This window comes from Eisenbergiella massiliensis (assembly GCF_003435485.1).
This window is the reverse complement of the sequence record NZ_QVLV01000003.1, coordinates 57,672-115,342: the sequence shown is the minus strand read 5'-3', so window position 1 is coordinate 115,342 and position 57,671 is coordinate 57,672. Positions and strand designations below refer to the sequence as shown.

The 57,671-nt window shown below is 49.5% G+C and carries 50 protein-coding genes (2 of these 50 cut by a window edge); 29 read left to right on the top strand and 21 right to left on the bottom strand.

The window, feature by feature from the left end:
- Window positions 1-988 carry the final stretch of an aminopeptidase gene (locus tag DXC51_RS05730; protein WP_243003135.1) on the top strand. 1,106 nt of this gene lie to the left of the window's left edge, so the window shows 988 of its 2,094 coding nt (coding positions 1,107-2,094); its start codon lies beyond the left edge, outside the window; the stop codon is at window positions 986-988.
- 122 nt (window positions 989-1,110) lie between these two features.
- Here DXC51_RS05730 and DXC51_RS29925 read toward each other — a convergent pair whose 3' ends face one another.
- The 5 genes from DXC51_RS29925 to DXC51_RS05705 form a co-directional block, all read right to left on the bottom strand.
- On the bottom strand, window positions 1,111-1,959 hold the full coding sequence (locus tag DXC51_RS29925) for a zinc ribbon domain-containing protein (protein WP_243003134.1): 849 nt from the start codon (window positions 1,957-1,959) through the stop codon (window positions 1,111-1,113).
- Window positions 1,960-2,063: 104 nt separating this feature from the next.
- Window positions 2,064-3,785, bottom strand: coding sequence for a M56 family metallopeptidase (locus DXC51_RS05720; RefSeq protein ID WP_117544072.1), 1,722 nt, complete (start codon window positions 3,783-3,785; stop codon window positions 2,064-2,066).
- Window position 3,786: 1 nt separating this feature from the next.
- Window positions 3,787-4,164, bottom strand: coding sequence for a BlaI/MecI/CopY family transcriptional regulator (locus DXC51_RS05715; RefSeq protein WP_021638371.1), 378 nt, complete (start codon window positions 4,162-4,164; stop codon window positions 3,787-3,789).
- A 421-nt stretch (window positions 4,165-4,585) separates the two neighbouring features.
- Window positions 4,586-6,907, bottom strand: coding sequence for a M56 family metallopeptidase (locus tag DXC51_RS05710; RefSeq protein WP_117544071.1), 2,322 nt, complete (start codon window positions 6,905-6,907; stop codon window positions 4,586-4,588).
- Window positions 6,897-7,271, bottom strand: a complete 375-nt coding sequence (locus tag DXC51_RS05705; RefSeq protein ID WP_025488928.1) for a BlaI/MecI/CopY family transcriptional regulator — start codon at window positions 7,269-7,271, stop codon at window positions 6,897-6,899. Before DXC51_RS05705 ends, DXC51_RS05710 begins: the two co-directional genes overlap by 11 nt.
- Before the next feature lie 279 nt (window positions 7,272-7,550).
- Between DXC51_RS05705 and DXC51_RS05700 the strand changes: the two genes are divergently transcribed.
- Window positions 7,551-8,390, top strand: coding sequence for a helix-turn-helix transcriptional regulator (locus DXC51_RS05700; RefSeq protein WP_117544070.1), 840 nt, complete (start codon window positions 7,551-7,553; stop codon window positions 8,388-8,390).
- A 216-nt stretch (window positions 8,391-8,606) separates the two neighbouring features.
- Window positions 8,607-9,818 carry a Gfo/Idh/MocA family protein gene (locus DXC51_RS05695; protein WP_117544069.1) on the top strand — a complete coding sequence of 404 codons (1,212 nt, stop codon included), beginning with the start codon at window positions 8,607-8,609 and terminating at the stop codon, window positions 9,816-9,818.
- 104 nt (window positions 9,819-9,922) lie between these two features.
- On the opposite strand, the gene DXC51_RS05690 is transcribed toward DXC51_RS05695, so the two are convergent.
- Complete coding sequence (locus DXC51_RS05690) at window positions 9,923-11,002, bottom strand: M24 family metallopeptidase (RefSeq protein ID WP_117544146.1); 1,080 nt, start codon at window positions 11,000-11,002, stop codon at window positions 9,923-9,925.
- A 498-nt stretch (window positions 11,003-11,500) separates the two neighbouring features.
- On the opposite strand from DXC51_RS05690, the gene DXC51_RS05685 reads away from it, so the two are divergent.
- The 3 genes from DXC51_RS05685 to DXC51_RS05675 are packed head-to-tail and all read left to right on the top strand — an operon-like array spanning window position 11,501 to window position 13,204.
- Window positions 11,501-12,253 carry an HAD family hydrolase gene (locus DXC51_RS05685; RefSeq protein WP_147332343.1) on the top strand — a complete coding sequence of 251 codons (753 nt, stop codon included), beginning with the start codon at window positions 11,501-11,503 and terminating at the stop codon, window positions 12,251-12,253.
- Window positions 12,254-12,294: 41 nt separating this feature from the next.
- The gene (locus DXC51_RS05680) at window positions 12,295-12,687 is read left to right on the top strand and encodes a hypothetical protein (protein WP_117544067.1); all 393 of its coding nucleotides are present in this window, start codon (window positions 12,295-12,297) and stop codon (window positions 12,685-12,687) included.
- A 55-nt stretch (window positions 12,688-12,742) separates the two neighbouring features.
- A complete protein-coding gene (locus DXC51_RS05675) occupies window positions 12,743-13,204 on the top strand; it encodes an NUDIX domain-containing protein (RefSeq protein ID WP_147332342.1) in 462 nt (153 codons plus the stop codon).
- A 212-nt stretch (window positions 13,205-13,416) separates the two neighbouring features.
- Here the strand turns inward: DXC51_RS05675 and DXC51_RS05670 are convergent, their stop codons facing one another.
- Together DXC51_RS05670 and DXC51_RS05665 are read right to left on the bottom strand one after the other, a co-directional pair.
- Window positions 13,417-15,213 carry an ABC transporter ATP-binding protein gene (locus DXC51_RS05670; RefSeq protein WP_117544065.1) on the bottom strand — a complete coding sequence of 599 codons (1,797 nt, stop codon included), beginning with the start codon at window positions 15,211-15,213 and terminating at the stop codon, window positions 13,417-13,419.
- Between the two features lies 1 nt (window position 15,214).
- Window positions 15,215-16,951, bottom strand: a complete 1,737-nt coding sequence (locus tag DXC51_RS05665) for an ABC transporter ATP-binding protein (protein ID WP_025488930.1) — start codon at window positions 16,949-16,951, stop codon at window positions 15,215-15,217.
- Between the two features lie 304 nt (window positions 16,952-17,255).
- Between DXC51_RS05665 and DXC51_RS05660 the strand changes: the two genes are divergently transcribed.
- From DXC51_RS05660 to DXC51_RS05640, 5 genes are all read left to right on the top strand, one after another.
- Window positions 17,256-17,921, top strand: a complete 666-nt coding sequence (locus tag DXC51_RS05660; RefSeq protein ID WP_117544064.1) for a response regulator transcription factor — start codon at window positions 17,256-17,258, stop codon at window positions 17,919-17,921.
- Entirely contained in the window at window positions 17,918-18,928 is a 1,011-nt protein-coding gene (locus tag DXC51_RS05655) for a sensor histidine kinase (RefSeq protein ID WP_117544063.1), read from the top strand. Before DXC51_RS05660 ends, DXC51_RS05655 begins: the two co-directional genes overlap by 4 nt.
- Window positions 18,929-19,170: 242 nt before the next feature.
- Window positions 19,171-19,590, top strand: coding sequence for a hypothetical protein (locus DXC51_RS05650; protein WP_147332341.1), 420 nt, complete (start codon window positions 19,171-19,173; stop codon window positions 19,588-19,590).
- Window positions 19,591-20,364, top strand: a complete 774-nt coding sequence (locus DXC51_RS05645; RefSeq protein WP_117544061.1) for an ABC transporter ATP-binding protein — start codon at window positions 19,591-19,593, stop codon at window positions 20,362-20,364.
- On the top strand, window positions 20,358-22,517 hold the full coding sequence (locus DXC51_RS05640) for an FtsX-like permease family protein (protein WP_117544060.1): 2,160 nt from the start codon (window positions 20,358-20,360) through the stop codon (window positions 22,515-22,517). The genes DXC51_RS05645 and DXC51_RS05640 overlap by 7 nt, the downstream gene beginning before the upstream one ends.
- A gap of 103 nt (window positions 22,518-22,620) precedes the next feature.
- On the opposite strand, the gene DXC51_RS05635 is transcribed toward DXC51_RS05640, so the two are convergent.
- From DXC51_RS05635 to DXC51_RS05620, 4 genes are all read right to left on the bottom strand, one after another.
- Entirely contained in the window at window positions 22,621-23,550 is a 930-nt protein-coding gene (locus tag DXC51_RS05635) for a hypothetical protein (protein ID WP_243003133.1), read from the bottom strand.
- A gap of 395 nt (window positions 23,551-23,945) precedes the next feature.
- The gene (locus tag DXC51_RS05630; protein WP_021638392.1) at window positions 23,946-24,569 is read right to left on the bottom strand and encodes a DUF47 domain-containing protein; all 624 of its coding nucleotides are present in this window, start codon (window positions 24,567-24,569) and stop codon (window positions 23,946-23,948) included.
- A gap of 43 nt (window positions 24,570-24,612) precedes the next feature.
- A complete protein-coding gene (locus tag DXC51_RS05625) occupies window positions 24,613-25,665 on the bottom strand; it encodes an inorganic phosphate transporter (protein ID WP_117544059.1) in 1,053 nt (350 codons plus the stop codon).
- 232 nt (window positions 25,666-25,897) lie between these two features.
- A complete protein-coding gene (locus tag DXC51_RS05620) occupies window positions 25,898-26,500 on the bottom strand; it encodes a cytidylate kinase-like family protein (RefSeq protein ID WP_021638394.1) in 603 nt (200 codons plus the stop codon).
- Between the two features lie 224 nt (window positions 26,501-26,724).
- Here DXC51_RS05620 and DXC51_RS05615 point away from each other — a divergent pair, with 224 nt between their 5' ends.
- Complete coding sequence (locus DXC51_RS05615) at window positions 26,725-28,962, top strand: sensor domain-containing phosphodiesterase (protein ID WP_117544058.1); 2,238 nt, start codon at window positions 26,725-26,727, stop codon at window positions 28,960-28,962.
- Window positions 28,963-29,063: 101 nt separating this feature from the next.
- On the opposite strand, the gene DXC51_RS05610 is transcribed toward DXC51_RS05615, so the two are convergent.
- Window positions 29,064-30,419 carry an MATE family efflux transporter gene (locus tag DXC51_RS05610; protein ID WP_102287905.1) on the bottom strand — a complete coding sequence of 452 codons (1,356 nt, stop codon included), beginning with the start codon at window positions 30,417-30,419 and terminating at the stop codon, window positions 29,064-29,066.
- Window positions 30,420-31,235: 816 nt separating this feature from the next.
- Between DXC51_RS05610 and DXC51_RS05600 the strand changes: the two genes are divergently transcribed.
- The 13 genes from DXC51_RS05600 to DXC51_RS05535 all read left to right on the top strand — a co-directional run bounded on the left by DXC51_RS05600 (window position 31,236) and on the right by DXC51_RS05535 (window position 48,203).
- Window positions 31,236-32,192: a calcium/sodium antiporter gene (locus DXC51_RS05600; protein WP_021638398.1), complete on the top strand. Its 957-nt coding sequence runs from the start codon at window positions 31,236-31,238 to the stop codon at window positions 32,190-32,192.
- Between the two features lie 95 nt (window positions 32,193-32,287).
- Entirely contained in the window at window positions 32,288-33,517 is a 1,230-nt protein-coding gene (locus DXC51_RS05595; protein WP_021638399.1) for a 6-phosphofructokinase, read from the top strand.
- A gap of 280 nt (window positions 33,518-33,797) precedes the next feature.
- On the top strand, window positions 33,798-34,136 hold the full coding sequence (locus DXC51_RS05590; protein ID WP_021638401.1) for a HEAT repeat domain-containing protein: 339 nt from the start codon (window positions 33,798-33,800) through the stop codon (window positions 34,134-34,136).
- Window positions 34,137-34,492: 356 nt separating this feature from the next.
- A complete protein-coding gene (locus tag DXC51_RS05585; protein WP_117544056.1) occupies window positions 34,493-35,482 on the top strand; it encodes a LacI family DNA-binding transcriptional regulator in 990 nt (329 codons plus the stop codon).
- A 68-nt stretch (window positions 35,483-35,550) separates the two neighbouring features.
- On the top strand, window positions 35,551-37,851 hold the full coding sequence (locus DXC51_RS05580; RefSeq protein WP_117544055.1) for a glycogen/starch/alpha-glucan phosphorylase: 2,301 nt from the start codon (window positions 35,551-35,553) through the stop codon (window positions 37,849-37,851).
- Window positions 37,852-37,909: 58 nt separating this feature from the next.
- Entirely contained in the window at window positions 37,910-39,382 is a 1,473-nt protein-coding gene (malQ, locus tag DXC51_RS05575) for a 4-alpha-glucanotransferase (RefSeq protein WP_117544054.1), read from the top strand.
- A 201-nt stretch (window positions 39,383-39,583) separates the two neighbouring features.
- Window positions 39,584-40,975: an MBL fold metallo-hydrolase gene (locus tag DXC51_RS05570; protein ID WP_025488938.1), complete on the top strand. Its 1,392-nt coding sequence runs from the start codon at window positions 39,584-39,586 to the stop codon at window positions 40,973-40,975.
- A 724-nt stretch (window positions 40,976-41,699) separates the two neighbouring features.
- Window positions 41,700-43,130, top strand: a complete 1,431-nt coding sequence (locus DXC51_RS05560; RefSeq protein WP_021638407.1) for a 5-bromo-4-chloroindolyl phosphate hydrolysis family protein — start codon at window positions 41,700-41,702, stop codon at window positions 43,128-43,130.
- Between the two features lie 31 nt (window positions 43,131-43,161).
- A complete protein-coding gene (locus DXC51_RS05555; protein ID WP_117544052.1) occupies window positions 43,162-44,307 on the top strand; it encodes a toxic anion resistance protein in 1,146 nt (381 codons plus the stop codon).
- Window positions 44,308-44,515: 208 nt separating this feature from the next.
- Window positions 44,516-45,145 carry an AraC family ligand binding domain-containing protein gene (locus DXC51_RS05550; protein WP_025488939.1) on the top strand — a complete coding sequence of 210 codons (630 nt, stop codon included), beginning with the start codon at window positions 44,516-44,518 and terminating at the stop codon, window positions 45,143-45,145.
- The gene (locus tag DXC51_RS05545) at window positions 45,114-45,353 is read left to right on the top strand and encodes a helix-turn-helix transcriptional regulator (protein ID WP_025488940.1); all 240 of its coding nucleotides are present in this window, start codon (window positions 45,114-45,116) and stop codon (window positions 45,351-45,353) included. The genes DXC51_RS05550 and DXC51_RS05545 overlap by 32 nt, the downstream gene beginning before the upstream one ends.
- An 89-nt stretch (window positions 45,354-45,442) precedes the next feature.
- Window positions 45,443-46,441, top strand: a complete 999-nt coding sequence (locus DXC51_RS05540) for a glycoside hydrolase family 28 protein (RefSeq protein WP_025488941.1) — start codon at window positions 45,443-45,445, stop codon at window positions 46,439-46,441.
- Window positions 46,442-46,538: 97 nt separating this feature from the next.
- A complete protein-coding gene (locus DXC51_RS05535) occupies window positions 46,539-48,203 on the top strand; it encodes a glycoside hydrolase family 2 protein (protein WP_025488942.1) in 1,665 nt (554 codons plus the stop codon).
- A 126-nt stretch (window positions 48,204-48,329) separates the two neighbouring features.
- Here DXC51_RS05535 and DXC51_RS05530 read toward each other — a convergent pair whose 3' ends face one another.
- The 3 genes from DXC51_RS05530 to DXC51_RS05520 form a co-directional block, all read right to left on the bottom strand.
- Window positions 48,330-49,154, bottom strand: a complete 825-nt coding sequence (locus DXC51_RS05530) for a Cof-type HAD-IIB family hydrolase (RefSeq protein ID WP_025488943.1) — start codon at window positions 49,152-49,154, stop codon at window positions 48,330-48,332.
- Between the two features lie 96 nt (window positions 49,155-49,250).
- Window positions 49,251-50,003: a hypothetical protein gene (locus DXC51_RS05525; protein WP_025488944.1), complete on the bottom strand. Its 753-nt coding sequence runs from the start codon at window positions 50,001-50,003 to the stop codon at window positions 49,251-49,253.
- Window positions 50,000-50,509, bottom strand: a complete 510-nt coding sequence (locus DXC51_RS05520) for a CYTH domain-containing protein (RefSeq protein WP_021638418.1) — start codon at window positions 50,507-50,509, stop codon at window positions 50,000-50,002. The genes DXC51_RS05525 and DXC51_RS05520 overlap by 4 nt, the downstream gene beginning before the upstream one ends.
- Before the next feature lie 243 nt (window positions 50,510-50,752).
- On the opposite strand from DXC51_RS05520, the gene DXC51_RS05515 reads away from it, so the two are divergent.
- Both DXC51_RS05515 and DXC51_RS05510 read left to right on the top strand, forming a co-directional pair.
- On the top strand, window positions 50,753-51,307 hold the full coding sequence (locus DXC51_RS05515; protein WP_025488945.1) for a DJ-1 family glyoxalase III: 555 nt from the start codon (window positions 50,753-50,755) through the stop codon (window positions 51,305-51,307).
- Between the two features lie 59 nt (window positions 51,308-51,366).
- Window positions 51,367-51,825: a CBS domain-containing protein gene (locus tag DXC51_RS05510; RefSeq protein ID WP_021638420.1), complete on the top strand. Its 459-nt coding sequence runs from the start codon at window positions 51,367-51,369 to the stop codon at window positions 51,823-51,825.
- 110 nt (window positions 51,826-51,935) lie between these two features.
- On the opposite strand, the gene DXC51_RS05505 is transcribed toward DXC51_RS05510, so the two are convergent.
- The 5 genes from DXC51_RS05505 to DXC51_RS05485 all read right to left on the bottom strand — a co-directional run bounded on the left by DXC51_RS05505 (window position 51,936) and on the right by DXC51_RS05485 (window position 55,516).
- Window positions 51,936-52,139 carry an alpha/beta-type small acid-soluble spore protein gene (locus tag DXC51_RS05505; RefSeq protein ID WP_021638421.1) on the bottom strand — a complete coding sequence of 68 codons (204 nt, stop codon included), beginning with the start codon at window positions 52,137-52,139 and terminating at the stop codon, window positions 51,936-51,938.
- Between the two features lie 461 nt (window positions 52,140-52,600).
- Entirely contained in the window at window positions 52,601-53,206 is a 606-nt protein-coding gene (locus DXC51_RS05500; RefSeq protein ID WP_117531231.1) for an ATP-binding cassette domain-containing protein, read from the bottom strand.
- A gap of 15 nt (window positions 53,207-53,221) precedes the next feature.
- On the bottom strand, window positions 53,222-54,019 hold the full coding sequence (locus tag DXC51_RS05495; RefSeq protein WP_025488947.1) for an ABC transporter permease: 798 nt from the start codon (window positions 54,017-54,019) through the stop codon (window positions 53,222-53,224).
- A 23-nt stretch (window positions 54,020-54,042) separates the two neighbouring features.
- Window positions 54,043-55,176: an ABC transporter substrate-binding protein gene (locus DXC51_RS05490; protein ID WP_025488948.1), complete on the bottom strand. Its 1,134-nt coding sequence runs from the start codon at window positions 55,174-55,176 to the stop codon at window positions 54,043-54,045.
- Window positions 55,177-55,249: 73 nt separating this feature from the next.
- Window positions 55,250-55,516: a TM1266 family iron-only hydrogenase system putative regulator gene (locus DXC51_RS05485; protein ID WP_025488949.1), complete on the bottom strand. Its 267-nt coding sequence runs from the start codon at window positions 55,514-55,516 to the stop codon at window positions 55,250-55,252.
- Window positions 55,517-55,951: 435 nt separating this feature from the next.
- Here DXC51_RS05485 and tig point away from each other — a divergent pair, with 435 nt between their 5' ends.
- Together tig and clpP are read left to right on the top strand one after the other, a co-directional pair.
- Window positions 55,952-57,268 carry a trigger factor gene (gene tig, locus DXC51_RS05480; protein WP_025488950.1) on the top strand — a complete coding sequence of 439 codons (1,317 nt, stop codon included), beginning with the start codon at window positions 55,952-55,954 and terminating at the stop codon, window positions 57,266-57,268.
- A 309-nt stretch (window positions 57,269-57,577) separates the two neighbouring features.
- Window positions 57,578-57,671, top strand: the 5' portion of a protein-coding gene (clpP, locus tag DXC51_RS05475) for an ATP-dependent Clp endopeptidase proteolytic subunit ClpP (RefSeq protein ID WP_021636601.1). It continues 509 nt past the right edge of the window; 94 of the gene's 603 nt are visible here — the first part of the coding sequence; its start codon is at window positions 57,578-57,580; its stop codon lies beyond the right edge, outside the window.

The following is a 57,671-nucleotide window of genomic DNA, read 5'->3' as shown; positions in this document are numbered from 1 at the left end:
ACCGGAAAGCAAGGAAGAAAATCTGCGCCTGAATGAGGAACAGCAGAAGCTGGCAGTGGAATTCCAGTCCGCGGCGGGCGCGCTGATGAATGAATATGTAAAGGGAGAAGAGCGCAGCTTTACGATTATCGCTTTCCCCGTGCCGGAAATCGGGGACAATTTCGAAGAGATTTTCGACGGCGTGCTGCGCATCAACACGCTGGATTATACCCTGTATCAGGGCATTCAGCAGAAAATCATCGACACGCTGGATAAGGCGGCATATGTCCGCATCAAAGGCTGCGGCGCCAACAGGACGGATCTGAAAGTGGTACTTCACAGGCTGAAAAACCCGGAGCAGGAAACCAACTTTGAGAACTGTGTGGCCGACGTGAATATCCCTGTGGGAGAGGTTTTTACATCCCCGGTGCTGGCGGGTACGCAAGGGAAGCTTCATGTTTCCAAGGTTTATCTGAACGGGCTGAAGTACCTGAACCTGGAGATTGATTTTAAGGATGGCATGATTGCGGATTACAGCTGTACCAATTTTGACACGCCGGAGGAAAACCGGAAGTTTATCCGGGAAAACGTGCTTCACCATCATGATACGCTGCCCATGGGTGAATTTGCCATCGGTACCAACACTACGGCGTATGTATTTGCCGATAAATATGATATCGGGGATAAGCTGCCGATCCTGATTGCGGAGAAGATGGGGCCTCATTTCGCCGTAGGCGATACCTGCTATTCCCATGAGGAGGAGCTTACAACCTTCAATCCGGACGGAAAGCGCCTGATTGCCAAGGAAAATGAAGTATCAGCCCTGCGCAGTGAGGATCTGGGCAAGGCTTATCTGAACTGCCATACGGACATTACGATTCCCTATGATGAGCTGGGTGAGCTTATGGCCGTAGACGGCGGCGGACAGGAATATGTGATTATCCGCGACGGCCGTTTTGTGCTGGAGGGCTGTGAGGAGCTGAACAAGGCGTTTGAGGACGGGCTGTAAAAGAACGTAACGCAACAGCTTCGGATGGTAGAGCCTTTCAGGAAGATGTGTCCTCCTGAACTGTTATAAATGAACTGATAAAAAAGCAGCGCATCGTTTGTGATGAGCTGCTTTTGTCTGTATTACCATTCGAAGCCGCAATGCCCGCAGCGCCATTGTTTCTTCCCTTTCCTTGAAAATAAACCAAGGAAGCCGCCGCCGGAAGATATTTTCTGAATTTGCCCGGAACCACAGTTGGGACAAGACGGCATCTGGCTCTGATTCCCTCTGGCATTCTGATATTGTCCCGGGTGCAGTCTCTGATTGCAGGTTTCTTCACTGAACATTTCATCATTTTCAAGAAAGGTTTTCCGGATAAAATCCGCGACGTTCTGTTCTGTTGACGGCAAGCCGCCGGATTGTTCCAGATATTCATTATACATGTCGGTAAAATCAGGGGTAAGAATATCCGAATACCGGATTTTTGTTCCGCAGAATTCACACCTGTCTATTCCTTTTTTGAGTGCATCGGATTTCGGATAATACTTGGCACATTTGGGGCAGTATCCCTGGACATCTAAATCAGGCCTTAAGTTATTTCCCCAGCGGGAGGCCATTTCCCAGTTAAATTCCGGACCGTTTCTGACTCTTTCCATTTCCTCCCGGACGATGGACTCTTTGTCAGCACTTTCCATTTTCATCCATTTCTCTTTGCGTGCCAGCAGCTTTATCTTTCCGCCGCATTTTCCGCATGTGGGATATCCACTCTGCTTTGTTGTGTTTTCAATCCGGCTTTTGGTAGTAAAAAGGAAACTGCCGCAGCTTTCGCAAACAGAGAAAAATTCCGTTCCCGGTGTCACATCGGGAGCATTTAACTCATCTGCCGGGCTATCACCGCTTTTGTCTGTGTTGATGGGATAACCGCAGTGGATACATGCGGGCGCCTGATCTGAAATCTCTTTGCCGCATTCCGGGCATTTAACAAGTGGCATAAAGTACCCCTCCTTAGTCATAAATGTAGTAATTTCATTATAGCATACAGGTAATACTATGTCATTTATTTTTGGCGGCAGCTGCTGGCTTTGGATGGCTTCATTTAATTTTGGGGATATTTCTCATTCATTTTCTCTGTGACCCTTTGCGTGATTTTATCCTCCAGGGCATTCAGCTCATCCTCACTGAGCATGCCTGCTGATTCAATATCCTTCACATAGTACTGGGCCGCCTCTTTCGACAGGGTGACGATATACTTAATCTGTCCGGAGGAGTCTCTTAAAACCGATAAATCAACAGTACCTTCTTGATCCTGCCATGCTGTATAATAATAATTTTCGCTTTCATTCTTATCGACAAACAGCCTTACTCTTTGTCCGTTAAAGTACATGATATTTTTATCCGCATTCAGGGTAATCCCAAAAGGTGCATAGCTGTCAAATTTATTTTCCTTAGGGGCGGATTCGCTGTTTACATCGTCATCGCTGTTATCTGAATTTATTTCACTTTTAATATCGTCTTGAAAAAATGCGGCCCGGATTTTTTGGGCTTCTTCCTCGGCCAGGGTGCTCAGGCCGGTAATTTTCCCGGAGGAATTGTACGCAGCGCGCAGGTTAACCGTACCCTCCTCATCATAGTAAAAAGCCTGGCCGTCAGCGTATTCATCCACAAAAAGCTTTACCTTCTGCCCGTTATAGAGAAGCTTTTTTCCATCCTCTGAGATGGAAAGGCCCATGGAGAAATACTTTCCATAAATTTCGGGAGTGGGCTGGAACCTGTAGCCATAAGAAAAGCTTTCCTGGGTATAGATAGCTTTGGGAGCGTTATCCGTATCCTCATTTGCGGCAGAGGCAAACCCGGTTCCAAAGGTGAGCAGCAGTACGCCGCAGAGGACGGCAATGCCTGTTTTTTTGCTTCGTGTGTCCATGATGGAAAATATTCTTTTTTTCATGCCTTTTTTACCTCCGTAAAAATTAGTTGCCAGTGCGGTTTTCAGATTCGACTGGTATCTGACCACGCCTATGATTGTTTCGCTGTAATGGAGCCGCGTATCGGCATCCGTCCTGTCCACCACTTCGGAATCGCAGGATATTTCACACTGTATGTTAATGGCTTTTGCAATCAGATACACAAGCGGATTGAACCAGTGAACGGCGGTTGCGAGCAGTATGAGGCTCTTGTACCACAGATCCTTACGCTTATAGTGGACAAGCTCATGATAAAGGATAAAGCGAAGCTCATCTGCGGCAAAATCTATGTGGGGGAGAAGTATCCTGGGGTGGATAAAGCCTGTCAGCATCGGCGTGCCGGCACATTCACATTGGTAGAGGTCGATTTTACCGGAAATGCCGGCTTCTTTTCTGATATCCTGAAACAGCTTCAGGACTTCGGCATCCGTAATGGGATCGCTCCAGCGCTTTGTCATTTTGAGGAAGCGGCAGTGCTTTACCATATGGTAAATAAGGTATATAACCATTCCCGTTACCCATATAGCGGCGGCGGCCTGCCACCAGGTCAACGGCATGGCAGGAGAGGCCGGGGCAGGCAGAGAAGCTGCAGTGGGGGCAATGGGGGAGATAAGCTGGGTACCGCTGCCTAACTGAATGGCAGGCATTGTTGTATCCGTGGATATTATTTTAACAAAAGGGTTCTTAAAACGGGGCCGGAAGGGGATGATGAGTCCGATTATGATAATCAGCCACGCATAGTACTGGCCCTTCGGGGAATAGCGCTCTGTCAGCAACGGAGTAACCGCCATATAGAATATGCCCAGCACCGACATGGTAACAGAACATATCAGCAGCGTTATTATAAAATTCTGCATTTCATCCCCTCCGTTCTTTTGCCCACCGGAGCAATTCATCAACATCCGCGTCACTGAGAGCCTTATCGTTATAAAGCGTATTGACAAGGCCCAGGACAGAATTGTCATGGTATTGTTTTACAAAATTGCTTGTCTCAAACTTCAGGTATTCCTCTTTGCTCACCAGGGGGTAGTAGGTGCGCTCCTTTCCCTGCTTCTCCGTGCTCAGAAAGCCCCTGTCCACAAGCCGGAGCATAAGCGAGATAACGGTCTGGGCTTTCCAGGCCCGCCCGTTGCCAAGCTGCTCCATGATGATATTTGTTGTAATCGGGGGTTCGTTTGCCCAGACTACTTTCATGATATCAAACTCCGCATCGGGCAGTTTTTTCATAGTATCCATAAATATCAGCTCCTTTTCTACATTTGTCTATATTTGTATTCTACACATGTCTAATATGATTGTCAACACATTTTTCGGCAAATGTAGAAAATAAATTTTATTCCCGCGAGCAACGAGCCAAGTAGCCATGCTTGCATGGATATTTGGCGACTGCCGCGAGGGTCAAATACCCCGCTGCAAGCAGCGGGGTATTTGATTTATGCATCCATACGCAATTTCATTTTATAAATACATAAATAATTTCCTTTTATACGTCCATACGGAAAAAGGTGGGAGCAAACATGGTAAACAAGCTTCCAAAGTCAGCCCTCACCTTTTTTCAACAGGGCGCAAAACCAACGCCGCCCTTTGTTTTATTCAGGCGGCGTTGGTTATTGACAGGTTATTGGGCAGTAAGCTGTTAGAAAATAAGAAAAAGAAGTTACTTTTTGTTCAGTGTAATCGATCCGGTCTGTGTGCTTGCGGTAATCTGAAAGTAGGGCGCGTTTCCGTATTGGACCGGAGATTGTGCGGAGGCGGATTTTTTATCCGGTATCGGGAAAAAGGCATTGATGCTGCCTGGGCCGATGTGGGCAGCGTAAAATTCCAGCCCGGTATTTTCCGGGATAGAGGCCCGGATGCTGCCGCTGCCGTTGTCCATGGAAACCGGTCCGGTGGGGATCAGTGTTCCTGCCTTGATACTTCCGCTTGCGCAGGAGAGGCTGCCGTTTCCGTTCAGGCCCGTCAGCTTCAGGCTGCCGCTTGCGGTGGAGACGGTGTAGGCGGCTGCGGATACCTGGCCCAGAGCTGCGGGTCCGGAGGCAGTGGACAGATTCAAACTGCCGGAGACCGTTACATCGCCCGTTTCCATATGGCCGCTGGCATTGCTGATGATACACTGGTAATCCGAGGCCGCCGCCGCAGTTGTGCCAACGGTGATATTGCCCGCTGTGAGGGAGCCGGAGCCGTTGGAAATAATACCGTTCATGGAGGCGTTTACGGCATTCATGCGAAGGCTGCCGCTGGAATTGTCCAGCTCCGCCTTCGTGCAGGTAAGAGAGCCTGTTTTTGTGGAACCGGAGCCGTTGGAAACAACAAGTCCGCTGCGGCTGTTTACATCGGAAAAGGTCATGCTTCCGGAAGCGGTATCCAGGGCTACGGTATCAGCCGTTACCGCCATCGTGCTTTTCATGCTGCCGCTTCCGATGGAGGCGGACAGGTCTGCGCTGAGGTCGGCGGGCAGATAAAGGAAGATCTTCGGTTGCCATTTCCGGTAAGACAGGCGGGACCATGCCTTATTCCACACACCGGATTCCAGGACCAGCGTGCCGTCTTTTAGGCTGAGCGCTGCAATTTCATTTTCTGCATAATTCCAGGAATTGTTTCCGCAGAATATGTAGGTCAGCGTATTGTCGGCGGAAGGGTAAATTGTTACATCCTCATAGGAAAGTGACAGCTGCAGCTCCTTTACGGCCTCCAGGGAGACCGATTCGGTCCGAAGGGCCGTATAGCCTGCCGGAATCTGAGCCTGTTGTGTTGCTGTTGGAGCCTGTGAGGAAACGGGCATCAGGGAGGAAGCGGCGGTGAGTGATACCGGTGAAACCGCATTTTTCCCGGATAGGAAGCTTTCTTCCTGCAGAGGATCGGCGGGAGCGGCCCATGCGCCCAGATAGAAAGCGCCGAAACACAGGCCGGCAGTCAGGGCAGGGGTAAGTACCTTGATCAGGGTTGTTTTTTTCTTTGACATTTTAATGGTATCCAGCCTTTCTTTGATGAATTTTGCGTTGCCGCACAGCGATGCGGAAACAGGATTGATGTGTGCCGGTCCCCTGGCTTCCAGGGCGTTCAGAAGCGTTGAGCCATAGGCTTTCCGTTCCCCGGGGGTCATATTTTTTACCACGGTTTCATCACAGGCAAGTTCGCAGCAGCGGCTGACTTCACGGCAGACCGCATGGGAAACCGGATTGAAAAAGTGGATGCAGGCTGTCAGCTGGAAAATCCATTTAAACCAGACATCCTTTCTTTTGTAATGGATCAGCTCGTGGCGGAGTATGCAGGCCAGGGAGCGCATATCCGGTTCTTTTGCGGCAGGCAGAATAACAGCGGGGCGAAGCATACCTGCCAGCATGGCGGTATCCGTTTCGGGACTGGCCAGCAGCCGGGGAGGTCTGCGCACGGACAGTTCCCTGCAGACCGAAGCATAACAGGCGGTGATTTCCTGTGCGGTGACGGCATGGGAAGCTGCATACAGCTTTCTGAGAAAAGCGCGGGAGGCAGCAGCTTTATGCAGAAACAGGAAAACTGCCGTGGCAAGCCAAAGGGTGAAAAGAACAGCGGATACAGGTTCCGCCGCCAGGGCGGGCGGAGCGGAATCCAATGCGGCAGGAACGGCGGCGGACAGTGTGTCCGGCTTTTGAGCCGCATCCTTTACGGATCCGGAAGCTTTCTCAGGGAAGGCTTTGGAAACCGCATTGTTAAGCACCTGGTCTGAGGGCAGAGCGGCAGGGGCTGTATCCTCCGTAAATGCGGATAGTGCGGATAACTGCCGCATGGCGGCTGACGGATCCGCAAGCAGACTGCCCACCAGGTTCTGCCGTGGGGCAAAGGGCAGCAGCATCCGGAGGGCTACGATGCACCAGATGTAGTACATCCAGGCCCGGCTCAGGTTCCTTTTCAACAGAGGGCGCAGAAGGAATAAAAGCAGCGCCAGCAGAGTACCTGACAGGGACATGGAAAGCAGGAGGAGAAGGAATTCATTCATCATCCGCCTCCCAGAGCTGCCGCAGTTCCCTGATATCCTCCCGGCTGATTTTCCTGTTTTCCACAAGCATGGAAACAAGCTGTCTGGAATCGCCTGCAAACAGGCGGTCTACCAGGGATTCCGTCTGTTCCAGCATGTAATCCTGTTCCGTGAGAGAGGCCGAGTAGTAGGAAACCACCTTTTTATCCCGTATGAGGACGCCCTTTTTCACGAGCTTGCTCAGCATGGTATAAATGGTGGTGTCTTCCCAGCCGCATTTGTCCTTAAGCCGGCGGACAATATCCGTGCTGGGCACCGGTTCCCCGGCTTCCCAGATCACCTTCATGATTTCCAGTTCGGCTTCACTTATTTTATTGTTTTTTTTCATTGTATATCACCTTTTTCTTATTTAACTCTATTGTTATAGAGTATGTGTTCACTCTATCATGATAGAGCACGTATGTCAAGGACAAAAAGACACGGAATTGGGAATGTTTATTTGGTGTAAATCATGATAGAATAAATAAACAGCTGAGAAAAAAAGCAGGTTTCCAAGGCTGCCGGAGGTCGCATTTGCCGGGGATATAGGGGATATAAAGAACAGTTTGAATGGAAAAGGCATTGGTTCAGCCTGATCTGAACTGTGATTGGAAAAGAGGCAGAGGGGATGAAAACAACACTGAAGGGCTGCGTGGTGGAAAAATGTATCCGCATTTCCGCCCTGTTCAGCGCTTTTGAGCGTATTTTTGATAAAGATTATTATTTTGGCGGGGAGACCCATGATTTCTGGGAGCTGGTCTGCGTGGTGGAAGGAGCTATCCGGGTGACGGCGGGCGAAGATATTTTTATGCTGGAGGAAGGACAGGCGGTTCTCCACAGTCCTATGGAATTTCACAGCTTCTGGTCGGAAAAGGGGACTATGCCGCACATCATTGTGGTGACCTTTGCCGCGGATGTCATGCCTGCGCTGAAGGAGCGGAGATTCCGGCTGCTGGAGGGGGAGATAGAAATGCTTTGCGGACTTCTTTCAAAGTCGGAGCGGATTTTCCGGTTTGAACAGGAGATACTTGTGCATCAGATCAATGCCGGCAGGGAAGCGGATGCCCATCTGTTCGTCAGCGGGATTGAAAATATTATCCTGTCAGCCTGTTCCAGGCGGGGAGAGGGCTTTACGGTGATTGAATCCGCCGGCGCCGGAAATTACCGCGCCATTGTCCGGGTACTGGAGGAGCATATGACGGAGCGGCTGTCTCTTCAGGAGGTGTCCCAACTGTGCAGTATGAGTGAATCCACCATTAAGAAAACCTTTTCACGCTATGCGGGAATTGGGATGGTGGAGTATTTTAACCAGATGAAGATGCGGCAGGCGGCAAGGCTTTTAGAGGAGGGGAAAAGTGTGGGCCAGGCTGCGGAAGCGGTGGGATTCCATGATCAGAATTATTTCAGCACCGTTTTCAAACGAATCGTGGGGATGTCTCCCAGAGCCTACCTGGCGCTGCGGAGGTAGGAAAGGATGGCTTTGGCCTGTTCCGTCTGTTGTGTGAGGATAAGCCGGGAGGCTTGGGCAACAGAAAAAATATATGTCTGAATTCAAAGATTTTATCCCCCAATTCCTATAGAAATATAATTTTGGATATGGTAAAAGTAGAATAAAAGGAAATAAAATAGTGACTGTGAGGGGTACTGAACAGTTACATAAAATAATAAATGGGGGATAAACCAAATGGAAAAATTAAGGGTAGGAGTTATTGGACTGGGAAGCAGAGGACATGGGCTGATGAAGGAGGTTATTCTTCAGATGCCGATGGTGGAGGTAACGGCAGTATGCGATGCTTACGCAGACCGTGCGGAGGAAGGGGGGAGGCTGACGCGGGAAATGTGCGGAAGGCTGCCGGCGGTAACGACGGATTACCGTGAGGTCCTGCGCAGGGAGGATGTGGATGCTGTTGTCATTTCCTGTGCATGGGAAAGCCATATCCCGGTGGCGGTGGAAGCCCTGAGGGCCGGAAAAGCAGTGGGAATGGAGGTTGGCGGCGCTTATAGCGTGAAGCAGTGCTGGGATCTGGTGGATGCTTACGAACAGACAGGGACGCCGTTTATGTTCCTGGAAAACTGCTGCTACGGAAGGCGGGAGCTGATGGCGTTAAATATGGTGAAGCAGGGGCTGTTCGGGGAAGTGGTGCACTGCCGGGGCGGTTATATGCATGATCTGCGCACGGAGGTGGGGACAGGCTGTGAGATGCGTCATTACCGTCTGCGTAATTACATACACCGCAATGCGGAGAATTATCCTACGCATGAGCTGGGGCCGATTGCAAAAATTCTTGGCATCAACAGCGGAAACCGTATGCTGACATTGACCTCCATGGCTTCCAAGGCGGTGGGGATGCATGCTTATGCCGCGGAGAGGAATCCGGAAAACAAGTCGTTGGTGAATACGCGTTTTGCCCAGGGAGATGTGGTGAATACTATTATCAAATGTGCGGGAGGGGAAACCATTCTGCTGACGCTGAATACAACATTGCCCCGGTTTTACAGCAGGGATTTTACGGTATGCGGTACGAAGGGGATGTATGAAGAGGAAAATGACACCGTATTTCTGGATCAGAAGTATTCCGAGGAAGATGAATTTGCCTTTAGTAAATACTGGGGGAATGCGAAGGAATATGAAAAGGAGTATGATCATCCGATTTGGAAGAGCTTCCTTAATGACGGCGTGACCGGAGGGCACGGCGGTATGGACTGGCTGGTATTCAAAGCTTTCTTTGAAAGTGTTCTGGAAAAAAGGCCCTGTCCGATAGATGTTTATGATGCGGCGGCCTGGATGAGTATTTCCGCATTAACTGAGGAATCTATTGCCCTCGGCGGGCAGCCGGTGGCAATTCCCGACTTTACAAACGGCATGTGGATGAGCCGGGAGGAAACAGCGCTGTAAAAAACAGATTCACTGAAAACACCGTCCGATTTCGGAGAGCTCCGGAATCGGACGGTGTTTTTTTCAATGGGCAAAGGTGCTGCGGACGAGTGTTCGTGTCCGCCTTAACCGATGGTTTTCCAATGCTTATCGACTTTGTTCAGGACTTCACAGCCTTCTGCGGTAACAAGAACCAGATCTTCAACCCTGACGCCGAATTTGCCGGGAAGATAGACGCCCGGTTCGATGGAGAAGGTCATTCCTTCCTGCACAACTGCGGTATTGGAAAGGCTTACATCGCCTGGCTCATGATCCTGCAGGCCGATGGAGTGTCCCAGACGGTGGTTAAAATATTCGCCGTAGCCCGCCTGTGTAATGTAATCCCTTGCAGCTTTATCCAGGTCGCAGAAACGGACGCCGGGACGGATAAGGCTTTCGGCTTTTTCATTGGCCTTTCTGACAAGGTCGTGGATTTTCGCATAATCGGGATCTGCTTCCTGACAGAAAAAGGTCCGTGTCATATCGGAACAGTAGCTGTCCTTGCGGCAGCCCATATCGATTACGATGCAATCACCCGGTTTTAAAACAGTATCATCAGGCTCATGGTGGGGATCCGCGGCGTTGGCCCCGAAAGAAAGAATGGTATTGAAGCCTTCTTCGACGCCTTCCGCCTGATAAAGAGAACGGACGTAATCAGCGCATTCTTTTTCCGTCATGCCCGCTTTTACGAAAGCGGCGGCTTTTTCCATACAGGCGTCATTGAGCCGGGAGGATTCCCGCATTTTTTCTTTTTCATATTCATCCTTGATGGAACGGACGTTGTCCACACAGGAGGAGGCATTGACATAACGTACTCCGGGATTGCGTTCCATCAGATCAAGAAGGAAGCGTGCAGGCCAGCTTTTGTCTATGCCCATATCAGCTTTTGCGTCCACTGCAGCCGCTACGGTTCCGATACAGTCGTCCGTATCTGTCATCCATATTTTCTCCACATCAATTTCAGGGATGACGAAAAGCTTGTTCAGGAAGAATTTATGCTTCCCATCTGTTCTGAGATACAGCGCATAGAGTCTTTCGTAAGGTTCAATCCAGACACCGGTAAGATACCAGATACTTAAAGGATCACTTACGATCATCTGTGCCAGCCCTTTCTTTTCAATTTCGGCGCATACCCGGCCAAGGCGATCCAAATAAAGTTGATTCATTTTTGCTCCTGTCTGCGCGTTTCGGCGCTTATGTTTTGTAATTTTATTCATGCTGAAAAAACGTCCGGGAGAGCTTTTCCCGGCCTTCCCGATAGCCCGGGGAGACGGCATGCGGCTTAACCGCATAAGACTTTGAGGATAGGGAGTGTTAAGCTTCATATACCTGTAAGGATGTGAAAAGCTTCTGATCCCTATTTATTATAGATAGATTACGGAAAAAAGAAAATAGGCGGGGCCGCTTTTTTTAGAAAGATTGCCGCTTTTCGGTAACGGTTCAGCGCCATCTGTAATGTTACGCTTTTTGAAACAACTGTTTTATAAAAGGTTTGCATGCAAAAGAGAAGGCTGTATAATGAAGGTAGCATGGAAGACCTGAAGGACCTGAGCCGTTTTGCGGCATAGCACCAAACGGCAGTGGGAGGCAGTGCGGCATATGGAAATGGGATATGCCGGAAGGGGAAAAGCATAAAAGACGGGAACAGGGAAAGGGGAGCTGTTATGTTTCAGTTACCGGAAATGATATTGTTCGACTACGGTCAGACACTTATCGATGAGACAGATTATGATACCATCAGGGGGAATCATGCTGTGCTGCAAAGGGCGGTAAGCAATCCGCGGCAGATTAACGCTTTACAGCTCCAGAAGCTGGCAGATGAGCTGTCAGAGGATATGACAGAGCTTTTCGGGCCGGAAAAAAGAGCCTTCCCCGGAGGGGAGTTTTCCTGTGCTTCCTTTAACAGGTATCTGTATGAGTATCTGGATATCAAGCTGGACATTCCCTGGAATGAAGTGGAGCGTATTTTCTGGGATCATGCAGCGCCGGGATATCCGACAGCCGGTATGAAGCAGCTTCTCGGTTTTCTTCATGAAAAGGGAATCCGGACCGCGGTGGTCAGCAATATGATGAAGAATTCGGAAACGTTGACACTTCGGATTAACAGATTCTTTCCGGAGAACCATTTCGAGTTTATTATGACTTCCTGCGATTATCTGTTTAAAAAGCCCCATCCCAGGATTTTTAAGATGGCCTGTGCGAAAGCAAAGCTTTCTGCAGAAAAAATCTGGTACTGCGGAGATAATCTGATTTGTGATGTGAAGGGCTCTTACCAGGCCGGCATGAGTCCTGTGTGGTATGGCGCCTGCGCAAAGGCAAACCAGACGCTTGCTGAAGATATTCCTTATTTGACGGTTATGGACTGGAAGGAACTGATTCAGAAAATAGACCGGCTCATTGCAAAAGAGGAAAGGTAACTTAATAACAGGAATAAGCAGAAGGCAGAGAGGATGAACATATGGATAAAAAGAAAATAACAGCGATAGTGATCGCAGGCGCCGTCCTGCTTTTCATCATCGCTGTGGATCTTTTTCTGATAATGTCCAAAAAACAGGATCCGGTAGAGAGCCTGCAAAAAAGCATTGGATATGCGGATGGAAAATTACAGTTTACCATACCTGAAACGTATAATGATTCCTGGTACATCCAAATCAGCGGCCGTACGCAGATGGAAGAGGGCGGCGTGAGCGTGCATTATCTGGAAGAAAACAGCACAGGGAAGAGCTGGGAGAAAAACAGGACCTATTCCTTTGAGGTACAGGACGGATACAGCGAGCTGACCATGTTTCTTTCCATTGACGGACAGGATACGGAGATAGACCTGCTGCGTTACTTGCCTTCTTCGAAGTAGGAAGCACAACAGATTGGGTATAAGTTACAGCAAAAATTTCAGGGAGGGAATCCACATGGCAAGACAGCCTAAGCAGGTTCATATCTATTTATATCGTAAAAAAGAGAATCATTATGAATATGCAATACTTCAAAGAGAAGATATGCCCTTTTGCTGGCAGGGAATATGCGGCGGACTGGAGGATAATGAAACAGAAGCTGAAGGCGCCCGGCGAGAGATTATGGAAGAGGCTGGCGTTATGGAGAATCTGCCTCTTTATCCTCTGGAAAGCGCAAGCAGCCTTCCGGCTAATATTTTTGATAAAGAAACACAGGAACTGTGGGGAAAGAATGTTGTGGTAGTTCCAATGATTTTTTTCGCCATGCCATTTGACGGGACAGTAAAGCTGTCGGAAGAACATACGGATATAAAATGGCTTCCTTATGAAGAAGCTTATGAACTGGTCTATTTTATGGACCAGAAGATAGCCTTATATGAGCTGAATGAAAAATTATTGCGGGGCATTTTGCTACATTAAACAACTAAGACAAACGAAAACAGCTTGGACAAACGAAAGCAACATAAAAGAAACGGCCTGACCAAAAGTAAAGGGGACTTTTGGCCAGGCCGTTTTCATGACCGAAAGCGAAGCGATCCGCCCTCAGGTAATGAACTTTGATGGTAACTGTTCCGCAGGCCGGTGCATTTACTGCGCCGTCCATAAGAAAGTGCTTCAAGAGCGCTCTGATTTTACTGCACGGCCTTATCCTTCATAAAGCTGTACTGGGACATAAACAGGTTATAGTAAGGTCCTTTGTTCAGCAGCAATTCTTCATGGCTTCCGCTTTCCTGAATCTTGCCTTTATCCACATACAGGATGCGCGTACAGTTCTGGATGGTGGAAAGACGGTGGGCGATGATGAAGGAGGTACGTCCTTTCAGCAGCTCGTTCAGGCCTTTCTGCAGGATGATTTCCGTTTCGGTATCGATGCTGGAGGTCGCCTCATCCAGAATCAGTATTTTCGGGTCGGCCAGCAGTGCGCGGGCAAAGGAAATCAGCTGGCGCTGTCCTGCGGAAAGCCGGCTTCCGCGTTCATTTACCTGGGTATAATAGCCGTCCTCCATCTGCATGATGAAGTCATGGGCGCATACGGTTTTCGCAGCCAGGATTACTTCATCGTCCGTAGCCGTCCGGTTGCCGTAGCGGATGTTATCCATAATCGTTCCGGAGAAAATGAAGCTGTCCTGCATCATGACGCCCATCTGCGTGCGCAGGGAATGCAGCGTCACCTTGGAGATATCCGTATCATCAATATAAACCGTTCCGCTGCCGATATTGTAGAAGCGGCTCAGCAGGTTGACAATGGTGGTTTTTCCCGCGCCCGTAGGCCCTACGATAGCGAAGGATTCGCCGGGCATGGCCGTGAAGCTCACATCATCCAGTGTTTTTATGCCCTCCTCGTAGGAGAAGGATACATGGTCAAAGGTAACTTTGCCAATGATAGGCGGCATTTCCACTGCGCCGGGGGCGTCCTTGACAGCGACAGGCTCGTCGATGGTTTCAAAAATACGTTCCAAATAGGAAATGGCCGTTAACAGGGAGTTATAAAAGTTTGCCAGTGTGGTGATGGGAGACCAGAAACGGCTGATATAACCGGTAAAGGCAACCAGTACACCTACGGAAGCCGTTCCGCCGCTCATGGCCATATCCACGATTGCCACATACAGAAACGCCGTGGTCACTGCGGAAATAACGTCAACGGTGGGCCCCATCATAAAGTTAAAGCGGACAGCGCGCATCCAGGACTGGCGGTAGCCGTCGCTGAGGCGGTTGAAAATTCCGCTGTTTTCTTTTTCGCGGACAAAGGACTGGGTCACCCGGATGCCGTTGATGCTTTCCGCAATATAAGCATTCAGGTTGGACTGCTTGTTGCTCTGTATCTGCCATGCGCGGTGCTGCTTTTTCTTAATGAGGCTGGCAAACAGCGCCAGTACGGGAAGGCCGCACATACACATCAGTGTCAGCTTCACGTTGATGGAGAGCATGAAAAAGATGATGAAAATCAGGCTGCACAGGTCCGTTATTGTATTCAGCAGACCGTTGGAAAGAAGGTCACTTAAATTATTTACATAGTTTACGACCCGGACCTGGATTTTCCCGTGGGGCCTGTCGTCATAGTAGGAGAAGGGAAGCTCCTGCAGGTGGCAGAAGATATCGGTTCTCAGCTGATGGATGACAGACTGGCCCACCCGGTTGGTAATTTTTATTTTGGCCTTCAGGGAGAACACGGAATACAGGATGATCAGCAGCGTGTAAAAACTGATTCGCAGCAGTCCCTTAACATCCCCCTGGGGGATAATGTCATTCATCACCGTCATGAAAAAACGGGGAATGAGCATGGTAAGCGCACTTGCGGAGAGCATGAGGAAGGCCGCCAGGGCCATATCCTTTTTAAAGGGAAGGACATAATGGCCGAGCCTTTTGAGCTGCCCTAAGTCAAAATGGTCTTCCATGACTTCGTCGATATCGTATCTGTTGCGTGCCATTTTAACGTCCCTCCTTTGCCGGTGTGTGATACTGGTGCTCGAAAACCCGGGCATAATAGCCGTTGTTTGCAAGTAGTTCATCGTGTGTTCCCCGTTCCGCGATACGGCCGTGATCCAGAACCAGAATCTGATCCGCATCCTTCAGGGAAGAAATACGATAGGCAATAATGAAAATTGTATGGTTGCCCTCCAGGTTTTTCAGCTGCTTCTGTATGTAGGATTCTGTTTCCATATCCACCGCGGAGGTGGTGTCGTCCAGAATCAGTATGGCAGGGTCCTTAAGCAGGGCGCGGGCCAGGGAAATACGCTGCTTCTGGCCGCCGGAAAGACCGACGCCGCGTTCCCCCACAATGGTGTCGTAGCCGTCCGGCATAGCCTGGATAAAATGGTTGGCATCCGCGGCAATGGCCGCTTTTTTTACCTTCTCAAAAGGACAGTCGGGCCGGCCGTAGGCGATGTTTCCCTCAATGGTATCGGAAAAGAGGAATACATCCTGCATGGCCATACCGATATTGTCCCGCAGCTCGTATAAATCCATGTCCTTTACGTTGACGCCGTCCACCAGCACCTCGCCCTCCGTTGCGTCATAGAAACGGCAGAGCAGGTTCATGATGGTGGATTTCCCCGCGCCGGTAGGACCAAGGATACCGATGGTCTGGTTGGGCTTCACAGAAAAGCTTACATTCTGGATAATATCCTCGCCCTCGGCCTGATAGGATACATTGCGGAATTCAATGCTTCCCTTCAGATGCTTTTTGGTAATGGCATTTTCCGGCTTGCAGATATGAGGATCCTCGGAAAATGTGGTATGTATTTTTTCCACGGAGGTGACGAAGCGCTGTACGTCGTTGACGAACCAGCCCGCCATACGCATGGGCATATTGAGCATCCACAGGTAGCCGTTTACGGTTACCAGGCTGCCCAGGGTTACCTCGCCCCGGATGGCCATGATGCCGCCGTAAAGCATGAGCACAACGGTAAGTATGTTGGAAAAGAATTCAAAAACAGGCACATATTTGGACCAGATTGCCGCACAGTCCAGCTCCGCTTTTTTGTAGCCGTCATTTTCGACTTCGAATTTTTCGGTTTCGTAATCTTCCTTGGCAAAAGCCTTTACCACCCGGTTGCCGCTGATATTTTCCTGGACGAAGGCGTTCAGGCTGGAAAAATGGGTACGGATGTTATGGAAGGCCGGTTTTACCTGCTTGAACTGGCAGAGCGTGAGTACCAGCGTAAAGGGCAGGATGCAGAGCATGCACAGCGCCAGCTTCGTATTGATGGTAAAGATCATGACCAGCGCGAAGCAGAAATACAGGATATTTTCATAAATGGATGAGATGACGTTTGCCACGAAATGGCGGATGGCATCCATATCACCTGTCTGTCTGCTCATCAGGTCGCCGGTGCGGTTGCGGTTATAGAAGTCAAAGTCTTCCATCAGGAGCTTTCTGTAAACCGCATCCCTCATTTTGTACAGCACACCCTGGGAACAGATTTCGAAGTTATAGGGAACCAGGAAGCGGAGAACGCTTCGCACGGCCGTCACCAGCAGAAGTATGGCCACAAGCACAGGCAGCTTGTGATACTGTCCGCCGCTGATAACGTCGTCCACGACCTTACCGCTGACGATAGGATTAATGATGGCGAGTCCTGCCAGAAATGTTACGAGAAACAATCCCAGAAAGAGCCGCTTTCGATAGGGCTTGATAAAGGAATAGAACCATTTCATTGGTGTCATAGGATAATCCCCTCCCGGATGATTAAAAAAATTACAGTTGCCGCATTCCCTTTTTTGTGGAATGAAGTACCTTTTTATATTAGGTGATCGGGAGAAAAATAAAATGTATTTTCTTGTTTTGTTTTTGTATTATTTTGTTCCGGCACAGATAATGCTATACTTGTATTATCCCTGCATAAATATAGAAAAAGCTGCCGGACAAAAAAGACGGCCTGCAGCTTGGGGCAGGGAAGCGGCGGCAGGCCAGGTATGGTAATAATGCTCTGATTTGCCGTCAGGAAGGGCAGAGGAGGAACAGGGCCGGATGGATAAAATATTGATTATAGAGGATGAAGAGCTGATAAGGGAGGAATTGAAAACACTCCTGTCCAATGCGGGTTATCTGGTGGAGGCCGCAGAGGAATTCGGTAACGTAGCAGAGCTGGTAGGGGCGTTGGCTCCGGATCTGATACTGCTGGATGTCAATCTGCCGGGCAGGGACGGATATCATCTGTGCGCCGATATCAGAAGCTTTTCAGATACGCCCATCCTGTTTCTGACAGGACGGGATACGTCCATGGATGAGCTGTATGCGCTGACGATTGGCGGAGATGATTATATCACAAAACCATACAATGTGCCGATTCTGCTTGCCCGGATAAAGCTGCTGCTGAAAAGAGGCAAAAGAGGAGAACAGGCGGAATTGCCGGAATATAAGGGAATGCGCCTCAGCCTGGCCGCGGGTACGCTGTCCTTTGGCGGCCGGGAGGCGGAGCTGACAAAAACAGAGCTGAAGCTGATGTATTATCTGTTCACGCACGCGGGAGAAATAGTCCCAAGGCTTGATCTGGTGGAATTTTTATGGGACAGCCAGATCCATATTGATGACAATACGCTGAGCGTGAATATGATGCGGATACGGGAAAAACTCTGCGCGCTGGGAGCCGGAAACCTGATACAGACAAAAAGAGGGATGGGATATAAAATATGACAATTTCCGATTATCTTAAAAGTACAAGGGCTGTGATTCTCACCTGTCTTGCAGGCGGTTTTTTCTTTTCTATGCTGTTGCTTCTTTATGGAATTACGCCCCAGGAAATGCTCCTGCTGTGGATATGCTTTTTACTCATCGTTGCTGCCAGTCTGTGCTGCGGATATGTGCGCCTTTACAAAAGGCTGCGGTATCTGCTGTCAGTGACGGATTCTCTGGAGAAAAAGTATCTGACAGCGGAGATTGCGGATAAGCCTGTGTCCGCCGCGGAAAAGGTATATTTTCAGATAATGAAGGAAGCGCTGAAGTCCATGACGGACGAGGTGGCGCAGAACAGAAGGGCAAACACGGAATACCGGGATTTTATAGAACAGTGGGTGCATGAAATCAAGGTCCCCATGACTGGGATACAGTTATTGTGTGAAAATAACAGGTCGGATGTGATCCGGAAAATTATGTCGCAGACGGAGCAGATTGAGCGCGAGGTGGAGCGGGTGCTTTTTTTTGCAAGGCTGGGGAGTGTGGAAAAGGATTATTTTATCCGGGAAATCTCTCTTAAGGATTGTGTCTTTGAGGCGCTTGCCGCAAACAGGCAGTTCCTGATACAGAGCGGGGCCTGCGTTCATACGGACGGAATTGGGGATACCGTATATTCGGATAGCAAATGGATAGTCTTTATTATCAGCCAGGTCATAATCAACAGTGTGAAATACCGGAGTGAGGCTTCTCCCGTAATCACGGTGGAATCCGGGAAGAGGGGGGACAGTGTGGTCTTGTCCGTGACGGATAACGGCGTCGGTATTCTGCCCAGTGAAATCGGAAGGATTTTTGACAAGGGCTTCGTAGGGAGCAACGGAAGGGCGGGAAAGGGGGCCACGGGCATCGGACTTTATCTGTGCAGGCAGCTTTGCCTCAGGCTGGGGATTGCCATGGATGCGCTGTCTGAGCCGGGGGAATTTACAACGATCCGCCTGACCTTTCCTAAAAGCGGGCATCTCACGGTGTAGGATGGTGCTGTTTTAATCCCCGCTGCCTGTAAATTTTCAGTCAGCATATGTTGGATATGAGCGGCTGACGGTATCCTGTAACTGTTCAGATGACCGGCTGTTACGGTATCTTACAGATTTGTCACATAAGATCAGGAAACATGTATACAAGAAAGAGGCGCCTCCCGGTACAATGGGGTTGGATTCAGGCAGCAGGAGCTTTTGCAGGACTGCCGGTCCAAAATATTAAGGAGGTGTCCATTATGGAGCGTGTATACAGACAGGGAAGGAAAAGGGGCGGACGGAAGGCTGCCTGGATATTGGCTGTTGTTTTTATTTCTCTGGCTGCAGTCCTGTTTTTCCTGGGCGGATCCAGGCAGATCCGATCGGATTCACCGGGAGTGGAATGGATTCAGGAAGAGGGGAGGATTACCCAGGTGGTTATTGACGGGCAGTTCCCTTACTGCAACATCATACCGGCTGTTACAGAGGAGAGTATCAGGGATTCCGGAGGAAATGTGACGGCGATCACCCGGACATATGCCTTTGAGACCGGATTTTCACTGCGTATGCGGGGAACTTATAAAATTGACATGGAATCTGCCTCAGACATCGCATATACGTATATATTAAAATTTGCAGACAGGGATGTTGTCATTGAAAATGGAAGGGAGGCCGGGTAATTGGGCTGTGCACAAGAAATTCTTCTACGGGTGGAGAATATTGAAAAATACTATGGCGGCCTGGGTACCGTAACCCGGGCGCTGGATCAGCTCAGCTTCCATGTCCGTAAGGGAGAGTATATCAGTATTATGGGCGCTTCCGGTTCCGGGAAGACCACGCTGCTCAACTGTCTCTCCACCATTGATTCTGTGAGCGCCGGGCATATTGTGCTGGATGGAAAGGATATTACAAAGCTGCGGGAGGAGGAGCTTGCCGCGTTCCGGCGGGATAACCTGGGCTTTGTATTTCAGGAGTATAACCTGCTGGATACGCTTACTCTGGAAGAAAATATGGCGCTGCCCCTGACGATTCAGGGACTGGGGCCGGAGGAAATTGGCCTGCGGGTCAGGAAGATTGCAGATAAGCTGCAGATTGGCGATGTGCTGGGGAAATTCCCCTTTCAGACGTCGGGAGGGCAGAAGCAGCGTTGTGCCTTTGCCCGCGCTGTGGTATGCGGCCCCAAAATAATTTTTGCGGATGAGCCGACAGGGGCTCTGGATTCCCATTCCGCCCGTGTGCTTCTGGAAATTATTTCACAGCTGCATGAAGATTTGGAAACCACGGTTTTTATGGTGACCCATGATGCATTCTGCGCCAGTTATGCGGAGCGCATCCTGTTTTTGAAGGATGGGAAGATATTCAACGAGCTTGTGAAAGGAGAGAAGACAAGGGGCGTATTCTACCACGAAATCCTGGACGTGCTTTCTCTTTTGGGAGGTGACGGCCAATGCTAGGAAAACTGGTGCTGCGCAATGCAAAAAGGCAGTTGGGGGATTATGTGCTGTATTTTATTACGATAAGCTGTGCCGTGGCATGTATGTATGCCTATAATGCGCTGATTTTTTCTGAGCAGGTCAAAAGGCTTCCCAGGCTGGAGATACTGCCGCTTATGGTGATTGCCACATCCCTGCTGATAATTCTTGTGCTGGGCTGGCTTGTAAGCTATATGACCGGCTATATGCTCAGGAAGCGCAGCAGGGAGCTGAGTATATATATGGTTTCCGGGCTGTCTAACCGGACCATTGCAGGTTTGTTTTTATATGAAAATCTGATGATTGCAGGCATGGCGTTTGTTTTCGGACTGCTGGCCGGCATTCTGTTGTCCAGGCTTGTGGAGGCCGCGGTGCTCAGAATGTTTGGCATGACGTTTACCCTTGGTTTTTCCGTTTCCTTTCAGACGGCAGGAGTGACATTGTTATATTTTGACGGAATGTATCTGTTTGCCCTGCATAAAAATAAAAGGCGGCTCCGGAAAATCAGGCTGTATGATCTGTTGTATTACGATCGGCAGAACGAAGGCAGGCTGCTGAAGCAGAAAAGTTCTTTCCCGGGAGTTTTCATATTGTCACTGCTTGTTTATGCTTTGGGTAACATGCTGATCATACTGCGGCCCATGGGGAAGGGATACGATGTCCTTTTGGGGCTGGCGTTTGTGGTGACTGGCCTTTTTGCTTTCTTTTTCAGCGTGCCCTCTTTTCTGGCTTCACAGCTGGAAAAAAGGAAGGGATGGGCGTACCGGAAAAATCATCTGATTATTTTCAGGGAGTTTACGTCAAAGCTTCGTTCCATGAGTGTGGTGCTTGGAATCCTGTCAGTTTTATTTATGCTGGCGGTATTCTTTTTTGGAACAGGGGCTGCTGCCCGTATTTTTGCGGATCGCAGCGTCGAGCTGAATGTGTTTGATATAATGATACTGCATCCGGGCGGTATGATGGATTTCAGCGCTTATGAAAAACGGATTGGGGAAAGCTTTCCCATACAAAAGAGCTGTTCCTACGGAATCTATGGCTGGGAAAGCAGGAAATTTTTTTCTTTAAGGCGGCAGGCGGCGCAGGAGCTGGAAAAGCCGCAGCGGCTTATATATGCGGAATATCTGTCGGATACGTATATGAAACAGAGCGACTATCTTTATCTGAGGCAGATGCTGGGATATGAAATCCCGGAGGTTTACGAAAATTCCTGCTATGTCCACTGCACGCCGTCTCTTGTCGGCAAATTTTCGGATTATATGGAGAAGGCCGGGACAATAGAGGTGAATGGATATGAGCTGAATGCAGGAGGCGTTTTCTCAGAGCCGTTCAGCCAGAATGATACCTACGGCAATGGCCTGGATTATGTTGTTGTGGTTCCTGATAAGGTGACGGACGGGATGGAGATACGGTACGGTCTGTATGCGGCAGTTACGGAGCAGCCTTTGAACAGCGCGGAGCTTGAACAGCTGACGGACGGCGGGCTTGTTCTTTTGGACAGGGGGAATGGGAAATCTGTTTCCCAATGGAAATCTGTTTCCCAAGGGAAATCTGTTTCCGAAGGGAGGCCTGCCTCCCCGGGAAAGTCAGCTTCCTGCGAGGGGTTAACCTCCCGGGATGAATCAGTTCCCCCTGACGATTTACTATCTATGGAAACAGGACGGGCGGTCACTTCTTTGATATATCCGGATAAGGATTACCTGTCAGGCAAGTGGGTGCAGAAGGAATCGCTTTCTCAAATTTATGTGCTGCTTATCTGCCTGGTATATCTGTCTGTCATTCTGGAAATTACCGGGGCGGCAATTCTTGCAACGCAGGCCCTCAGTGACGGTGAAAAAAAGAAAAGACGGAACAGTATTCTTGGACAGCTGGGAATGAGCGGGAAACAGATTGCCAGGTTAGATAACCGACAGCTGATGCTGTTGTTTCTGCTGCCGCTGCCTCCGGCTCTTATTACCAGCGGCCGGCTGATATATGACGGGGCGCGAAAGCTGCTTCTTGATACTTTGGGAATGCCTGTATTTACGGGAAATATGTGGATTTGGCAGGCGGTGGCAATGGCGGTTGGATTTTTTGCGGCATTGTACGGGATTTATTATGGGGCTGTGAGAATGGCGGCTGAAAAACAGATGGGATAAAGCGGTGCTTCAATAGAAAAGCAAAACGGGTAAAATGCAGCCGCAGCAGGCAAATGAAATCAAATCAAACCGGCTGCGGCTCATATTGTTTGTGAGCCGACGGTTACTGTCCGAGAATCATCTGCGCTATCCGCAGGTCGCTCACGGAAGGGCCTTCAGCGATTAATTCCATTACTTTTTCAACATAGGCGGTTTCCAGTTCCAATTCTTCTGCTATGGCAGAAGCATCAAGCCCTTTCGCTCTCTTTTTCCTGATGATAGCTACAAATTTTGCTTCACCTTCGGCAAGCCCTTTTTCAAATCCGTCATTTACAAGCATTTTTCCAAGTTCTGTCATTGCAATTACCTCCTTCACTTCGGCCAATTCCTTTTTATTTAAGAATTTAAAAGCTAATGTATACAGCACGGCCTTCATTTTTTCCAGTTCAATCGGAGTTACCGTTTTTGAAGCATACTGTATAAAATTCAAGCTTTTTATAATCCGTTCCCCGATTCCCATATTCCCGGACATCAGGGGCGTCAGAAGCAGGGAAACCAGATCTTCTTTCTCCAGGGGCTTTCCCTGCTCCTGCTTTTCTTTTACGCAGGCGAACAGCCGGTCCGAATCCTTATTCTTCAGACGGATAAGCTTCACATGATAAACATTGATGCCCTCTGCCAGTGAGCTTATGGGCCTTTTCACTTTAGAGGAGCAGATTACATAAGTAATGACCGCAACATTAAAGGTTCGGGCCGTTGTTGCCTCGTATTCCCGGAACCGTTTCAGATCCTTGCGTGTGACGGAGTCACTTTCAAACTCCAGATGTACCCAGAGATTATTCGTTGAGATGTAGTTGAAATCCTGGTACATCTGTTTCGCTTCCAGCGTCACATTTTCAGTGGGGGCAACGTACCGTACGTTGTCGGTTATCCCCAGCAGGGGCAGAAGCTCTTCGCCGAAATACTGCGCCGCCGTTTTTAAAGCCAGATCCTCATGGTGAATGTTCTGCGGATCAGCCTCATTTGTCATTTCTTTTTCTTCGTGTTCCTGCACACAGCCTCCTGTTCCGTAAGCTATGTGTAAATATCTATCTTCCATTTAATTATAGCTGGTAATCCGACACATGGCAACCGTTTCTTACTGTTATTATGGTAATAGATTTTGTTATTATGGAATAAAAATATTTGCTTTCATAGTGGGATCTTTGTCCGATTGGACAGAAAAATCGATTTGATTGTATATGTAAAAATAAACTTGGCAGATAGGATTTACACAATCGGCAGCCAGTGTGTTTTTTATAATAACACAGCATGACGGAAATAAAAAATGAAAATTATATAAAATAACATGGCGAAGGAAATCCTGGCTGCTCCCGGGAAAGTGCGCTCCTGTCCGGCAGGAAACCGGCGCTGTAAAAATACAGCAGCCCGGATTCCATTTCCCTGGCGTCAGCTGTACTTCAGAATAACCGTTTCCACCACATCCGCCACGTCCTCGCATTTATCGCAGCATTTTTCCAGTCTGTCATAAATTGCGGTCCAGGACAGGATTTCCACGGCGTCGCCGGATTCGGAATACAGCCTGCGCATGGCTTCTGTGTAAAGCTTGTCGCCGTTTTCCTCCAGATGGTTGATTTCGATTATCATATCCTTAATCGCTTTGGATTTGCGGAATTCAGGGAATTCCACCATCAGCTTCTTCAGGGCGCAGCAGCAGTCGCAGATAATGCTGACGAAGGAAACGGCGTCCTCGCGCAGGGAAGTGATGCGGAACATATACAGCCGCAGCAGTATGTCCTCCAGGCTGTCGGTCACGTCATCGAGCGCGCTGGAGAGCTCCATGATGTCCTCCCGGTCGATGGGAGTGATGAATTCCTTCAGCAGCTTTTCCATCAAATCATGTTTGGCAAGATCCGCCGTATGTTCTATATGATGGAGGGCCTCCATGCAGGCCGGCAGCTGTTCGGGATCGAAGCTGATAAAGTTTTCCTTCAGCATATCCGCCGCCTGGCAGGAATAGGTTACGGCCTGGATGAACATGTCAAAATAATTATTTTCTTTTTTTCTACCCATTGCAATATCCTTTCAATGAAATGAAATAATGTTTTGTAACTGTTCAGAATATAAACAAAAACAGCCTGGCACACAGATAGCCAATCAGTCCGCAGCCCGGGAAGGTAAGAACCCAGGTGAGCACCATTTCACGGACCACTCCCCAGTTTACACTGGAAAGCCTTCTGGCCGCGCCCACGCCCATGATGGCCGTGGTTTTCGTATGTGTGGTGGAGACGGGGATGCCGGTCAGCGAGGAGAGAAGAAGACAGGCCGCGCCGGCCATATCCGCGGCAAAGCCCTGGTATTTTTCCAGCTTTACCATATCCATTCCCACGGCCTTAATGATGCGGTAGCCACCGATGGAGGTGCCCAGGGCCATCACGGCGCTGCACAGAATCATGAGCCACAGGGGAATGCGGAAGCTGGTCACATTATCCTGTCCGTTTGCGAGAAAAATCCCGAGCATGAAAACACCCATGAATTTCTGGCCGTCCTGTGCGCCGTGCATAAAGGCCATGGCCGCCCCGCCTGCAATCTGCGCCCCGCCGAAAAATCCGGTGGTTTTGGGCCGCTCCATGTTTTTGCACACCGTCTCCACAGTTTTTGCCGACAGCCAGCCCAGCAGGAAACCTAAAAGTGTGGAGAGGATCAGGCCATAGATAACCTTGATCCATTCGGAGCCGTTGATTCCTGCAAAGCTGTTGTGCATGGCAACCGCGGCACCGGACAATCCGGCAATCAGCGCATGGCTTTCACTGGTAGGAATCCCGAACCACCATGCGGCCGCAGCCCAGGAGACAATAGCTACCAGAGCGGCGCACAGGGCGGTGAGGGCCTGATCCGGGTTTCCGCCAAAATCCACCATATTATAGATGGTGGAAGCCACGCTGGCATTGATCATTGTCATGACAAAAACTCCGAGAAAATTAAAGAACGCCGCCATGAGAATTGCCGCCTTCGGGCCGATGGCTCTTGTGGAGACACAGGTGGCGATGGCGTTGGGAGCGTCGGTCCAGCCATTGACGAGAATTACGCCCAGAGTCAGCACAACGGTGACCGCCAGAACCGGGCTGGAAAGAAGCTGTGACAGAAAAGAAGAGAAGCTGATAGTCATTTCTTTACCCTTTCTCAACATGTTTCAAACATAATATTTACATGGCCTATTATAATGAAAGAAAACGGGAAAAACATGCTTTCTGCATTGATTTTACAAACATTTTACATAGGTTAAGATAGTGCAAAAAAGTGGGAAAAACAAAAAAAAAGGATTCCCGAAAGCCTTACGGCCCGGGAACCCTTTCGGGAATCAGTTAAACTGCGCAGCTGTATTGTATTATGTAAGGGATTTACAGCTGCTTCATAAGGGAACAGATGAGGTCAACACATCTTTCACGGCCAAGCGCGGTGCTGTTGAGGACGAGATCATAGCTTTCGGCGCGTCCCCATTTTTTGTCAGAGAAGAAATTGTAGTAAAGGCTTCTGTCCTTATCCATCTTTTTGATGAGCGTTTCCGCTTCTTTTGCTGAAATGTTCTGGCGCTCCATGATCCTTTTAACGCGCTCAGGATGATTGGCCCGGATAAAAACGGATATGACGTTCGGATAGCTTTCCAGCACGGAATCTGCGCATCTGCCGACGATGATGCAGGATTCCTTATCTGCCAGCTGTCGGATGATCTGGGACTGCACATTGAACAGCATGTCGTTCATGGGAAGCCCGAAGCCGGTCATTTCATTGGAGTAATCCGAGGGTACGGTATAGAGCCAGGGATTTGCCCTCTTTTCATCCACGGGCTTGAGATGCTCCATGCCGATACAGCTTTTTTCGGAAGCCAGCTGGATCAGCCTGCTGTCATAGCATTCGATACCCAGCTTCTGTGCCGCGAGCTTGCCGATTTCATGGCCGCCGCTGCCAAATTGCCTGCCGATTGTAATAATTGTGTTTGCCATATAAAAGCCCCCTTTTTATTAATTGCAAACGCCCCGTCATTACCTGCAACAGTTGGGCTGACCGAACTGTTGCCATTACCTTTCCTTACTTTAATAGTACCTCAAAAAGGCGGCTTTGAAAAGGGAATAAGAACCATTTGAAGAAATGAATAAAAACTTGCTTTTTGCAGTGGTATATTTATAATAGAAGAATAAGATTATATCTGCAAAAAGAAAGGCAGAGGATGATGCGGCTGGCGGGACTGGAAGAGCTTTCCGAGGAGGAGGCTTTTTTTACTTATATGCTTGAAAAATATGCATTGGCTTTTTCAGAGGCTCTGACGCTTGAGACCGCTGAGGATTTTATCTATCTGAGCGATCCCAAAACCTATGAGCTGTATCTGATCAGTGTGGCTGAACCGGGACGGATAAAGGAAACCTGGGGAGACTACAAGGGAAAAAAGTGCTATGAGGTGCTGCAGAACAGGAAGGAGCCCTGCCCGTTTTGCACCAATGCCGTATTGCGCAGAGATCAGTATTATATATGGAAGCATCATAATGATGTAATAGACGGTGATTATATTCTGAAGGATAAGCTGGTGGAATGGGAAAAAAAGCTTGTCCGTATGGAAGTGGTAATGGATGTTTCCAGGCCGGAGCGGACGGATGAGGTGATCCAGCGTTCCCTTTATGGCCAGAATATGCTTTCTTCCTGCATGAGGCCTTTGATTGAGGCGGAGAGCGTGGTTGAGGCCTCCAGGGAGCTGCTGGCCGAAATCTGCCGTTTTTACGGTTCGGAGGAAGGCGTTATGCTGCTTTTTTCCCGGAAAGGAAGAGTGGCTGTCTGGAATCAGCGGCGGGAGGAATACCAGGTTCTGGAAAAGAAGCCCATTTCGGAGAAAACCATTGCCTGCTGGGAAAAAATCCTGAGCAACGAAAAGCAGGTGGTCATAAAAAATGTGGAGCAGCTTGCCGGGGAGGATGAAGGGCTTTATCTGAGGCTGAAAAGGGATAAAACGGAATCCTTCTGCCTGACGCCCATATTTGCAGGCAGCCGCCTCCTTGGCTTCATCGGCCTGAAAAACATAACGAAATACTGGTCCGAGCTTGCCATTCTTGGCATGCTTGCCAGCTATATATCCACCTTCCTGATTAAGGAAGAGCTGCAGTTTGAAAACAGAAGAATCCTTTATTTCGACCAGCTGACGCAGTTCCTGAATTTTGAAGGCTTCAGGGTCCAGGCAGTAAAGCTTCTCAGTGAAAATCCGGACAGGAAATACGTGCTCTGGTACTCGGATTTGAAAAAATTCAAATACATAAATGATGTGTACGGCTATGAAACCGGGGACCGCTTTTTAAAGTACTGGGCCGACTGCATCCGGGAAACGCTGAAGCCTTATGAAACCTTCGGCAGAATATCCGGCGACAAGTTCGTTGTCCTGCGCAGCTTTGAAAGAAGTGAGGAGCTGGAGGAACGTTTCCGGTGGATTACGGAAAAGCTGAACGGTTTTTCAGGAGACTCCCGCCAGTTCCGCGTGGAGCTTGCCTGCGGTGCGTATCGGATGGAAAAGCCGGAGGATCGGCTCAGTCTGAATGAGATGCTGGACAGAGCCAACATTGCTGAAAAAAGCGTTAAAAGCCTTCCGGGAAGCCATATGGCTGTTTATGATGAAAAGATGCGCAGCAGGGTGGTGCGGGAGCTGGCCATGGAAGCGGCAATGGCTGACGCACTGCGTAAAGAGGAGTTTGAGATGTATCTCCAGCCACAGATTTCCCTGAAAAAATCGGGAGTCCTGCGGGCGGAAGCCCTGGTACGCTGGCGCGGGGCAGACGGGAAACTTATATTCCCGGCAGATTTTATCGGTTTGTTTGAACGGGAGGGGATTATATTCCGCCTGGATTATTATATGCTAGAGCAGGCCTGCAGGTTCCTGAAGCAATGGTTGAGGCAGCAGGGAAGACCCCTGTGTATTTCTGTCAATGTATCCAGGACAACCATGCTGCAGCCTGATTTTACAGAAAATTGCCGTCGCTTGAAAAGACAGTACGAAATACCCGACGGATATCTGGAGCTGGAATTTACCGAGGGCGTGATTGTGGAAAATCATGACATTTTCCGCGAAATTGTAAAAGGGCTGCAGGAACACGGGTTTTCCTGCGCCATGGACGATTTTGGAGCGGAACAGTCCTCCCTGAACATCCTGAAGGATATTCCTATGAATGTGCTGAAATTTGACAGGAGGTTTTTTGAGCGGGGAGAGTATGAGGAAAGGGGACGGGCGGTGGTAGCCTGTATGCTGAACCTGGCTGAGACGCTGAAAATGGAAACGGTGGCCGAGGGCGTGGAGGATATGGAGCTGGTGGATATGCTGCGGGAAATGGGCTGTGATTTCATACAGGGCTATGTATACGCCAGACCCATGCCGGCCGGAGATTACAGAGAATTTATGGAACGGTTCCTTGCCGGACAAAGAGAAAAGTAACAGCAGGGGGAGGACGGATATAAAAAAGAGAGGTTAAAAGGGGGGTAAAAAAACGTCGGTTATCAAAACCGGCGTTTTTTTAATAAGGAAGTACTGCGATCTTACTCCAGCCGCCGGCTGCGCTTCAGCCAGTTGCCCCGCAGATAATATACGATAAACATAACCGAGGTGACCGTCCAGGTCAGCGGATAGCTGAAGGCCACGGTTGACAGCTCCGGACGCAGAGGCACGATGGCCAGAATCCACACCACACGCAGCACACAGATGCCGAAGCAGGTGAGCAGCATGGGAATGACGGAATCTCCGCAGCCCCTGGCGGTGCCGCCCAGGATTTCAATACATATATAAGTAATGTAGCTGGGTGAGATCACACGCATCATCTGCAGGCCGATGGCGGTAACATTTGCATCGGAGGTAAACAGGCGGAAGAAAACCCTGCCGCCCAGCAGGACTATTGCACTGAGCAGGACGCTGGTAAAGGCCGCCATGCCCAGGCAGACGCGGACGCTTTTATGAATCCGGTCATATTTTCCCGCGCCGAAGTTCTGACCGGCAAAGGTGGTGATGGCCACGCCATAGGCGCCCATGATCATCCAGAAAATGCCGTCCACCTTTCCGTAGGCCGTCCAGGCGGCAATGGTATCCGTACCGAAGGAATTGATGCTTGCCTGGATGATCAGATTGGAAATGGAATACATGGTGGACTGCAGCCCGGCGGGCAGGCCGATACGGATGATATTGTTCAGCATTCCAGGGTAAAAACGGATCTCCTTCAGTGACAGCTTGTAGGAATCCTCCGTCCGCATCAGGGCGGTAAGGACCATAACTGCGCTGACTACCTGGGAAAGGGCGGTTGCAATGGCAACGCCGGCAACACCCAGCTTCAGCCCTACCACAAAGAAAATATCCAGCACAATATTCACAAGGCAGGAGAGGATCAGGAAATACAGCGGACGTTTGGAATCTCCCACAGCGCGCAGTATACCGGATCCCATATTATAAATCAGGGAAGGAATCACACCCAGAAAATAAATGCGCATATAAACAACGGAGAGGCGCATGATATCATCAGGCGTATTCATGAGACGCAGAGCCGCCCCTGCAAAAATAATGCCAAGTACCATGATAATTGCGCCGCCGGCGATGGACAGGGCAATGGAAGTATGTACGGCCCTTTTTACATCTGTTTTGTTTTTGGCTCCGTAATATTGGGAAATAATAACGGTAGCGCCGGAAGAGAGCCCTACAAAGAAGCCCACCAGAAGGTTGATGAGTGTTGACGCCGGTCCGCCCACCGCCGCCAGCGCTTCTTTTCCCACAAAATTGCCTACAATTACGGCATCGGTGGTATTATAGAGCTGCTGAAAAAAAGTGCCGAACAGAATCGGGAAAAAGAAGAGCAGAAGCTGCTTCCAGATAACACCTTCCGTAATTTGGTTTCCTGTCTGTTTTTTCATAAGTAGAGTCCCCCCATACAGCTTTAAAGATGAATTGATTGCAAAAAAATAACCGCCCGAAAAATATGGGCGCTTCCTATTATAAATGCTCCGCGCCCGAAACTCAATAGGGAAGATCGGGATAAAGGCATCCACCGCAGTTTTGCCAGTGTATCGGCCGCTGTGCGTCCGGAGCCTGCCGCCGTCTTCCGTACCGGTGTGCGCGGCCCGGGCAGCGGAGGGATGCAGGGGGATTTTATGCTCCAGTCTCAAAAACGGGGTGTTTCTAACTGTTCCGTAATGTCAGGATTCAGCCAACGTGGCCGGAACTCCTCAGCATCGGTTGGCATCGCAGGCGACTTAACCGGTGCTTCGTCAGACAGGCCACTAGGGGCGGCTGAGTCCTGGCATTCCGGAGCAGTAAGAAACATCTCCGTTTTTGAGACTGGAGCATAAAATCCCCCTGCATCCCTCCGCTGCCCGGGCCGCACACACCGGTCCGGAAGACGGCGGCAGGCTCCGGGCGTACAGCGGCCGGTACACGGCAAAACTGCGGCGGATGCCTTTATCCCTGGAAGGGCAGGTGGAAAGGGGAGAACGGGAAATTGATGGTATAGTGGGAATCAATTGAAGAGATAGAATTGGAGGGATAGATTCTGGGGTGTAAATTGCTTGACGAGTGTTGGGGTGGGAAGGTATACTGGTAGCTGTTCGTCGGGGTGGGATTTATTTTGTGTGGAATGGTGTTTTTTCGAGGGGGATTGTGTTGGGGCGGCGGGGAATGTTGGTTTTTGTGATGGCTGGATATGAGCAGCGGAGTATGTTTTTTTGGAGGAAATGGAAATGGTTTCGGTGATTTTGTTGTTTGTGTTGGGGCTTGTTTTGATTTGCTTCGGCGGGGACAAGCTGGTGGATGCTTCGGTGGCTTTGGCCAGGAAGATTGGGATCCCGCAGATTGTTGTCGGGGCTACGATTGTGAGTATTGGGACGACGCTGCCGGAGATTCTGGTGTCTACGACGGCGGCTTTTGACGGGTCGGCGGCGATTAGCGCGGGGAATGCGTTTGGGTCGATTATCTGTAATACGGCGTTGATCGCGGGGCTAACGCAGCTGCTGCGTCCGGTGAAGAAGGTTGAGTTTGGTTCGCTGGCGTGGCGGAGTCTGTTTTTCTTTGCTACGATTCTGGCGCTGACGGCTTATGGGTGGTTTACAGGGCATTTTGACAGAATGGCCGGGATTGTGCTTCTTGTGCTGTTTGGTGTTTATGCCTGGCTGAACATGGTGCGTTCCAAATCCGAGGAGGAGGAAACGGCGGAGACGGAGGAGAGCCTGGAGGAGCTGAAGAAGATTTCCCTTCCCAGGAATCTTATGCTTCTGGCTTTCTGTGCGGTGCTGTTGTTCTGGGGAGCTAATCTTCTGGTGGATAACGGGATTATTATTGCGGGATATCTGGGAGTGCCGGAGCGCGTGATTGCGGTGACGGCCATTGCGCTGGGGACTTCCCTTCCGGAGCTGGTGACTTCCATCATGTCGGTGGTTAAAGGCTGTGAAAATGTGGGGCTGGGTAATATTATAGGGGCCAATATTCTGAATCTGCTTCTGGTAATCGGGATTCCGGCTACGGTTACGGGGATTGAGCTGGAGGCGCAGACGGTGCGTGTGGACGCGCCGCTGGGGGCGCTTGTGATGGCGGTCCTTATTGTTCCTATTTTATTCCGGAAAAAAGCTTCCCGTATACAGGGGGCCGCTCTGCTGGCTGTTTACGGGCTGTATTGCGCATTCAACTTTTTCTGAGAGTAGCACTTGTAATAGGGAAATGAATCTGCTATAATTTTAACGAACTATGGAAAAAGGCTATAAAATCAAGAATTTTAAAAGGAGATGTCAAAATGAGAGGAAACATTGTAGTTGGACAGTCCGGCGGACCGACAGCCGTAATCAACTCTTCCGTTGCAGGCGTATATGCCGCAGCTAAAAAGCTTGGAGTAAAGAAAATCTATGGTATGGTTCATGGTATTCAGGGATTTTTACAGGACAACCTGATTGACCTTGGCGAATATCTGGATGACGAGACAGGTATTGAATTACTGAAGAGAACTCCTTCTGCATTTTTAGGCTCCTGCCGTTTCAAAATGCCTAAGATTGAAGGACATGAAGAAGTATACGAGAAGGTATTTGAGATCATGGAGAAGCATGATATTGAGTGTCTGTTCTATGCAGGCGGAAATGACTCCATGGATACCGTAAAGATGCTGTCCGATTATGCGGCTGCTCATAACAAGCCTCAGCGTTTCATGGGCGTTCCCAAGACAATCGACAATGACCTGCCGGTAACCGACCACTGCCCCGGATACGGTTCCGCAGCAAAATATATTGCAACCAGCATGAAGGAAATCATCCGCGACAACGAGTCCTTCGGTGTGGAGAAGCCCACCGTCTGCATCGTTGAGATCATGGGACGCCATGCAGGATGGCTGACCGCAGCAGCAGCATTAAGCCGCGGTGATGACTGCTCCGGACCGGATGCAATCTACCTTCCTGAAGTAACCTTTGATATGGACAAGTTCATGGAAAAGGTAAAATATCTGTCCGAAACCAAGTCTTCCGTTGTTATTGCCGTATCTGAAGGCATCGCTCTGGCTGACGGACGTTTCGTATGCGAGCTGGGCAATGCTTCCGATTTCGTGGATGCTTTCGGACACAAGCAGCTTTCCGGCTGTGCGGCTACTCTGGCTAACAAGGTAGCGGCTGAGACAGGGCTGAAGACCCGTGCGGTAGAATTCTCCACACTGCAGCGTGCAGCTACCCATCTTGCTTCCCTGACAGATATCAACGAAGCATTCCAGGTAGGACATGACGCTGTTATGGCAGCTGAAGAAGGCAAGACCGGCATGATGATCACTCTGGACAGAAACGGAGACGATCCTTATCAGTGCGGTACCAGCGCTTACGATATCCATGCAATCGCCAACGTGGAAAGACCTGTTCCGGCTGAATGGATTACCGAAGACGGCTGTGACGTAAATGATGGCTATGTAAAATATGCAAGACCGCTCATCATGGGCGAATTGCAGCCGCTGTATGTAAACGGCGTGCCGCGTCATCTTGTAAGAAAATAAAGAACAGCCGGCCCGCGTAAAGCGGCCGTCTGATAAAGGGACAGTTCCGCCGGGGCTGTCCCTTTTTATCAGATAAGGAAGGAAAAAATACGGTTTAATAGTATTTTTAGATCAAGGACACAGTTTGGACACAATTTAGGTCTAAAGTAGTAGATAGTGAGTAAGACACCAGCTATGCTGACCTGATATTAGCCAGAATGGCGGGCGCTTTACAAATACGGCGGAAGCCCGGCGGACAGAAGAACCCCGGACTCCGGAGAAAAATCAGGAGGCAGCAGAAATGAACGATCAAAAAGAAATTGAAAAAATCAAAAAGCTTACAGAAAAGAAGAAAACAGCGCCTATTATTAAAATGATGGGGAAAGCAGACAGTGATGTGCTGGTAGTTGCACTTGATGCGCTGGGGAAAATAGGGGATGAAGATTCCTTTAATATGATAACCCATTATCTTGAGCATGAGGATGCCAAAGTAAGGGTTGCAGCCTGCAAGGCAGCGTTAGTTATTGATACGGAATATATGAAAACAAGAGTAAGACATCAGCTGATGGTGGAAACCGATCCGGAAGCCAAGAAGCAGATGCAGGAAGCTATGAATTCTTCAAAGGAAACAAGAGTATAAGCTTCTTTTTTATACATACTTTTCAGATAAAGCAGACAGCCGCGGGAGAGTCAGAGTCCCGGCAGGCTGTCTTTTTTTATGCAAATCAGGCGGCTGTAAGCTATGTTACTGTTCACTCCGTGACCAGTAACTGCATAAATCCATTAAAAATCGCCTGCGGCGATGGGATTTATGCACTCTTGAATCACTTTCTTACGTACTGTGCAGTAAATGCACAGTACTGAGTGAACAGTAACCAAGCTATATCTTCTGAACCACTTTTTTTATCGCGATTATTGACAATTGCAGGGGGATGGAGTATTATTTGTCTGTAGAAAACGTTTTCCGTACGAGGGGAACGCAGAAGGAGGAATGATATGGCTTCCATCAGGGATGTGGCGCGTAAGGCAGGAGTGGCTATTTCCACGGTTTCCAAGGTGCTTAACCACTATCCCAATGTGAGTGAAGAGACCAGGATCAAAGTCAATGAGGCGATACGGGAGTTGAAATTTACGCCCAATACCATTGCCTCCGCGCTGTCTTCCAAACAGGCCGGACGAGTGGCGCTGCTTGTCAATCTGAACACGCAGACCCAGGCAATCGATGAAATTGATATGCAGTACCTTTCCGGAGCCATTAACAAGGCCCAGGAAAAAGGGCTGGATGTCATCACCGTATTTTTTTCCATGATAAAGGACTGGAGTGTGGCGGAAATCGAGAATTATCTCAGAGCGCAGGCCATTGAAGGAATTATTATCTACGGAATGAGCAGAGAGGATAAGGTTCTGCATAAACTGATAGAAGTGCAGCAGTTTAAGATTGTGGCAGTGGATGCGCCCTTTGTTAATCAGAGCACATCGTCGGTTGCGATTGATCATGAAAAGGCACAGTACGATGTGGCGAGAAAAACGCTGCATGAGAACCAGGGAAACCGGATTCTCTATATCGCGGGAAAGAAAAACGGATTCGTCACAACGCAGCGGTTGGAAGGCATGAAGCGGCTGGCTGCGCAGGAAGGGCTTTCCCTGTTTGTCAGGCAAGGCGATTTCAGTGAGAAAAAGGCAAGGCAGCTGACCTTTCAGTACGCCAGGAACCGGGATATCATCGTGTGCGCCTCGGATCTGATGGCAATCGGAGCCATGCGGGCGCTGCAGGAAATGGATATTTTCAGGCCGGTGTGCGGCTTTGACGGCATCACTCTTATGGGATATGCAGGAAAGCAGATGAATACGGTAAAGCAGGATTTTTATCGGGTATCCTCTGAAGCAATGGAGGAAATGGGCAGGCTTCTGGAGGGCGGAGAAGGCAGGGCTGTTGTGCTTGACTTTTCAATAGTAAGAATGCAGTATTTGGATATTATATGTTGATAACATGGGTTCCAATCATAACCCGGGCAAAGAACCGGACAGGACAGGAGGAAAAACAAGTGGCATTAATGGAAACGATTCAGAGAGAGATTCTGGAAGAGCGGCTGGAGCAGGAAATGAGCGCTCTGGCAAAGGAAATGTATGGAAAGACGATTGAAGAGACAACGGATAAGGAGCTGTATTATGTGCTTCTGAACCTGACAAAGGGGATGATGCATGCAACGATTCCCACGGACGGAAAGAAGAAGGTTTATTATATCTCCGCGGAATTCCTGATTGGGAAGCTGCTCTCCAACAACCTGATCAACCTGGGAGTTTATGAGAAGGTGGAGAATATTCTGAAGGAAAAGGGCAGGGAGCTGTCCAGGATTGAAGAAGCTGAGCCGGAACCCTCCCTGGGAAACGGCGGCCTTGGAAGGCTGGCGGCCTGCTTCTTAGATTCCATAGCAACGCTGGGGCTTCCTGGAGAAGGAATTGGGCTGAACTATCATTTCGGCCTGTTTAAGCAGGTTTTCAGGGATAGGCTGCAGACGGCGGAAAAGGATGAATGGCTGGAAAAACAGTCCTGGCTGACCAAAACGGACACCAGCTTTGACGTTTATTTCGGAAAACAGAAGGTGACCTCCAGACTTTACGATATCGATGTGATCGGCTATGACAGCGGCGTAAACAAGCTTCGTCTGTTTGATTTGGAAACCGTAGACGAGGATCTGGTAAAGAAGGGCATCCAGTTTGACAAGGAAGATGTGGAGAAAAACCTGACACTGTTTTTATATCCGGATGATTCCGACGAGGCCGGTAACCTGCTTCGTATTTATCAGCAGTATTTCATGGTAAGCAATGCTGCCCAGCTGATTTTAAAGGAAATGAGGGAGAAGCATTATGACCTGCGCAAGCTGAACGAGCATGCGGTTATCCAGATCAACGACACCCATCCTTCCATGATCATACCGGAGCTGATCCGCATCCTGGTGGAGGATAAGGCATTCACCATGGATGAAGCCATTGAGGTGGTGAGCAAAACCTGCGCTTACACCAACCATACCATCCTTGCGGAAGCGCTGGAAAAATGGCCCTATGCTTACCTGCAGAAGGTGGTTCCCCAGCTCATCCCCATCATTGACGAGCTGGATAAGCGGGTGAAGGCAAAATATAAGGATCCCAAGGTACAGATCATTGATAAGGATAAGAGAGTCCATATGGCCCATATGGATATCCACTATGGCTTCTCTGTGAACGGCGTTGCGGCGATTCATACGCAGATCCTGGAAGATACCGAGCTGCATCATTTTTATGAGATTTATCCTGAGAAGTTCAATAACAAGACAAACGGCATCACCTTCCGCAGATGGCTGCTTTCCTGCAACAGGGAACTGGCTGCCCTTATAGAGGAAACAATCGGCAGCGGCTTCAAGAAGGATGCGGATGAGCTGGAGAAGCTTCTGGAATATGGCAGCGATGCGGATTTCCTGAACCGCATGGAAGCCATTAAAATGGAGAAAAAGCAGGCGCTGGCGGCTTTTATTAAAGAAAAGGAAGGCGTGGACATCGATCCTGATTCCGTCTTTGACATTCAGGCCAAGAGGCTTCATGAATACAAACGCCAGCAGATGAATGCGCTTTATATTATCCATAAATATCTGGAAATTAAAAAAGGCAAAAAGCCTTCCACACCGGTAACTTATATTTTCGGAGCCAAAGCGGCGCCTGCTTACATCATTGCCCAGGATATCATTCATCTTCTCCTGGTGCTTCAGGATATTGTAAACAACGATCCGGAGGCCAGCAAATATATGAAGATCGTAATGGTGGAAAATTACAATGTAAGCTATGCGGAGAAGCTGATTCCCGCCTGCGACATTTCCGAACAGATTTCCCTGGCATCCAAGGAAGCTTCAGGAACAGGCAACATGAAATTTATGTTAAACGGAGCCGTGACACTGGGAACCGCGGACGGAGCCAATGTGGAAATCCATGATCTGGTGGGTGATGATAATATCTATATTTTCGGCAGGGATTCCGAAACCGTGATCGACCATTACGAAAAAGCGGATTATGTGTCAAAGGATTATTATGAGAAGAGCCCCGTTATCAAAGAGGCGGTGGATTTCATCATCGGAAAGCAGGCGATGAAGTCCGGCCATAAGGAGAATCTGGAGCGCCTTTACAAGGAGCTTCTGAATAAAGACTGGTTCATGACCCTGCTTGATCTGGAGGATTATATCGCAGTGAAGGATAAGATGCTGGAGGATTACAGGGACAGGGAAAAGTGGAAAAAGATGATGCTGGTGAACATCGCAAAAGCAGGCTTTTTCTCATCCGACAGAACCATCAGGGAATACAACAGGGACATCTGGAAGCTTAACTGAGAAGGGGTAGTTTGATGCGGTATCGCAGGCGGGCCGGCGATATGCAGGAGGTAGAGATATGAGAAGAAGTGGTATTTTAATGCCTGTTTCCAGCCTTCCTTCGGAATACGGAATCGGTGCATTTTCAAAAGAGGCTTATGAGTTTGTTGATTTTCTGGAACAGGCGGGGCAGAAGCTGTGGCAGATACTCCCGCTGGGACCGACTGGCTACGGGGACTCCCCGTACCAGTCTTTTTCCACCTTTGCCGGCAATCCTTATTTCATTGATTTGGAAAGCCTGGTGAAAGAAGGCTGGATTACCCGTTCGGAATGTGATAGAATGGATTTTGGAGAGGATGAATGTTATATCGATTATGAAAAGATGTATCATTCCCGCTTCAAACTGCTGAAGAAAGCCTTTGACAGAAGCGGAATCGAAGAGAATGCGGACTATCAGGCATTCGTAAAGGAAAATGAATTCTGGCTGGAGGACTACGCGCTTTACATGGCTATCAAGGATTCTCTGGACGGCGCAAGCTTCCTTACCTGGGACGAGGATATCAAGCTTCGCAGGAAGGAAGCCATGGAGGAATACCGCGGCAGGCTTTCCGAAGAAATTGCATTTTACAAGTTCCAGCAGTTCCTTTTTGCAAAGCAGTGGTTTGCACTGAAGGACTATGCCAACAAAAAAGGAATACAGATCGTGGGGGATATCCCCATTTATGTGGCCCTTGACGGAGCGGATACCTGGGCAAATCCGGAGCTGTTCCAGTTAGATGAGGACTGCACACCCCTGGCGGTGGCAGGCTGCCCGCCGGATGCTTTTTCGGCGACCGGACAGCTTTGGGGCAATCCCTTATACCGCTGGGAATACCATAAAGAAACGGGCTATGAGTGGTGGATGAAGCGCATTGCTTACTGCTATAAGCTGTATGATATTCTGCGCATCGACCATTTCCGCGGCTTTGAATCTTATTATTCAATTCCTTACGGAGATCTCACTGCAGAGTTCGGCCATTGGGAAAAGGGACCCGATTATGACTTCTTTAAGACCCTGAAGGAGAAGCTGGGCAAAAAAGAGGTGATTGCGGAGGATCTGGGCTATCTGACCCCTGCGGTCCTGAAAATGGTAAAAAAGACAGGCTACCCGGGCATGAAGGTGCTGCAGTTTGCCTTTGACCCGAGAGAAGAAAGTGATTACCTTCCCCATAATTATACCAGGAACAGCGTGGTATATACGGGGACTCACGATAACCAGACCACAACGGCCTGGGTGGAGGAAATCGGAAGGGCCGACAGGGCCTTTGCCAAGCAGTACCTTCATGTGAAAAGAAGTAAGGATGTGCCGGAAGCCATGGTGAGAGCGGCGCTTTCCAGTGTTTCCGATACAGCCGTTATCCCGGTGCAGGACTGGCTGGGACTGGGAGCTGAGGCCAGAATCAACACCCCCTCCACCCTTGGGGAAAACTGGAAGTGGCGTCTGAAAAAAGGCCAGTGCAGTGCCCAGCTTGCGGAACAAATCCGCACGCTGACCAGACTGTACGGAAGATAAACAGCTGCCGGTAAACTAAAAAAGCAGGAATACTGCCCTTCCCGGCCCTCGGGCTGCTTACGGCAGTGTTATAATACAAGACAGGAAAAAACCGCCGCCGGCGGTTTTTTCTGCTTAAAGAGGAGGGCAGAGACAGAATAAGAATACAGCAATAGTACCGAACAGTCATATTAGATTACAAAATAAGAGGGAGGTATGGGGATGGAAAAACAGAAAATGAATCACTTGGAAAAACCGGAAGGCTGGAGCCATGAAACATCAGGGGAAGGTTATCCGCTGCTTCTGTATTTGGAAGAGGACGGAAAAGGCGTGGATTGGAACCAGGAGAAATATCCCTGCTTTTTCTGGCAGGTAACGGTGAACCAGGGTACGGAGCATATGGACATTGCCGAACGGATGAGGGAGCTTGTGAAGACCTATCCCATTGACGAAACGAGGATTTATTGCGCCGGGGCAGGCCGTGCGGCCAACATGCTCTGGGAGATGATGGGAGCCTATCCGGATCTGTTTGCCGCCGTGGCTGTTTCAGGAGGCGCGGGCCAGACCTGGAAGGTCAGAAGGGCATCCTATGTTCCTGCCTGGATTTCAGGCAGGGAAAATGACAGCTACTGTCCGGCAGGCGGACAGGTATGGTCTGAACAGGGCAAGCTGCTCCACGGATGCCTGACCCTGGCTAGGAGCCTCAGGGCGGCAGGAAATGAAAGGGTGCTTTATGCCCAGAAGCCGGAAATGACAGGAGAAGAGCTGCTGGAACAGAAGGAGGTTCTGGACTGGATGTTTTTCAGAAGCAAACGGGAGGGCTACCGGATTGACATGGTCCGCCCCGGCGTCTTTAAGCTGCAGGATTATACGGGAAGCTCCTTCTATGTGGTGGAAGGAAGCAGGGCGGCCCTGGTCATTGACACAGGCTTCGGCCCGGAAGCAATAACCCCCTGGATCAGGAAAATCACCCATCTGCCGCTGGAGCTTGCCCTGACCCACTGCCACGGCGACCACATGTACCATGCGGATGAATTTGAGACGGTCTACCTGTCCTCCAAAGAAAAAGATGTACTGGAAATCATGAAAAAGACCATGCTCGCCGGAAGAGACATCAACTACGATGCTGTCCTGGACATTCCAGACGGCACAATGATCGATCTGGGAGGCTGCGGCATTGAAGTAATGGAGCTTGCGGGCCATACGCCGGGCAGCGTGGTATTCATCGACCACACCCACAAGGTGATTTTTACCGGAGACGCCATCGGTTCCGGCCAGATGGTACTCCTCCAGCTGGAACCCTGCATCCCGCTTTCGGAATACAGAAAGAATCTGCAGCGCTTCTATGAACGCCTGGAGGAAATGGACGATTACGTCCTCCTGGGAGGACACCTGGAGCAGGAAGGCGGCTACCCCTTCGGAACGCCATATAACCCTTCCCCCTATAATCCCCTGGGAAAAGAAGTGGTACAGGATATGATGGAACTATGCGATATTTTTGACAGCGACAAAGTAAAAAAAGAAGAACTCCCGCCCGACAGGCTATGCGAAGAACCATCTTACCTAGGCTTCTTCGGCAAAGCCGGCCTACAGGCCCGCCGCCGCCAGTTCTGACATAAGTGAAGAGTTTTTTCGGGACGGACCGCGTCCCGAAAAACTTCTTCACCGAAATCCAATCCCACTACTTCCGCTCATCATACCAACCTACTTAAAAAGAGAGAGACTTCCGTCTTCCTGGAATAACAGAAATCATCCCCCTTTTAATCCAACACTATAAAAACCATGTCCTCCACTACAGACCACACTAATTTTTTCTTAAGAAGAGAAGTTGCGGCCATAGTCGGATGGGGCTGGTTTTGGGGTGGGGATGGGGGCGGGCGGTTCCGGCGGGGGGATGGCGGCTTTGGGGGGCGGAGGCTGGCCGGAGTGCCGGGGGTTTTGAAAGTGGATTACGGAAAAATGGGAGATATTACTTACAGCGCCGCAGGTATAAAGTTCTGTCTGCCCTTTTGGCTTTGTCTGACGAACGAAGTGAGGAGTTCAAGCCATTTAGACAACACTTTATACCTGCGGCACTGTTAGTAATACCCCATTTTCCCGACGGAACGCACAAAACCCCCGGCCCTCCGGCCAGCCTCCGCCCCCCAAAGCCGCCAACCCCCGCCGGAACCGCCCGCCCCAAAACCAGCCCCATCCGGCTATGGTTCACAACCTATCCACATCTTAAGAAAAACATTAGGAATTTAAGATATGGTTTCGTTGATTTTTTGGGGTATATCATATATAATTTATCCATACGTTTATCGTGAGGGGCACTGATAGAGACAGGGAGAATAAAATGAGTGATAAAGATTGGACGGACCTGGGGAATAATATCAGGGACATGGTGGATGATGCAGTCAAGTCGCAGGACTTCAGAAGGCTGAATGAGAATATATGCCGCACGGTAACGGACGGGCTTGACACAATCAGCAGGAATATTAAGAAAAATATAGGTTATGGTGAAAATCAGGGACCTTATCAGAACAATAACGGACAATGGGGCCCTCCTTACAGCAATGGGCCGGCAGGACCGCAGGCAGGACCGGACGGGTCTAATCCGGGAGGGCCTTATCAGAACGGGGCCGGCGGCTGGCAGCAGGGAAATCCCGCACAGGGCGCCCCGGGACAGGGAGCACCCTGGGGACGCCAGAACGGTATTCCGTATGGGACCCCGGCTTCCGGACAGTGGCAGTATGGACGTCCGGCGCAGAGAGTCCAGAATACCAGCGTGCAGAATGCATTTAATTCAGCGAAGAACAGCCTGATGCAGCATCCGCTGTTTGCCAAGACCTTCGGGGCGCAGGCCGGAGGCACCGCGCTGTCGGCGGTGGGCTTTACGGTGGCCGGATGTTCTGCGTTGGGGATACTGATAATTGCGCTTGTGGGCATTGCCAGCACCTGGCTGCCCGGCATGACGATAGCCATTTCTATTCTTGCCCTGGTTCTGGGCGGTTCCAGTATTATGGCCTGGAAGGGAACCTCCATGCTCGGCAGGGTGAAGCGGTTCCGTAAATATGTGGACGGTCTGAAGGGCCGCACCTACTGCAGCGTTAAGGAGCTGGCGGAGCATATAGGGAAAAATGAGAAGTTTGTCCGCAATGATCTGCAGAAGCTGATTAAAATCGGCTGGTTTAAGCAGGGACACATGGATCGGCTGGAGACCTGTCTGATTGTCAGCCATGAAACCTATAAGCAGTATGAGGAGACGCAGAGGCAGCTTGAGGACAAGCAGAAGCAGGAAAAAGAAAAGGCAATAGAGATGGAAAGACAGACCGGAGGCCTTTCCGATGAAGTGAAGGAAATGATAGAGACCGGAAATAATTATATCGCCCAGATTAAGAAAAGCAACGATGCCATACCGGGCGAGGAAATTTCCGGGAAAATTTCCCATATGCAGGTGATAGTCGAGAAAATTTTCCAGAGGGTGAAGGAACATCCGGAATTTGCTCCGGATCTCCATAAGTTTATGGAGTATTATCTTCCCACTACTGTTAAGCTTCTGGACGCTTATGAGGAACTGGACAGGCAGCCTGTTCAGGGAGAAAACATTAAAAACGGCAAAACGGAGATTGAGAAAACGCTGGATACGCTGAATCTGGCATTTGAGAATCTGCTGGACAGCCTGTTCGAGGATACGGCATGGGATGTTGCCACGGATATTTCCGTACTGCAGACGATGCTGGCACAGGAAGGGCTGACCGAACCGGGTATGAAGGCAGGAAGCTAAGACTGATCAAAGACAAAAGGAGCATAACAAAATGAGTGAAGAATTCAAGGATTTTACTGCAACGCCAACATTGACGCTGGATCCTTTTCAGGACAAGGCGGCGCCTGTGCTGCAGCAGGAAACTGCGCTGAAGCCGGAGGAGGCTGGCTGGGACGACAGTATGCTCACCGTGGAAGAAAAACAGATGGTGGACGATTTTGCAAAACAGATAGATCTGAAGAACTCCAACCTGATATTACAGTACGGCGCAGGCGCCCAGAGGAAAATGGCCGATTTTTCCGAAAAAGCCCTGGATAATGTTAAAACACAGGATCTGGGCGAGGTCGGGGAGCTTCTCGGAAGCGTTGTTTCAGAACTGAAAAGCTTTGATGCGGAAGAGGAAAGAGGCGTATTCGGGCTTTTTAAGAAATCCGCGAACAAAATCACAGCGATGAAGGCGAAATATGCGAAGGCGGAAACCAATATCAATAAGATCTGCCAGGTATTGGAGGGCCATCAGGTGCAGCTGATGAAGGATGCGGCTACCCTGGATAAGATGTATGAACTGAATAAGACCTATTTTAAAGAGCTTTCCATGTACATTCTGGCCGGCAAGAAGAAGCTGAAGGAAGTACGCGAGGGTGATCTGGCAAGGATTACCGCCAGGGCGCAGCAATCAGGCCTGCCTGAGGATGCGCAGGAAGCCAGGGATCTGGATTCCATGTGCAACCGTTTTGAGAAGAAGCTTCATGATCTGGAGCTGACCCGCATGATTTCCATCCAGACGGCGCCGCAGATCCGTCTTGTTCAGAATAACGACACTCTTATGGTGGAAAAAATACAGTCCACTTTAGTGAATACCATTCCTCTGTGGAAAAGCCAGATGGTTCTGGCCCTTGGCGTGGAGCATTCCACACAGGCCGCTGCGGCACAGCGTCAGGTGACCGATATGACGAATGAACTGCTCCGCAAGAATGCCGCCACACTGAAAACGGCGACAATTGAGACTGCCAAGGAATCCGAACGCGGTATTGTGGATATGGAAACCCTGAAGATTACCAACGAATCCCTGATTTCCACACTGGACGATGTAATGCGCATCCAGCAGGAAGGCAGACAGAAGCGTCAGGAAGCGGAAGCGGAAATGGCCCGTATGGAAAACGAGCTGAAGTCAAAGCTTCTGCAGATCAGCGGCTGATTGCCTGACGAAGCAGGAAGCGGGCTTTAGTAGTTTGAAATATAACTGTGAGGGTATTGAAAAGATATCCTTTTAATTATGAGTATTTCAGGCGGCACGGAATAGCATTTGGCTATGCCGTGCCGCTTCTTTATATCCGTGGAAAATACGTCCTATGATTAGAAAACATTCCGCGTAATCGGACTGCGGTGGAAGACAGGGAGGCGCTATGAAACGAAAAGCATTTTCGCCCCATGATGATATTTATATCCAGTATTTAAGGAATATGGAAAAGCATGATATGCCGGTGCAGCATTATCATGACGGCTATGAAATTTTTCTGATGCTGGGAGGAAAGCGTTATCTGTTTTATGATAACATATGCTTCACCCTGGAACGGGGGGACATGGCTGTTCTCAGGCCATTTGACATCCATTATGCACAGAGCCGGGATGCTGAATATTATGAGCGGTTTGTACTGAACTTCAGTGAGACGGCGCTGTCCACCCTTTTAAGCCGGGAGGAGCTGCGGCTGCTCCGGGAGAAGCTGGTACCCTGTGTCGTACATCTGAATGAGGAACAGACGGAGCTTATGCTTGATTTTTTCAAAAGAGTAAACGGTTATTTTGAAAAAAGCGGTTTCCTTTCGGAGAAGCTTCAGCATACGGCCCTGATCCAGCTGATTATGTATGTGGTGGAATGTATACAGGGGGAGCAGACTGTGGGAGGAAGGCAGATTCCGGCGCAGATCAGGATGGCGATTACCTACATAAATCAGCATTATGGGGAGAATCCGGGGGCTGGAGGAGATAGCCGGGGCGTGCAATGTGAACAAATATCATCTGTGCCATACCTTTAAGGAGATTACCGGGGCTACCGTGCTGGAATATCTGAATAATGTACGGCTGTCAAAGGCCCACAGTCTGTTGATGGATACCGGATACAGCATGGAGGAAATTGCGCGTGAAACAGGCTTTTCCTCATCGCTGAATCTGACCCGTGTTTTTAAAAAGGCATATGGCATGGCTCCCACACAGTTCAGAAAAAGGAAGGAATCAATGCGCTGAAAGATAAGCGCGGTTGTTTAGCAATATCTGCTGTTCCTTTTTTTATATCCGCAATATCTGTATGTTTTTTTCTCTGCACAGTACTTATAATGGGAATATATCTGCGGGAAGGGACGGAATGCAATAATTATTCTCCGCTTATTTATGCGAAGGATTGTACTGATATTGCAGTTACGGGGAAAGGCGTGCTTGAAGGAAACGGCGCTGCCTGGTGGCATTGGAAGAAGCTGCAGCAGAGGGCGGCGGAGGATCTGGCCTATGCGGAATGGAATGGGAGGGAGCCGGAGAAAAGGCGTTACGGTACCGAAGAGGATGCGCTGCGTCCGTCTTTTATTCAGTTCATAAACTGCCGCGATGTGCTGCTGGAGGATTTTACGGTAAAGGACGGACCCCAATGGACGCTGAATCCGGTATACTGTGAAAACGTGACGATCCGCGGCGTGAGTGTCTTTACAGAAGGACCTAATACGGACGGATTAAATCCGGATTCCTGCAGGAATGTGCTGGTGGAAAAATGTACCTTTTCTACAGGGGACGACTGCATCGCAATCAATTCGGGATTGAATGAGGATGGTTGGCGGGTAAACCGGCCCTGTGAAAACATAGAAATACGCGGCTGCCATATGACAGGCGGACACGGCGGTGTGGTGATTGGCAGCGCCATATCGGGCGGTGTCAGGAATATTTACATGCATGACTGCCAAATCAGCGGCACTATGCAGGGAATCCGTTTGAAATCCATGCGGGGCAGGGGCGGCTTTGTTCATGACGTAAGGATTGAAAACATGGAAATCAATGATGTTTCAGATCAGGCGATCCAGATCAATATGTTTTATGAATACAGCACGGTTATGCCAAAGTCTCGGGAACCATCGGACTTTAACGGGATCCATATCAGCAATGTAAGGGGCGGCGGCGCTGCTGTTGGAATTGAAATCAAGGGCCTGCCCGAACATAAGCTGAAAAATATCAGTCTGGAAAACATAAAATTAAAAGCGGATGAAGCATTTATCTGCAGCAATGTGGAATCCATGGAATTGAAGCAGGTTAGCGCAGAGGGAAGGTGCAAAAGCGCTTTTCACATTTGAAAACATACCATCGCGGACAGGAATGCGATAGGCGGGAAAATCCTCTGCTCGCCAGAGGGGCTCGCATTTTACTTCGCAAAACAAGGAGGATATAAAAATGATCAGATTATTTGAACAGCATCATATCAGGCAGGTGCAGGAGCTTGACGGAATGTGGGAGTTCAGGATGGAAGGATTTGAGGGTGAATATCAGCTTCCCGTGCCGGGCTGCTGGGAACAGCATCCTGATTTCCTGGCGCACAGGGGCAGGGGTGAGTACCGGAAGAAGATTTATGTTAAAAATGCGGGAAACCTGAGGTTGGAATTTAAGGGGGTAAGCCATACGGCTGACGTTTCTTTTGATGGGAAGGCGATTGTCAGCCATTACAACGCCTTCACTCCTTTTTCGGCAGTGATTGCAGATGTGGAAAAGGGAGAGCATGAGCTGAGGATCGCTGTGGACAATACCTTCGGTGAGCATTCGGCGCTTCATATACCCAACGATTATTACACATACGGCGGAATTACCCGGCCTGCCGCAGTGGAGTATATTCCGGATACCTACATAAAAAATATCCGTTTTACGCCGCAGCTTACATGCGGCCGCTGGAGCGCTGAAACAGAAGTATTCGTATGTAATGTGAGCGAGCGGGAAATGGAGATCAGCTTGGAGGTTAAGCTGGCCGGATGCTGTATGGAAAAGACGGTGACAGTGGGCGCCGGCTGTGAAGAACGTCTGGTTTTTGCTATGGAATTTGACGAAGTGCAGGCATGGTCCAATGCGCAGCCCGCTCTCTACTTCCTTCAGGCAGTGTTGTCGGTAAACGGAGAGCCGACGGATGATTTGATTGAACGGGTGGGCTTCAGGACAGTAACCCTGGACGGTTCCAAAATCATGGTAAACGGCGAGGCTGTGTATTTGAAGGGCTTTAACCGTCATGAGGATTATGCTTCCGTAGGTTGTGCAATCCCGCTTCAGCTTATGGCGCAGGATATGGAGCTGATGCAGGAGGCGGGAGCGAATGCGCTGAGAACCTGCCATTATCCCAACGATGAAAGATTCCTGGATCTGTGTGATGAACGGGGAATCCTGGTCTGGGAGGAAAATCATGCCCGTGGACTGGGGCTTGAAAGCATGCAGAACCCCAATTTTGACAGGCAGTGTGAAGACTGTATCCGGGAAATGATTGAAAATCATTACAACCATCCTTCTATTATTATCTGGGGAATTTTAAATGAATGTGCAAGCGAAACAGAAGAGGGGAGGGAAAAATATGCCAGGCAGTATGCGCAGATAAAGAGCATGGATGCCTCCCGGCCCACTACCTCGGCTACCTGCCGCCATTTTACGGATATCAGTCTGGATCTTCCTGACATTGTATCCTTTAACATGTATTCCGGCTGGTATCAGGACTGCTCGGTGGAGGAACGCAACCGTCAGGAAACTGACTGGATTAAAGCGGCGGGCGGCGCAGGCAAGCCCATCATTGTGAGCGAGCTTGGCGCAGGGGCCATCTATGGGTACCGTGACCGTTCAAGATGTAAATGGAGTGAGGAGCGGCAGGCGGATATTATCCGGGAAAATCTTGAAGTTTACATGAATGATGACGATATCACCGGCGTCTTTATATGGCAGTTTGCCGACTGCCGCGTAACGGAGGAAGGACAGTGGTTTGCCTCCCGTGCCAGATGCCATAACAACAAGGGAGTCGTGGATGAATACCGCAGACCCAAGATTGCCTTTGACACGGTAAAGGAGATTTTCACAACCACTCGCGTCTGAGAAGGGCATAGTAAAAGCTGCTGATATAAACCGGCCTGCCTGCCGCATCCTTTTTGAAGGACGCATCCTCCAGAAAATGCCCTTCCAGACGGAAGCCCAGGCGTTCCAGAAGCCGGGCGGATTTCACTATCTTTGATTAAGGCAGTGGGCAAGCAACCATTTGGCCACTCCATCCTCATTGTTACAGGGGATTATGTCCGTTGCAATCTCTTTCAGTTCGGGAGCTGCGTTGGCAACAGCGTAGCATTCATCGGCAATGCGGAACATGGGGATATCGTTTATTCCATCGCCGAAGCAGACAATGTGGCGGCAGCCCAGAAGCCGGGCAAGATGCAGTACGGCATTGGCCTTTGAGGTTTTGGTAGGCATGATTTCCAGCCATTGTTCACCGCTGTAAATATCTTTTTGATAAACGCAGTAAAATTCTTCTTTAAATTGTAGATATAATGGATATAGCTTCTCCTCGCTGTCGATGCAGGTGAAATAAAAGCAGTCATCGGTGGGAAGCTGTGCGGCATCAGCAACCGGAGTGTTCCTTACATCATTCCTTCTTTCTGACAGAAAAGCGGAAATCCCGCTGTTCTGTCTGTCCCTGCAGTAGGAGAATCTTTCACAGCCGCCGGTATGGGAATAGACTATCGGATAAACGCCGGAGGAGAGAAGCTGCCTGAGAATCAGCTCTGCCGATGTTTTGTCAAAAAAACGGGAATACAATATTTCACGGGTTTTGCTGTCCTGAATGAAGCTGCCGTTGTAAACGATAACAGGGATTCCCGCCGTTATATTTTCCGTTATTTTTGAAGCGGTGAGAATGGAACGCGCAGTGGCGTAGGAAAAATGAAGTCCCTGCTTCACCAGCATGTTGATGGCTTCGGCAGTAAAGGCGGATATGGTCTGATCATTTTTCATCAGTGTTCCGTCCAGATCTGAAATATACAGGGTTGCCGGCATGATGCTCCTTTCTGCTGCGGTGCAGCTTCTGCCAGGGAATAAGCTTCGTCAATATAACCGAAAAAAATACACTGAAAAAGAAACAGACTGCCAACCTTACGGGCTGACCGCAAAATAAAGCTCACTGAAGCTTTCTCCCTGATTAACCCTCTTTAATAAGGAAAGCAGGCCGCTTCGCCCATTCTTTTCCAGCCATTTTGATACCTCATGTCCCGCAAGACAGTATCTGGCCCTTCTGTCCTCCGTGCTACCGGAAAAGAAGGTTTCTCCGGAACCGTATTCGGAAAGGGACGGGATATTCTGTCCGTTGTCCGTCAGCTTCAGCCAGGTTTCATTGCTGTACGGCTCGCGGTAGTCGTTCTGCACAGCCAGCCCCTCATCAAACCATATGGGAATGGATGAGGTGTCCGTGCTGTTCTGATAGATCCGCTGGTGGGTTTCCGCGTGGGTCATTTCGTGGGCGAGAACGTCTGCAGTCAGAAATTCGGAGGAGAGGGATGTATAGGAATGCACACCGTTTATCAGCAGAGTCATGGTATCATGGTCGCCGCCAAGGCGTTTTATTTTGTGCTCATTGTCACAAATGATAAGCGTGGGGACGCTTTCCATTCCACCGAACAGTTCAGTCACTCTCTGCCTTGCTTCCTCCAGCGTGGCAAGCAGCTCCTCAGGCTTTCCGTTCCAGCCATTTTCCACATAGACATGATCGGTAAGCTTTGAAAAACCATGAATAGAAACAGAGATACGATAACCGGAAGGAGTGAAGCAGAAAAAATAAATCATAACCGCAGCAGTTGCGGATGCCAGCAGTACGGTGGCTATGAGCAAGATCCTTTTTAGTTTTGTCATATTTCTTCCACAGTTGTTTTCTGCCTTTCTTCGTATTTTTTCAGAGCTTCCTTGAGTTCGTTTTCAGGAATGGAGCTGAGGGTGGAATTATGGTAGGCAGGATTGCAGGTTACGTCTTCAAGAAACCAGTCGGGAGGAATAAAAGCGTTGGCCTCCTCCTCCGTAGGAAATTCTACTTCTGCGATAATTAGCGGTGTGAAGGGTTCGAGGAAAACATCCAGCTCAATCGTATAGGGCTCCAACGGGATGAGATAACGGCGTTTGCCTATGATATTGCCGTCCGCCTTTTGGATTAAATGGCGGTAGGCTTCTTCATTCAGGGGAAGATTGTATTCCTCCCTGGCCATAAGGCCTTTGCCCTTGTAGGTAAGATAACAGGTGTCGTCCTCCCGGCGGACACGGACAACCGGATTCGTATTCAAATAACCCTGCTCAATGAGATGGTGCGGATATTGTGAGAGATTCCCCGGGATGCTGCGTACGGTGAATTTCCGTTCTATTTCCATGATAAATACCTCTTTTCTCCCGCTTACCGGGCGGGCGCTGTGTCAGCGGCGGGCCAGTACAGCCCGCCTGTCTCCAGTTTAGCATACGGTGGGTCCGAACACAAATAATGTAAACAAAATTAAGGAAATATTCACAGTTTTTTTATTGGATATTGGCCGGATTTTTGATACAATGAACAAGGACACAAAGAGTAGGTAAAAAACATAGTTGAACATATTGAGTTCGGGATTGGAGTGTGAATAATGAGCAGAATCGGTATTTTTTTTGCGGAGGGTTATGAAGAGGTTGAGGCTTTAACTGTGGTGGATCTGGCCAGAAGGGCCGGACTTGAAATCGATATGATTTCAGTGACCGGCGGCCGGGAGGTCACGGGTTCCCATGGTATTACTGTAAAAATGGACAAGGTATTTTCCGAAGTTGATTTCGGCGGGCTGGACATGCTGGTGCTCCCGGGCGGGCTGCCGGGGACTAAGAACCTGGAGAACTGTCAGGAACTGATGGAAAAGCTGGATGAATTTTATGCGTCAGAGAATAAATATGTGGCTGCAGTCTGTGCGGCACCCAGTATTTTCGGTCACAGAGGCTATCTGAAGGGCAGAAGGGCAACCTCGTTCCCTGATTTTGAGTGCCATCTGGAAGGCTCCGTGGTTACCCACGGTTCGGCCGAGGTGGACGGGAATGTGGTTACTGGCCGGGGAATGGGATGCGCAATTCCCTTCGGGCTGGCTATAGTGGAACTGTTCCAGGGAAAAAATGCGGCGGATGCGCTTGCAGAGAAGATTGTATACACAAGATAAGAAAGAATAGGTAACTGAAGGACACCCGGCAGTTACGGAAAAGGGAGTATTAGCAGCAAATGAATATTTTATTTTTTCTTACCCCTAAAAGCGACGTGGCTTATGTGGAGGAGGACGACAGTCTCCGACAGGTGCTGGAAAAAATGGAGCACCACGGGTATGCGGCTGTTCCCCTGCTTTCCTCCGAGGGAAGATATATCGGAACCATTACGGAAGGAGATGTGCTCTGGAAGCTGAAAAAGGAAGGCTTTCCCGAGCTTCATGAGATGGAAGAGATTTCCGTCATGGAAATGATACGTAATCGGGATAATAAGCCGGTGCATGTGAATGTGGATATGGAAGGCCTTTTGGATAAGGTGATGCATCAGAATTTTGTCCCGGTGGTGGATGATGATAAGGTATTTATAGGTATTGTTACAAGAAAGGACGTCATTCAGTATCTGATGGATGAACTGAAAAAGAAAAAAAAGACGGACTCCCAGGAAAAAATCCAGATTATGGTGCCTGCGGGAAACTGAAAAATCGGTAAGGGCTGAAAGAATGGCGTGTCTTACGACAGCTTTATATTCCGGAAAACAAAAATCCCGGCTTGCATTAAGCAAGCCGGGATATCTGCATTCAGAGAGAGTTATTTCATCTGCTCTTCCTGTTTTCTGATCATTCTACGAACCATTTCTCCGCCGATAGAACCAGCTTCTTTGGAAGTAAGGTCTCCGTTGTAGCCCTCTTTCAGGTTAACGCCTAATTCAGAAGCTACCTCTGTTTTAAAACGATCCATTGCTGCCTTTGCTTCAGGGACCTCTACTCTATTAGATCTGTTTGAACTTGCCATTTGAATTCACCTCCGTAATTCTTGTTTCTTTTTCTTTGTTTTATTTAGATAAGCAAGCGGCTCCATCCGTTGTGCCGCTCGCTTATCCAGGGGGATGTCTGAACTTGCGTGTCGGCGTTCCGTTTGTTTCCGTCGCTTATCTTGATGTTATTATTTGCGGAATTCATTTAATTATTATGACAATTATTGGGAAATGATTTTTTTAAATTTAAGGGGTGGGAAAGGCGTGAGAGCAGGGAGGAAAGGGAGTGGGAGGCGGGGATGTTTTTGTTGTGGCGGGCGGAGGCTGTATGGGTTTTCAGCGTGCAGTAGAAAAAAGGCGGTGTTTTCTAATCGTTTCCTGCACGGGCGAAGGGAAGCCTTAAAACAGCAGAACTCCTCGCAGGCTCGTCGGACATTGCTGTTTTGGCGGCTATCGCCCGTTTCGGAAGCGATAAGAAAACATCGTCTTTTTTCCAGATTTAAACGAGAGATAGGGTTTGGGTGGCGAGGAGGGTGGCTTCTTCGGGGGAGTGGGTGACAAGGAGGACGGTTTTGGGGGTGGGGGAGTCTGCGGCGGCGGTTTGGAGGGCGGTTTGGGTGTAGGTTATGACCTGGAGGCGGGTCTGGGCGTCCAGGCCTTTGAAGGGTTCATCCAAAAGGAGGAGGTCGTAGGGGGCTAAAAGGGCGCGAAGGAGGGCGACGCGGCGGCGCTGGCCTCCGGAGAGTTCGCGGACGGGCTGGGCGGCGCAGGAGAGGATGCCGGTGGCTTCCAGGGCGTCGGTGATGGCGCGGCGGGGAAAGTGGGTTCCGGCAGTAAGGCGGATGTTGGATACGGGGCTCAGGTTGTCGCAGAGGCGGTCTTCCTGGAAGACGGCGGAGATGCGTTGGTTTGTAAGGCCCAGGATAGTGCCGGAATCTGGGGTCTCCAGGCCCATGAGGATGCGCAGGAGGGTAGTTTTGCCGGCGCCGGAGGGAGCCATCAGGGCTGTGATGGAGCCGGCTTTGATGGTGAGGCTTAAGTTGTCCAGCACTTTTTTGTCCCGGTAGCTTTTACAAAGTCCGGTAATTTGGATATCGGCGGGCATAGGAATCTTTCTCCTTTACATTTTTTCTATGAGGGCTACGGTTTTGTCTATGAAGCGGAGGAACAGCTTTTCAAAGATGACGCTGATTAGTACGATGACCAGCGTCCAGGAAAAAAGGTCTGGGGTTTCCAGGTATACTTTGGCTTCGTATAGCTTTTCTCCGATGGAGCCTTTGGGGATGCCGATGACCTCGGCGGCAACGCCGGCTTTCCAGCATAGTCCCAGAGAGAGGGAAAAGCCGGTCCGCAGATAGGGAAGGAGCTGGGAGAGATAGATGTAGCGGATGCGGCGGAACAGCGGAATACGGAAAACCTGGGCCATTTCCAGCAGCTTCCGGTCAGTGCTGAGGATGCCGCCCAGGACGTTGGTGTAGATGACCGGCAGCACCATCAGGAAGGAGATGACGACGGAGAGGTTCCGGGAGGGAACCCAAATGAGCACCAGGATGATGAAGGATGCCACAGGAACGGCTTTGATGGCTGCCATGGCGGGGGCCAGGAGGTCGCGGACAAAACGGAAGGCGGCGGAAAGGGAGGCAAGCAGGGTGCCGCACAGGGATGCCAGGAGGAAACCGCCTATGATCCGGAAAAAGGAGAAGGCGATGGAACCCCAGAAATCGGACTGGACGGCGAGGACGGTGAGGCGGCGTAAGACGGAAACAGGAGATACCAGAAGTATCTCCTGCCCGATATACAGGCTGGCCAGTTCCCAGACTGCCAGCCAGACGGCCACCGCCCAGGGACGGAGCCGGTTATCCGCTGTCTGCTTTTTTTTGTTTTTGTCAGGATGAATGGCTTTGTTTTGTCTGCGCATTCTGAAATCTCCTAAGGGTATGGTTATCTGCTGTAGTAGAAATCGTCAGCAGGAAGCTTTCCTCCCACAGCCTTGGGATTCTGGCCAAAGAGGACGTTAAGATAGCCGGAAAGCTTTTCTTTCATTTCAGTTCCTTCTATAAAAGTAATGTTGCAGTAGGGAAGGGCTTTCACGGCAACTGCGGCGGGAACGATGTCATATTTTTCAATAAGGGCCGCTGCATCTTCGGTGCTGCCGTTTACGAAATCAACGGATTCCTTATAGGAATCAAGGAAAGCGCTGACTGCTTCGGGATTTTCTGCTGCAAAATCCGTACGTACCACAACTACGCCGGTGATAAGGGCGCTGGGCGTTTCCACGCCGGCCTGCAGTGCATCCCATTCTTTCGTCAGGTCAAGGGCGATGCGGATGCTGTCGTTTTTGGCCTGGGCCGTGGTTACAAAGGGCTGGGGAAGCATGGCGATTCCGCCTTCGCCGGAGGAAAGGGCAGCAACGCATTCGGAGTGCTCGGATTTCCATTCGATGGTCACATCCTTTTCCGGATCAATTCCGTTGGAAGAAAGAATGTAATTCAGGGCATACTCAGGAGTGGAGCCTTTTCCGCTGGCGTAAATTGTCTTTCCTTTCAGATCGGCGGCAGTCTGCACGGTATCACCGCTTTCTACTATATAAAGCACGCCAAGGGTGTTGACTGCAAGCACCTGGATTTTGCCTTCGGTATTATTGTAAAGTACGCTTGCCAGATTGGCGGGAACGGCGGCGATGTCCGCATCTCCCTGTACCAGCCGGGGCGTCACTTCGTCAGCGGATGCTGCGATTGTGAATTCATAAGCATTGCCGCCTACAGGGCCGGCTTCTGCGGTATCCATGAGCTGTACCATTCCCATGGCCGTAGGTCCCTTCAGCGCCATGACGCGTACTGCGGTTTCTTCGCCGGAAGCCTCTGCGGGCTGGCTTCCTTCTGTTTCGGCCACAGTAGTTTCCTGCTGGGAAACAGTTTCTGTTTCGGCCGCTGATTCCATAGTGGATTCTGCAGCGGAGGCGGATTCCGCCTGGCCGGCAGTTTCAGCCGGTGTGCTTGCAGCCTTGCCGCTGCAGCCTGCAAGCAGGGAAGCGGTCAGCGTGAGCGCTGCTAATACGGATAAGATTTTTTTCATAAGTTTTCCTCCATTGATTGAAAATTATGCCCGGTTCTTCTGCACTGGACGTGCCTGAAAATTATTTCCGGCGTTATCTGGGGGAAGGGCCGGGCCTGACCTGCGCCTGCATGGCTTTGGAAGTGATGCCTTCAATCCGGCCCAGACGCCCGGAAAGCGCGCTGATGCGGCCCGGATCGGCACTGACTATGATGGAAATGATATTCATTGATTTCTCCCGGTAGGGAATACCCATCCTGCCGATAATGCAGTCGCTGAATTCGTGAAGCAGGTCGTTGACCTTTGATGCGGCCGCGTTGTCCGTGATAAAAATGCCGATGATTGCCACCTTTTCTTCCATAACAGATCGGTTCCTTTCTGATTCAGTTCTAAAGATTAAGAAAGCCCTCCCGGGCAGACTCCGGGAAGGCTTGTAAGGTTTCGCTATGCCACCCTTTCTTTACTTCAGGAATCCTTTGGTATCAGAAAAAAGTTATTAAAGTAACACAGGCTGTCCAGAAGGGAATGTAAATTGCCGCCCGCACAGGCTGACCTTCATTATAATACAAAAACCCAAAAAAAGCTAGTATTTTTCAATACTTTATGCTATAATCGTAAAATGACTGTGAACACCCGGAGACATTGGCGCCGGGCGGGCATAAATTGGGTGGTAATACCCCGGAAAGCCTGTGTTTATGCAGGATAAAAGTTGGTTGGTCTTGAAGTCCCATACCGACGCCGATAAGTGATAAGAACCATGAATCACGAAAGTGAAATACAAGGAGGAAGCAGTAAAATGAGTTTACAGGTGGAAAAACTGGAAAAAAACATGGCAAAGCTTACAATTGAAGTTCCGGCAGAAGAGCTGGAAGCTGCTATTGAAAAGGCTTACCAGAAAAATAAGGGAAAAATTCAGATTCCCGGATTCCGTAAGGGTAAAGTGCCACGCAAGATGATCGAGCAGTTGTACGGTAAGGAATTCTTCTATGAAGATGCTGCCAATGCCCTGATTCCCGAAGCATACGAAAAGGCTGTGGAAGAGTGCGAAGATACAATAGTTTCTTCCCCCAAGGTAGATGTAACGCAGATCGAAGGAGGAAAGCCTTTTATTTTCACAGCGGAAGTAGCCCTGAAGCCGGAAGTAACCCTTGGAAAATATAAGGGTGTGGAAGTGGAGAAGATCGACATCACAGTATCCGATGAAGAGGTGGATGCGGATCTGAACCAGCAGAGGGAGAACAATTCCAGAATGGTGACCGTGGAAAGAGCGGTTGCGGACGGAGACGTTGCAGTTATTGACTTTGAAGGCTTTGTTGACGATGTTGCTTTTGAGGGCGGCAAGGGCGAGAACTACTCCCTGGCTATCGGCTCCCATTCTTTCATTGATAACTTTGAAGAGCAGCTGATTGGAAAGAATGCCGGAGAAGACGTAGAGGTTAACGTAACCTTCCCCGAAGAGTATCAGGCGAAGGAACTGGCCGGAAAGCCTGCCGTATTCAAGGTAAGCATCAAGGAAGTTAAGGAAAAGCAGCTTCCTGAGCTGGATGATGAGTTCGCTTCAGAGGTTTCTGATTTTGAAACCCTGGCTGAATATAAGGAAGACATCAGAAAGAAACTGTCTGAGAAGAAGGAACAGGATGCCAAGAATGCCAAAGAGGATGCCGTAATCGAAGCTATCATCGCAGAAGCGCAGATGGAAATCCCGGATGCCATGATCGAGACACAGCAGAGACAGATGGTTGATGATTTCGCACAGAGACTGCAGATGCAGGGCATGAACCTGGATATGTACTGCCAGTACACCGGACAGACTCCTGCAAGCATGGTGGAATCCATCAAGCCTCAGGCCCTGAAGAGAATCCAGTCCAGACTGGTGCTGGAAGCAGTGGCGGCCGCTGAGAAGATTGAAGCTTCCGAAGAAGATTTCGATAAGGAAATCGAGAAGATGGCAGCCTCCTATCAGATGGAAACCGATAAGGTAAGGGAAATCATGGGAGAAGCCGGCAAGAAGCAGATCATGGAAGACCTGGCAGTTTCCAAGGCAGCTGATTTCGTAAGAGAGAACGCGAAGGAAAAAAAAGCAAAGGCTAAAAAAGCGAAGAGTGAAGAATAATCGTAACAGCTCAGGCGGGCTTGCGCATTCACTGCGTAAACCGTGAGAAAAAGTGGCGGCAGCAGGCGTCCGCCCCTCGCCGAAGGCGATTTTTAATGGGCGGATGCAGTAACAGTTCGGCCAAAGGCTGAACTGTTACGAATAATCTATAAAAGGTTATAAAACTTTTCTTAATTAAATGAATGCCTTATTGCAAAAGAAACGTATGTGCGATACTATAGAGTGTGTTTAAGTTCATATACTTTTGACCGTACATTCCCGAAACACATATTTGCACAGAAACTTAAGAAGCGAAACGGAGGCAGAAAAATGAGTTTAGTACCTTATGTCATTGAGCAGAACAGTCATGGGGAACGTTCCTATGATATCTATTCAAGGCTTTTGAAAGACAGAATTATTTTCC

Bases quoted from the DNA above. Each gene is read 5' to 3' on its own strand.
- DXC51_RS29925 (WP_243003134.1), bottom strand. From the start codon at position 1,959: ATGCCACTTGTTAAATGCCCGGAATGCGGCAAAGAGATTTCAGATCAG.
- DXC51_RS05720 (WP_117544072.1), bottom strand. From the start codon at position 3,785: ATGCAGAATTTTATAATAACGCTGCTGATATGTTCTGTTACCATGTCG.
- DXC51_RS05715 (WP_021638371.1), bottom strand. From the start codon at position 4,164: ATGGATACTATGAAAAAACTGCCCGATGCGGAGTTTGATATCATGAAA.
- DXC51_RS05710 (WP_117544071.1), bottom strand. From the start codon at position 6,907: ATGATGAATGAATTCCTTCTCCTCCTGCTTTCCATGTCCCTGTCAGGT.
- DXC51_RS05705 (WP_025488928.1), bottom strand. From the start codon at position 7,271: ATGAAAAAAAACAATAAAATAAGTGAAGCCGAACTGGAAATCATGAAG.
- DXC51_RS05700 (WP_117544070.1), top strand. From the start codon at position 7,551: ATGAAAACAACACTGAAGGGCTGCGTGGTGGAAAAATGTATCCGCATT.
- DXC51_RS05695 (WP_117544069.1), top strand. From the start codon at position 8,607: ATGGAAAAATTAAGGGTAGGAGTTATTGGACTGGGAAGCAGAGGACAT.
- DXC51_RS05690 (WP_117544146.1), bottom strand. From the start codon at position 11,002: ATGAATCAACTTTATTTGGATCGCCTTGGCCGGGTATGCGCCGAAATT.
- DXC51_RS05685 (WP_147332343.1), top strand. From the start codon at position 11,501: ATGTTTCAGTTACCGGAAATGATATTGTTCGACTACGGTCAGACACTT.
- DXC51_RS05680 (WP_117544067.1), top strand. From the start codon at position 12,295: ATGGATAAAAAGAAAATAACAGCGATAGTGATCGCAGGCGCCGTCCTG.
- DXC51_RS05675 (WP_147332342.1), top strand. From the start codon at position 12,743: ATGGCAAGACAGCCTAAGCAGGTTCATATCTATTTATATCGTAAAAAA.
- DXC51_RS05670 (WP_117544065.1), bottom strand. From the start codon at position 15,213: ATGGCACGCAACAGATACGATATCGACGAAGTCATGGAAGACCATTTT.
- DXC51_RS05665 (WP_025488930.1), bottom strand. From the start codon at position 16,951: ATGACACCAATGAAATGGTTCTATTCCTTTATCAAGCCCTATCGAAAG.
- DXC51_RS05660 (WP_117544064.1), top strand. From the start codon at position 17,256: ATGGATAAAATATTGATTATAGAGGATGAAGAGCTGATAAGGGAGGAA.
- DXC51_RS05655 (WP_117544063.1), top strand. From the start codon at position 17,918: ATGACAATTTCCGATTATCTTAAAAGTACAAGGGCTGTGATTCTCACC.
- DXC51_RS05650 (WP_147332341.1), top strand. From the start codon at position 19,171: ATGGAGCGTGTATACAGACAGGGAAGGAAAAGGGGCGGACGGAAGGCT.
- DXC51_RS05640 (WP_117544060.1), top strand. From the start codon at position 20,358: ATGCTAGGAAAACTGGTGCTGCGCAATGCAAAAAGGCAGTTGGGGGAT.
- DXC51_RS05630 (WP_021638392.1), bottom strand. From the start codon at position 24,569: ATGGGTAGAAAAAAAGAAAATAATTATTTTGACATGTTCATCCAGGCC.
- DXC51_RS05625 (WP_117544059.1), bottom strand. From the start codon at position 25,665: ATGACTATCAGCTTCTCTTCTTTTCTGTCACAGCTTCTTTCCAGCCCG.
- DXC51_RS05620 (WP_021638394.1), bottom strand. From the start codon at position 26,500: ATGGCAAACACAATTATTACAATCGGCAGGCAATTTGGCAGCGGCGGC.
- DXC51_RS05615 (WP_117544058.1), top strand. From the start codon at position 26,725: ATGATGCGGCTGGCGGGACTGGAAGAGCTTTCCGAGGAGGAGGCTTTT.
- DXC51_RS05610 (WP_102287905.1), bottom strand. From the start codon at position 30,419: ATGAAAAAACAGACAGGAAACCAAATTACGGAAGGTGTTATCTGGAAG.
- DXC51_RS05600 (WP_021638398.1), top strand. From the start codon at position 31,236: ATGGAAATGGTTTCGGTGATTTTGTTGTTTGTGTTGGGGCTTGTTTTG.
- DXC51_RS05595 (WP_021638399.1), top strand. From the start codon at position 32,288: ATGAGAGGAAACATTGTAGTTGGACAGTCCGGCGGACCGACAGCCGTA.
- DXC51_RS05590 (WP_021638401.1), top strand. From the start codon at position 33,798: ATGAACGATCAAAAAGAAATTGAAAAAATCAAAAAGCTTACAGAAAAG.
- DXC51_RS05585 (WP_117544056.1), top strand. From the start codon at position 34,493: ATGGCTTCCATCAGGGATGTGGCGCGTAAGGCAGGAGTGGCTATTTCC.
- DXC51_RS05580 (WP_117544055.1), top strand. From the start codon at position 35,551: ATGGAAACGATTCAGAGAGAGATTCTGGAAGAGCGGCTGGAGCAGGAA.
- malQ (WP_117544054.1), top strand. From the start codon at position 37,910: ATGAGAAGAAGTGGTATTTTAATGCCTGTTTCCAGCCTTCCTTCGGAA.
- DXC51_RS05570 (WP_025488938.1), top strand. From the start codon at position 39,584: ATGGAAAAACAGAAAATGAATCACTTGGAAAAACCGGAAGGCTGGAGC.
- DXC51_RS05560 (WP_021638407.1), top strand. From the start codon at position 41,700: ATGAGTGATAAAGATTGGACGGACCTGGGGAATAATATCAGGGACATG.
- DXC51_RS05555 (WP_117544052.1), top strand. From the start codon at position 43,162: ATGAGTGAAGAATTCAAGGATTTTACTGCAACGCCAACATTGACGCTG.
- DXC51_RS05550 (WP_025488939.1), top strand. From the start codon at position 44,516: ATGAAACGAAAAGCATTTTCGCCCCATGATGATATTTATATCCAGTAT.
- DXC51_RS05540 (WP_025488941.1), top strand. From the start codon at position 45,443: ATGGGAATATATCTGCGGGAAGGGACGGAATGCAATAATTATTCTCCG.
- DXC51_RS05535 (WP_025488942.1), top strand. From the start codon at position 46,539: ATGATCAGATTATTTGAACAGCATCATATCAGGCAGGTGCAGGAGCTT.
- DXC51_RS05530 (WP_025488943.1), bottom strand. From the start codon at position 49,154: ATGCCGGCAACCCTGTATATTTCAGATCTGGACGGAACACTGATGAAA.
- DXC51_RS05525 (WP_025488944.1), bottom strand. From the start codon at position 50,003: ATGACAAAACTAAAAAGGATCTTGCTCATAGCCACCGTACTGCTGGCA.
- DXC51_RS05520 (WP_021638418.1), bottom strand. From the start codon at position 50,509: ATGGAAATAGAACGGAAATTCACCGTACGCAGCATCCCGGGGAATCTC.
- DXC51_RS05515 (WP_025488945.1), top strand. From the start codon at position 50,753: ATGAGCAGAATCGGTATTTTTTTTGCGGAGGGTTATGAAGAGGTTGAG.
- DXC51_RS05510 (WP_021638420.1), top strand. From the start codon at position 51,367: ATGAATATTTTATTTTTTCTTACCCCTAAAAGCGACGTGGCTTATGTG.
- DXC51_RS05505 (WP_021638421.1), bottom strand. From the start codon at position 52,139: ATGGCAAGTTCAAACAGATCTAATAGAGTAGAGGTCCCTGAAGCAAAG.
- DXC51_RS05500 (WP_117531231.1), bottom strand. From the start codon at position 53,206: ATGCCCGCCGATATCCAAATTACCGGACTTTGTAAAAGCTACCGGGAC.
- DXC51_RS05495 (WP_025488947.1), bottom strand. From the start codon at position 54,019: ATGCGCAGACAAAACAAAGCCATTCATCCTGACAAAAACAAAAAAAAG.
- DXC51_RS05490 (WP_025488948.1), bottom strand. From the start codon at position 55,176: ATGAAAAAAATCTTATCCGTATTAGCAGCGCTCACGCTGACCGCTTCC.
- DXC51_RS05485 (WP_025488949.1), bottom strand. From the start codon at position 55,516: ATGGAAGAAAAGGTGGCAATCATCGGCATTTTTATCACGGACAACGCG.
- tig (WP_025488950.1), top strand. From the start codon at position 55,952: ATGAGTTTACAGGTGGAAAAACTGGAAAAAAACATGGCAAAGCTTACA.